The organism is Lentzea californiensis (assembly GCF_024648825.1).
GTDB lineage: Bacteria > Actinomycetota > Actinomycetes > Mycobacteriales > Pseudonocardiaceae > Lentzea > Lentzea californiensis.
The window spans coordinates 1-57,671 of record NZ_JANBBE010000003.1 but is presented as its reverse complement, the minus strand read 5'-3'; the positions used below and the strand labels follow the sequence as shown (position 1 = coordinate 57,671).

Below are 57,671 nucleotides of genomic sequence, written 5' to 3'. Positions count from 1 at the left end.
CTGCGGAGGCACGTCCTGCGACGAGTACCCGATGAGCGGCAAGGAGATCGTGTCGCCCGCCCGGGACGGCCTGATCGAGGCGAAGCCCGCATCCGTTCTGGCGTAACCGTCACGGGGCCGTGCGCCGGGATACTGCGACGCAGGGCTGAACATGTCGTGCACGCCGACCACGACCGCGTTCACGACGCCCTGGTTCGGCGCCTCGTCGTACACGAGCCGGAAGATGATGCCCGAGGCGAACAGCGAGATCGCCATCGGCATGAACAGCACCAGCCGGAACGCGGTGGCCCACCGGATGCGCTCGGTCAGCACCGCGAGGACCAGGCCGATGCCGGTGACGGCCGCCGGGGCGACCACCACCCAGATCACGTTGTTGCGGAACGCGGTCAGCGTCCGAGGGTCGGTGAACGTGTCGACGTAGTTGCGCGGACCGACGAACTCGTTCCCGCTCGCGTCGAAGAAGCTGCGGATCAGCGAGTACACCAGAGGGTAGAGCACCAGCGCCGCGAGCAGAATCAGCGCGGGGAGCAGGAACGGGATCGCCTGCCGGGGCGAGCGCCCCGGCGCGGCGTCCACGTTCACCCGAAGCCTCATTTCCCGAAGGCCTTCGCCGCGTTGGCTTCCAGGCGCGCCATGATGCCGTCGACGTTCTTCGGGTCGGCCAGGAAGTCCTGCAGATCCTTCCACTCCCCCGCGCCCTTCGTGCCACCGAACGCGGCCGGCGCGAGGTCGGACATGTCGAACCGGACGTTGTCACCCGCGTCGACGATCCGCTGGGCGAGCTCCTGGGTGACGGCGTCGGGGTAGGCGGTCTCCGGGATGTCCTTGTTGGGCGAGAGGAACCCGCCCAGCTCGGCCCACACCTTGCCGGACTCGGGCGAGGCCAGGAACTTCATCAGCTCGGTCGTCGCCTTGTCGTCCTTGAACTGCACGGCCATGTCACCGCCGGCGACCACGGCGTCCTTGCTGCCCGCGACCGACGGGAACGGGAAGAACTTGGCGTCCTCGCCGACCTTCGCCTTGGTGTTGGTGGTGATGATGCTGGCGACGAAGTCCGCCTCGAACACCATCGCGGCCGTGGAGGGCTCACCGAAGACGTTGGTCACGGACTTCGGGAACTCGGTCTGCAGCGCGCCGCCCGCGATCAGCGTCGGGTCGCCCCAGAGCTTCGCCAGTTCCTCCAACGCCTTGCGCACGGTCGGGTCGGTCCACGGGATCTCGTGCTTCGCGAGCTTGTCGTAGTTGTCCGGGCCCGCGGTGCGCAGGTAGACGTTCTCGAACCAGTCGGTGAGCGTCCAGCCGTCCGCGCCGCCGACCGACACCGCGGCGAGCCCGGTCTCGGAGATCGCCCTGCTGGTCTTGATCAGGTCGTCCCACGTCGCCGGAGGCGTGGCACCGACCTGCTGGAAGGCCTTCTCGCTGTACCAGAACGCGGACTTGTTGGCGGTCTTGAAGGTGAAGCCGTAGAGCTTGCCGTCGACGCTGCCGAGCTGCTTCCACACCGCCGCGTTGTGGTCGGTGACGGCCTTCTCGACGTCGGCGTTCACCGGCTTCAGCGCACCCGCCTTCGCGAACTGCGCGACGAGTCCGGGCTGGGCGATCAGGGCGACGTTCGGTGGTGTGCCGCCCGAGATCCTGGTCTGCACCACCGTCGGCAGCTCGTCACCGGCGGGTGTGTACCTGACCTCGGCACCCGTCTTGTCCGTGAACACCTTCAGCACCTGCTCGAAGCTCTTCTGCTCGTCGCCGGTCCACGGGCCGACGACCTCGACGGTCTGGCCCTTGAGGTCCTCGGTGGTCCCGGTTCCCGCCGCGCCGCCGGAGCACGCGGCGGCGGTGAGCGCGAGCAACGCGATCCATTGCTTCCCCATTGAAGCTCCTACTTCCAAATCGAGGACCCGGTGGCCGGGTCGAAGAAGTGCAGCCGGGAGGTGTCCACCCAGGCGGCGACGGGTTGTCCTTCGTAGATGCGGGTGCGCGGGCTGAACCGTCCGACGAGGACGGTTCCCTTGCTGGCCTTGGGCAGGTCATCGGTGCCGGTGTCCTTCGCGAGCTCCCTGGTGTCGTCGGTGACGACGGGCGGGACGTCGACCGGGAAGTGCACGAGGACGTCCGAGCCCATGGCCTCGACGAGGTCGGCGACGGAGTGCAGGATCTCGCCCTCGCGGGCATCGGCCAGAGCCGTGTCCTCCATGTCCTCGGGGCGGATGCCGACCACGACGTCGCGGCCGACGTACCGCCTGAGCGCGGGCCGTTGCTGCAGGACGGACTCTGGCAACAGCAGCGCGTCGGAGCCCAGCGAGACCCAGAACCGGCCGTCGGGGTCCTCGTCGAGCTTCGCGGACACGAGGTTCATGCCCGGCGAGCCGATGAACCCGGCGACGAACAGGTTGACGGGCCGGTCGTAGAGCTCCTGGGGCGGCCCGACCTGTTGCAGCACACCGCGGCGCATCACGGCCACGCGGTCGCCGAGGGTCATGGCCTCGGTCTGGTCGTGCGTGACGTACACGGTCGTCACGCCGATCTCGCGCTGGATGCGCGCGATCTGCGCCCGCATCTGCACGCGCAGCTTGGCGTCCAGGTTGGACAGCGGCTCGTCCATCAGGAACGCCTGCGGGGCCCGCACGATCGCCCGGCCCATCGCGACGCGCTGGCGTTGCCCGCCGGAGAGGTTGCGGGGCTTGCGGTCGAGGTGCTCGGTCAGTTCGAGGACGTCGGCGACCTCGCGGACGCGGTGGTCGATCTCCTTCTTCGGGAGCTTGCGCAGTGTGAGGCCGAACGCGATGTTGTCGTAGACGTTGAGGTGCGGGTAGAGCGCGTAGGACTGGAACACCATCGCCACGTCGCGGTCACGTGACGGCACGTCGTTGACGACGTTCTCGCCGATGTGGATCGTTCCCTCGGTGATCTGCTCGAGCCCGGCGATCATCCGCAGCGCCGTCGTCTTGCCGCAGCCCGACGGGCCCACGAGCACCAGGAACTCGCCGTCGCGGATCTCCAGGTTGAGGTCGGTGACCGCACGGGTGCCGTCACCGTAGGCCTTGCCCAGCCCCGTCAGAACGACTTCTGCCACGCCAACTCCCTGGTTCGGTGTGCTGCAGACCGTAGGCCCGCCATCCCTAAGGGAGATTTAAGGACGAAACACGATCTCGATAAGCTCGTGACATCTCTCCCGAACGACGGGTTCGCTGCTTACGCTGCGCGTATGCCGAAGGTGCTGGTGGTCGAGGACGACCCGGTGGTCCAGGCGGCGCTGGTGCACGCGCTGACCGACCTCGGGCACGTCGTGCAGGCCGTCGGCACCGCTGTGGCCGCGCTGCGCGAGGCGGGGACTTCCGAGCTGGACCTGGTGATACTCGACCTGGGCCTGCCGGACCTGGACGGCGTCGCGGCGCTGCGGATGCTGCGCGGTGTGAGCAACGTGCCCGTCATCGTGGCGACCGCGCGGGGTGCCGAGGCCTCGGTCGTGAGCACGTTGAACGCGGGCGCGGACGACTACATCGTGAAGCCGTTCTCGGCCGAGCACCTGGCCGCGCGGATCAACGCGCTGCTGCGCCGCACAGGTGGTTCCGCTGTCGCGTCCGAGGTCGTGGAGCTCGGCGGGTTGCGCATCGACCTCGCCCAGCGGGCGGCGACGCTCGGCGACTCCGCTCTCGTGTTGAGCAGGCGGGAGTTCGACCTGCTGGCCTATCTGGCGCAACGGCCGGGGCGCGTGATCTCGCGGCGGGAGCTAATCCAGGCCGTGTGGGGCAATCCGTACGTGGGTGACGACAAGACGATCGACGTCCACGCGTCGTGGTTGCGGCGCAAGCTCGGCGAGACCGCGGCGCACCCCCGTTACCTGCACACGGTCCGGGGCGTCGGGTTCAAGCTGGCGGCGCCCGAATGAGGGCGGTCATCACCCGCTCCCTGCTGCTCGCCGCCGGTCTGGTCGCCCTGGTTTTCGTGGCCACGGCCGGTTTTCTGCTCTACTCGCACGCCGCGGGCACCGCTGCCGAGGCCGACCGGCGGGACGCGGCTGTCGTCACCGGGGTGCTGGCGGTGTCCGCGGATCCCGACGCCGTCCGGGGAACGATCGCGCGCACGGCCGCCGGTGCCGAGGGCCGGTTGTCGGTGGTGCTGAGGGACGGCACGCGGCTCGGTGCCGGTGGTGGCGCGCCGGTCGCTTCCGTCGACGGGGCCGTGGTGTCCGTGGTGCCCGCCGCCGTGCCGTTCCCGTTTCTCGCGGTGTTCGTGGTCATCGGCGTTGCACTGGTGAGCTTGGGTGCGGCGGTGTGGTTGGGGCACAGGCCTTTCACGCCCGTGCTGGCGGCGCTGCGGGAGCTGACCACGTCGGTCGGGCGGCGGGTGCGGCTGCGCGGGCCGCGCGAACTGGAGGCGCTGGCGGCGTCGATCGACGAGGCCTCGTCGCGGACGTCGCAACTGCTGGCGAAGGAACGCGAGATGATCGCGGACGTGTCGCACCGGCTGCGGACCCCGCTGGCGGCCTTGCGGCTCGACGCCGACGCGGTGGGGCCGGGGCCCGTCGCCGACCGGATCCGCAGCGCCGTCGGCACCCTGGGGCACGACGTCGACCGGATCATCCAGTCCCTCCAGCCCACCGAGGGCGAGCAGGCCGGCACGTGCGACGTGGCGGCGGTCGTGGAGACGCGGATGGTGTTCTGGTCCGCGCACGCCGCCGATCAGGGCCGGATGTGCGAGATCGACGTGGGCGAGCCGTGCTGGGTGCCGCTGGCGCCCGACGCGCTGGGCGCCGTGGTGGACACGTTGCTGGAGAACGTCTTCCGGCACACGCCTCCCGCCGCGCCGGTCGGGGTGTCGGTGGTGCGGCACGGCGGGTGGGTGACGCTGGTGGTCGAGGACGGCGGCACCGGGGTGGCTGATCCGTCCTCGGCGTTGCACCGGGGCAGCAGCGGTGGCGGGTCGACCGGGCTGGGCCTCGACATCGCCCGTGCCGCGGCGGAGGCGACCGGCGGGACCATCCACCTGGAGCGCGGGCGGCTGGGCGGCGCCAGGGTGCGGCTGCGGTTCGGGGAGGCCGACAGCCACCACGAGCCGGCGAGCCCCCGCGCGTGGCGGCTGTGGCAGGGCCACCCCTGACCGTCAGGGAGCGTCGATCTTGAACGGGTCGTGGTCGGTGAGCAGCTTGTCGAGCCGGGCTCTGTCCACCCGGCTGGTGATGTAGGTGTCCTCCTGCCGGTCCCTGAGCACCTTCGCCAGCGTGAACGCCGAGGTGACGGTGTAGAGCATCGCGATGCCCAGGAACGCGCGCACCCATCCGTCGACGGGCAGGAACACGACTCCGATGCCGACGGCGGTCAGCGAGAGCCCGAACGAGAGGACCGCCTGCACGTAGAAGGCAGCGGTCGTCGGCGTGTGCGGGGGCGTGGCAGAGGTCATGATCCGAGAGTCCAGCGTCGCCCGCGGGCTGTCATGAGTACGGCTACTCATGTCCAGGTCACGTTCCGTCCGGCGGACCACCGCGCAGTCCTCTGTGGACGGTGCAAATCGCACCGGATGCCTGCCATTGGCCCAGTGCGCGCTGGTTCCTTTGGGGTCGCACCGAGAATTGCCCGGCGCCACCGATTAGTTCTGCGAACGAAACGGACGGGTCCAGGTCACCGGAACCAGCCGGGTCAGCAAGTCCACGCAGGTAGGACGCGCAGGCGCTAGGGCCTTCAGTCCTGTGTTGGTCAAGACTTGCGCGAGTCCTGAACTCTTTTATACATCAGGATCGTATGCGTGGATTGTTCGTGTTGGGTGATGTCGATAGGGTCCGCGTATCACCACAGGGCATCACGTTAAGAGGGCTTTCTTTGATCGGGCAGCGTGGACGACCGTCGTCGGATGCCGACCTGATCGATGCCGTGAGAGACGGCAAGGTCGAGGAGTACGGCAAGCTCTACGAACGGCACGTGCGCTCGGCGACCATGCTGGCGATGCAGCTGTCCTCGTCGTCCTCGGACGCCGACGACCTGGTGGCGGAGGCGTTCGCCAAGGTCCTCGCCGCGTTGCGCGGCGGCGGTGGTCCCGGAGCCGCGTTCCGGCCGTACCTGCTGACGGCCGTGCGGCACGCGGCGTACGACCGCACCCGCAAGGAAAAGCGGCTCGAGCTCGCGGGTGACGTCGAGGAGGTGCACGGCGCCACCAAGGCGACCAGCGTGCCGTTCCGCGACAAGGCGGTGGAGGACCTCGACCAGGCGATGGCCGCGACGGCGTTCGCGACGCTGCCCGAACGGTGGCAGACCGTGCTGTGGCACACCGCGATCGAGGGCCAGTCGCCCGGCGAGATCGCGCCGTTGCTCGGCCTCACCGCGAACGGCGTCTCCGCGATGGCGTTCCGTGCGCGTGAAGGCCTGCGCAAGGCGTTCCTGCAGGCGCACATCAACCAGGAGCCGACGGAGAAGTGCCGGGCCACGGTGACGAAGCTCGGCGCCTGGACCCGCGGCGGTCTCAAGGGCCGTGACGCCGTTCAACTGGACGCGCACATGGACGACTGCGCCGAATGCCGCAAGCTCGCCAGCGAACTGTCCGACGTCAACGGCGCGCTGCGCGGGCTCGTCGCCCCCATCGTGCTCGGCACGGGCACCGCCGGCTACCTCGCCGCCGCCGCGACCGCGGGCAAGGGCGCCGCGGTGACCGTCAGCCTGACCTCGTGGCTGGGTGTCGCCGCGTCCGCCGCGGCCGTCGTGGTCGTCGCCGCCTCCGGAGTCGTCAGCACCGACGGCGGACCGTCCTCGACGATCCCCGGCGCCGCGCCGGCGACCACCACGAGCACTTCCGAGGGCGTGACGCAGACCGGTCAGCCGGGTCAGCCCGGCTCGCCCCAGAACTCCGGCAGCGCGCCGACGGGCGCCACCGCCGGTTCGGTGGCACCAGATGTGGGGACGAGCGGCGTCGCCGGACCGGCGACCACGACGAACAACGGCACGGTCGCGCCCGCGGCGGCCGACCTGTCCGGGTCGGCGCCCAACGGCGTCGCCATGACCACCGACGGCCCGCCCAACGAGATGAACATCAGCATCACGAACAACGGCACGGCACCGACGACGGTGCCAACGTTGACGCTGACCATGCCCGACAAGATCAAGACGGTCGGACCGGGCAAGACCTCGGTGGGCATGATCGGGTGCCCGGCGGGCAAGGGCACCGTGACGTGCGAGGGCGGCCAGACGCTGGCACCCGGTCAGACGATCACGTTCCGCGCCCGGCTGCAGGCGGGTCCCAAGGCCGGGGACGGGGTCATCACCGGGGTGGCGGGGCCGGTGCAGGTGAGCATCCCGATCACGATCGCCCAGGCGCAGGCCTGAGTCCACTTCGGACAGCGGGATCGGCCCGGGCACCGCACCATGGGCGGGTGGAGGAGCTCACGGCCGCGTTGACGGAGCTGGAGGCGCCGTTCCGCACGCTCGTCGACGACTCGGAGTGGGCGCACGCGAGCGTGGAGGGCCTGGTGCTCGACCTCGGCACCTGGTGGTCCGCCGACGCCGGCACCAGGCTGCAGCCGCAGGTGACTTTCAGCGACGCCTTCAGCGAGGCCAGCCGCCACAACGCCGGGACGTACGTCGAGGGCTACGTCTGGACGGACGGGCTGGCCGTCGCGGCCGCGTGGTGCGGGCACGACGGCGCGGTCGTCTACGGGCCACGAGCCGTGGCGTACCTCGGCGTGGGGCTGTCCCCGCACTTCTGCCGCCGGATCCAGCAGCGCAACGGCACAGCCGCGGTGCTCATGAGCAAACACCCCAGGCTGTTGCCGTTGCTGCGGGACGGACTGCCGCGTGGCGCGGTGGTGCCCGGCGGGAGGCCGGGCCCCCGCTCACTCCGTGACTAGCGCGGCGAACCTCTCGTCCGCCTCTTTCCGGTGCCGCTCCGCCTCGGCGGGATCGGCGACCGCGCGGGCGAGGTGCTTGTGCGCGTTCGCGGCCTCCCGCCGGTCGTCGATGCGCTCGGCCAGTTCCAGCGCCTCACGCAACGGTGCGATGGCCTCGGCAGGACGCCCGGCCGCGGTCAGCACCTCACCGAGGTAGTTGAGCACCACGGTCTCCGTCGTGACGTCACCGATCGCGCGCACGGCGGCCAACGCCGATTCCAGCGCCTCCAACGCTTCGGAGTGCCTGCCCATGGCGTGCAGGATCATGCCCAGCGCGCTCTGGGTGTCCGCCTCGTCGCGGCGGCTGCCCATCTCCCGCATCAGCGCGAGCGCCGACGTGCACGCCTGCAACGCCTCGTCGTACCGGCCGAGCGCGCTGTAGATGTTGCTGACGTTGCTCATCGCCTGCGACTCGAGGTGCCGGTCACCGAGCTGACGTGCCACGGTGATGGCCTGTTCGAGCAGGTCAGCGGCCTCGGTGTGGCGGCCCAGGGTCCGGTAGACCAGCGAGAGGTTGTTCAGCGTGCCCGCCACGCCCTGCAGGTCGCCCAGCTCGCGGAGCATCTCGATCGCGCGCTCGTTGTAGTGGATGGCCGTCGGGTACTGCGCGGTCTGCCAGAACACCATCGCGTAGTTCTTCGTGGTGATGGCGAGCGCGACCGGCTCGTCCTTCGCTGCCTCCAGCGCCAGTTCGTTGATCGTGGCCCAGTCACGCGTGTGGCCGCGCACCATGCAGAAGAACGTCAACGCCCGTGCGAGCTGCCAAGTGTGCGTGCGCCAGTCACCGTCGAGCGACAACGCCACGGCGGCCACGAGCGTCTGGCGTTCGGTCTCCAGCCACTCGACCGCGTGGTCGTAGTCGCGCAGCACCAGCCGTGACTCCGGCCGGTAGGTGATGTCGACCTCGTACCTGCGCGCGGCGGGCGACATCAGCCTCGTCGCCTGGTTCGCCGTGTCCAGGAAGTGGTCGAGCAGCCTGGTCAGCGGCTCACGGGTGGCGTGCACCTTGGACTGCGCGTACTGCCGGAGCAGGTCGTGCATCCGGTACCGGCCGAGCGTCGCCGACTCCAGCAGGTGCACGTCGACGAGGTCCTCGAGCATCCCGTCGGTCTCGAGCAGGTCGAGCTCGCCCAGCGCCGCGGCCTGGTGGACGTCGAAGTCGGTGCCGTGGTGCAGGCCCAGCAGGCCGAAGAGCCGCTGGTGGGCGGCGGGGAGCTGGCTGAACGACAGCGCGAAGACCGCGTCCAGTTCGGATAATCGTCCCTCGCGCAGCCGCGTCGCGAGGTGGGCGGTGGTCCAGGTGGGACGGCTGCGGAGCCGTCCGGCGGCCAGGCGCACGGCCAGCGGCAGCCGTCCGCACAGCTCCACGACCTCACGAGCGGCGGCGTCGTTGCCGCGCTCGTCGCCGACGATCGTGGCGAACAGCTGCAACGCCTCCGCCTCGGACAGCACGTCCAGCGTGAGCGTCGAGGTGCCTTCCAGCTCGACCAGCCGCGCACGGGACGTGACCAGCACCAGCGACCCCGGCACACCCGGCAGCAGCGGACGCACCTGGTCGGCGCTCACCGCGTTGTCGAGCACGACCAGCAACCTGCGCTGGGACAGCTCGGCCCGCCACAGGGCGGCCCGTTCGTCCAGGCCGACCGGGATCTCCTCCAGGCCGAGCGCGCGCAACAGCACGTCGAGCGCGTCTGTCGGTTCCACGGGCGCACGGCCCGCGGTGTGCGCGTGCAGGTCGATGAACAGCTGACCGTCCGGATACTCCAAGCGGTGCGCCAAGTGCACGGCGAGCGTCGTCTTGCCCACGCCCGGCATGCCGTCGATCGCCGAGATCACGACGGCTGACTTGCCGGTGACCGCCTTGGTCAGCCGGTCCAGCTCGGCCACGCGGCCGGTGAAGTCCGCGACGTCGCGGGGCAGCGTGTTCAGCGCCGGCCGTGGCTGGTCGCCGCGCAACAGCCGTGCGTGCAGCTCGCGCAGTTCGCCGCCCGGATCGGTGCCGAGCTCTTCGGCGAGCAGCACCCGCACGTCGTCGAACACCTGCAGCGCCTCGGCCGGCCGGTTGGCCCGCTGCAGCGCGTGCATGAGCTGCAGCCACAGCTGTTCCCGCAACGGGAACTGCTTGGTCAGCCGCCGCAGCTCGGGGATCAGCCGCTGGCCCTGGCCGAGCTCGATCGACAGCCGCGCGTGCTGCTCGGCGACGGTGAGCCGCCGTTCCTGCAACAGCGTGAGCTCGGCCTCGAGCCGCGGCCCCACGGTGAGGCCGTCCAGCGCCGGGCCACGCCACAACGCCAGCGCTTCCTCGTACTTCGGCACCGCCGCCCGGTGATCGCCCCGCTTCAACGCCTCGTCGCCGGCCGCGCACAGCTCTTCGAAGACGCCGACGTCGACCTCTCCGTCCGGCACCTTGAGCCGGTATCCACCTGGAACGGTGACGAGGTCGTCCAGCACGAGCTTGCGCAAGGCGGCGACGTAGGTTCGAATGTTCGATTCAGGAGCTGCGGGTGGAGATTCCCACACCGCCTCGCTCAGATGTTCAAAGCTGACCGTCTCGTTGGCGTGCAGTGCCAACGCAGCGAGCAACGCCCTTTGCCGGGGCCCGCCCAGCCGCAGTTCCACGCCCCCACGCCAGATCTGCAGCGGCCCAAGAAGCCGATACCGCACTAGCCCTCCTCGGGGGGCATGGTGCCAGAACTCGGGGGTGCTGTGCGGAATTTGTGCGGACGATCTTGGAAACTTGGCGCACGCCGCCGTGAAGAGGGGGAACGAAGATGCACCTGAACAGATCATGGTCCGGCCAGGCAGCCTAGGATGACCGCATGACCGAGACGGCGAAGCGACGTCCCGGCCCCCGGATCGAAGAGGTCGCGCGGGTCGCCGGAGTGTCCAAGTCGACCGTCTCGCGGGTGATCAACGACGAGCAGTACGTCAGCGCGAAGGCCCGGGAGGCCGTCCACGCCGCCATCGCGCAGCTGGGCTACTCCCCCAACCAGGCCGCGCGCTCCCTCGCCGGCAACCGTGCCAACGCCATCGCCCTGGTCGTCTCCGAACCGACCGGCCGAGTGCTGTCCGACCCGTTCTTCGCGGGTGTGCTGCGGGGCATCCACTCCGAACTCGCCGGCCGCCACATGCAGCTGCTGCTGATGATGAGCCAGCCCTCCGACACCGGCGACCTCGTCACCTACCTGAGCAGCGGGCACGTCGACGGCGCGTTGCTGGTCAGCCTGCACGGCGACGACCCGCTGGTGCCGATGCTCGCCGAGATCGGCCTGCCCGTCGTGTCCGGCGGACGCCCGCTGGGCACCACGGTCCCGTTCGTCGACGCCGACAACTTCACCGGTGCCCTGGAGGCCGCGCGGCACCTGGCGTCGCTGGGCCGCAAGCGCATCGCCACCGTCGCCGGGCCGAAGGACATGGCCGTCGGCGCCGATCGCCTCAGCGGGTTCAAACGCGGCCTGAGCGAGGCCAGGCTGTCAGCGAACCTGGTGGCGCACGGCGACTTCACGCCGGAGAGCGGTGCGCGGGCCATGGAACTGCTACTGCGCAAGGATCCCGGCCTCGACGCGGTGTTCGTGGCCGCGGACATCATGGCGCTGGGCGCGTTGCAGGTGCTGCACGCGCAGGGCAAACGCGTACCCGAGGACGTCGCCGTGGTCGGGTTCGACGACTCGGTGTTCGCCGCCACCGCCACGCCGCCGCTGACGACGATCCGGCAGGACGTCGAGGAGCTCGGGCGCACGATGACGTGGCGACTCCTCGCGGAGTTGGCGGGCGAGCAGGGCCTGCCTCCGTCGCTGCTGCTGCCCACCTCGCTCGTGGTCCGTTCCAGCGCCTGATCGGGCCGGCCAAAGGACTTACATCGGCGGTGGTCGACCGTCCGTGACGGATCTGCCTGATTTTCACCCGTTCGGCACAACTCCGGAGCACTGTCGGTAACACGGCGCGCAAGTTCTCGATGGTGAGGCGTACAAGCCCACCCGAGGGAGTTGCGACAGTGATCGAGAACTCGGCCGCCGGTCTGGTGATGGTTCCCGGCGAGGTGACGGTGACCGTCACCGGCGAGCAGCACCACCAGGACGTGCTGTCGCGATACGCGGTTCCGGACGGCGTGACGCGGCACGTCGCCGTGAACCTGACGTGGTGCACGATCGCCGCCGGCAAGCACCGCGGTCAGCGCGGCATCGAGGTCCGCCTCGACGGCTACCGCGTGGGTGAGCTGACTTTCCTTATGTCGCAACGGTATGCGCCCGTGCTGATGCACGTGGAGTCCGGCGGCGGCTCGACCGGCTGCGCCGCGTTCGTCCAGCGGGGCGGCAACGGGGTGCTGCAGATCTCGCTGCGCATGCCGCGCGAGATCCCCCGCGGCGCGGTCGTGCCGGTCACCGCGGCGCGCAAGTCGTGGGTGGCGCCCGTGGCCATCGGCGCGGCCAGCCTGCTCGCGTTCTTCTTCGCGGTCGGCATCATCGGAGCCGCCGTCGGCGGTGCGCCGGACAAGGGCAGCGCGGCCAGTGCGACGACGACGGCCTCGCCCACCACGACCACGACCACCGTGGCGCCGACCAGCACCACGACGTCGACAACCACGACGACAACGACGACTACTACTACGACGACCACTCCCCCGGCGGTCGCGCAGCCGAAGCCACAACCCCAGCCTCAGCCTGCTCCGCAACCGAAGCCCCAACCTCAACCCCAGCCACAGCCGCAACCGGCGCCCAAGCCCGCGTGCGACCCGAACTACAGCGGCTGCGTGCCGATCGCGTCCGATGTGGACTGTGCCGGCGGCAGCGGCAACGGGCCCGCCTACGTGGCAGGCCCGATCCGTGTCATCGGTACCGACATCTACGGGCTGGACAGCGACAAGGACGGCACCGCCTGCGAGTGAGCTGAACGAGGACGCTGTCCAGAGGAGCGCGACCGGTTGCTGTGGCTGGGCGAGCACTTCGAGGTGCCGGAGATCCGGGCGTTCGCCGAGGACTGGCTGGTGCTGGCCGATGTCGGCGCGCCGTCGCTGGCCTACGCCGACTCCGTGCTCGCGGCGACCGTGATGGGCACGCTGCTGCGGTCGTTGCACTCGTTGCCGGTGGCCTCGTGCCCTTACGACGCGACGATCCCCGTTGTGCTGGAAAGGGCCCGGCACAACGTCGAGGCGGGCCTGGTGGACCCGGACGACTTCGACGACGACAACCTCGGTGTCCCACCCGAGGAGTTGCTGGCACGGCTGGTCGCCACCGCCCCCACCACCGAGGACCTCGTGGTGGCACACGGGGACTTCTGCCCGCCGAACGTGTTGCTGCGGCCGGACGGCTCGACCGTGCTGATCGACGTGGCGCGGCTGGGCGTGTCCGACCGGCACCGCGACATCGCGCTGGCCCACCGGGAACTGGGCGAAGAGGCCGTAGCCACGTTCGACCGCGCCTACGGCCTCACCCCCCGCCCGGAGATGCTCGCCTGGTACCGCTTGCTGGACGAGTTCTTCTAACCCCGCTCGTAGGGCGTCTTCTCCCCCGCCTCGACGCCGAACGCCAGGTGGTTGCCCGGGGGCGGCAGCGGGCAGGTGGCGAAGTCGGTGAACGCGCACGGCAGGTTCGTGGCCCGGTTGAAGTCGAGCACGACCTTGCCGTCGTGCGGGGTGGCGGCGAGTTGCCGGTTGGCCGCGTAGGTGGTGACACCGCTGGTCTCGTCGGTGAACAGGATGCTCAGCCCGCCGTTGTGGCCGTTGAACGCCGTCAGCGTGTGCTCGGTGCCGTTGTAGCTGAACCGCACACGGCCCGGTGCCTCGTACACGTGGCTAAGGCCTTCGACCACCGCACCGACGGTAGTGGGGACGGGCGCGTCGAACGGCTCGTACTCGCCTTCGAGCACCCACGTCTCCCGCGGGTCGTACGACGGCACACCCTTGAAGTCGCGCAGCACCGGGGCTTTCGGGTCGTGCACGCGGATCAGGTATCCGCCGCGCCGCGCGATCTCGATCTCCACGTCGCCTGCCGCGACCCGTGTGCCGGCGCCGCTCTGGACGAGGTCGAACCGCTGCGTTTCTCCCTCGTTGCGCCAGTACGCCGCGTCGTCGTCTTGCCACCACTCGCCCGGTAGGCCGTCATAGGTGCGTGGGCTGGTCTCCAGCCAGTCGAGTGAGACGAGCGCCAGCCACCCGTACGAGTCCGCCAGCGTCGTCTCCCGCTCCGTCTTCCAGGTCTGCCAGTCCTCCGCGAAGCTCATGTCCTTGCGAACGCCGGATTCACAACGGAGCTTCCCTGTTCCAGAGAATGGGAAACGAGGGCTTCGCCGAGGTCGGTGCGGGCGTAGACGACGCTGCGGCCGTGCCGTTGCGAGGCCAGCAGCCCGGCGTCGCGCAACGCCCGCAGGTGCTGGTTCACCGCCGAGGTCGTGACGCCCGTGAGGCGCGCGATGTCCGTGGACGAACACGGCTGCGCCAGTTCGGCCAGCAGGTCCGCCCGCACCTGGCCGAGGACGCCGGCGAGTGCGGCGGGCCCACGGCTGCGCCCCTTCTCCCACACCGTGCCGGCGCCACGGGCGGAATAGATCAGCAACGGCGGTGCGCCGGCGTCGACGGGCACCGCCGTGCGCCGCGCGAACACGCTGGGAACCAGCGTCAACCCCTGTCCCCCGGCCTCCACCCGCCGCGGCTGCGCGCCAGCGATCCGCACCTGGACCACCGGAGCAGCGAAGGCGATCCGGTCGGAGATCCCCGAGAGCATCGCCCCAAGCCCGTGCTGGGCCATGTCGCGGCCGCGGTGCGCGATGTCGGCTTCGAGCACCGCGCGCATCCGGTCCCACCGCGGCGCCAAAGCCGTGTGCCAGTAGTGCTCCAGCGCGTCGAGCACCCGGCCGCGGTCGCGCAACGCGTCCGGGACGTCCCCGAAGAGCGTGCGGTAGTGACGCCGCATGGTGCGGACGGGGATCTCGCGCAACGCCGCGAACTCGGCCTCGATCCGCGTGAACGGCGTCAGCGGGCGAGGGCTCAGGAAGTCCGGCGTCCAGCCTCGGGCGGTGGACAGCGCCAGGAGGACGTCGGCGTCGACGCCACGGATGCCGCGCACCCACGGCAGGTGCAGCGGGTACTTCGCCGGGTCCTTCAGCACCCGCAGGCTGAGTGTCAGCTCGCTGAGCGGTGAGACGGCGAACCGCACGTCCACCAGGTCGGACTCGCCGAGCACGAACTCGATCATGTAGCAGAACGCTACATCTGTTACGCCTCAGTCGGCAGCCTCGTCAGGCTTCGCGGTCATGTGGACCGACATGCGGCTGGCGTTGCGGATCGCCGGCCGGGCAGCACAGGTGGCGGAACAGGCGTTCCGGGCGGGGGACCCGGACGTGCGGCTCAAGGAGGACGGCAGCGAGGTCACCCCGGCCGATCTCCAGGTCGAGGACCTGGTGCGCCGGTTGCTCGCCGAAGCGGTGCCCGAGGACGGCGTCGTGGGAGAGGAACGGCCCGAGCGCGCGGGAACGTCCGGCCGGCGGTGGCTGGTCGACCCGATCAGCGGCACCGCCGACTTCGTGGCCGGGCGGCCGACGTACTCGGTGGACCTGGCTCTGGAGAACGCGCTGGCCGTGTCCGCGATGCCGTCGCTGGGCATCACCATGGCGGCGGGACGGGGCATCGGCTGCCGGGTCTTCCGCGGCGAGCAGGAGGAAGTAGCCCGCGTGTCATCACGGGACACTGTCGACGGCGCGCGGGTGTGCTTGCACGGCAGGAGGAAGCCGACGCTGGAGCGGTGCGTCGTCGTGGACGGCTCCACGTCGGTGCTGGATCTCATCACGGGCCGGGTGGACGCGGTGATCGCGGCGGGCGCGGGCCTGGACCGGTTCGACCTGGCGTGCCTGCCGGTGCTCGTGGAGGAGGCGGGCGGCCGCGTGACGGTGGCCGAGGAGGACGTCGTGCTGGCCACCAACGGTGTCCTGCACGACGCCTTCCTCGCTCTCCTGGTCGCGCGTCCTGGTGTCGAACCAGGCACCCCAGGCTTATGAGGCCTGGGTGATCGCCGGATCCCGCGCGCTGGAGTGACCGACCGGACTCGCACCGGCTTCGACCAGGACCACAACCTGGTGCCTCGACTGCTTCGGCTTCGGTCACGGCTGCCCGTCGAGGACTCGAACCTCGATCTCCGCGTTCAGAGCGCGGTGTCCGTGCCAATTGGACCAACGGGCATCAAAAAAGCCGCCTCGTCGCTGAGTGCGACGGGACGGCTCCCCGGAGACATGAGTCAGCTCATGCCGAGGAGCACCAGAAGTGCTGATGGCGCATGGGTTGCATCACGGCTGGCTCCTTCATCCGGTTCGTCGAGATCCACTCTGACGGATGGCGTGGCGCGCTTGCAACGCATTATCCGAGCTTGCAAAAGTTTGCAGAACTGGAGGCTCTTCTCCACCAATCCTCAAGCCGACTTGCGGAAAACTTTTGCAACGTCTTTCCTGGACCGCTGACACACCCCATCGGAAGGCAGGGACATGTCCCACGACTGGTGGCGCCACGCCGTCATCTACCAGGTCTACGTGCGCAGCTTCGCCGACTCGGACGGCGACGGTGTCGGCGACCTGCCCGGTATCCGCTCGCGCCTGCCCTACCTGCGCGACCTAGGAGTCGACGCGGTCTGGATCACGCCGTTCTACTCGTCGCCGATGGCGGACGGCGGCTACGACGTCGCGGACTACCGCGCGGTCGACCCGCAGTTCGGCGGGCTCGACGACGTGCGCGCGTTGGTGGACGACGCGCACACGCTCGGCATCCGGGTGATCGTCGACATCGTGCCGAACCACACCTCCGACCAGCACGCTTGGTTCCAGGAGGCGCTGGCCGGAAGTGGCCGTGAGCGCTACATGTTCCGCGAGGGCGTCGGGGACCAGCCGCCTAACGACTGGGAGTCGGTCTTCGGCGGTCCCGCGTGGACGCGGGTGGCCGACGGGTCCTGGTACCTGCACCTGTTCGCGCCGGAGCAGCCGGACCTGAACTGGGAACTGCCCGAGGTGCGCGCGGAGTTCCTCGACGTGCTGCGGTTCTGGCTCGACCTGGGCGTCGACGGGTTCCGGGTGGACGTGGCACACGGGATGATCAAGGCGCCGGGGCTGCCCGACATCGGCCACACCGACCAGCTCAAGCTGCTGGGCACGGAGTCGTTGCCGTTCTTCGACCAGGACGGCGTGCACGAGATCCACCGCGAGTGGCGTGCGGTCGTGGACTCGTACCCAGGCGAGCGGGTGCTCGTCGCGGAGGCGTGGACGCCCTCGGCCGAGCGGACGGCGATGTACCTGCGTCCCGACGAGATGCACCAGGCCTTCAACTTCCACTACCTCTCCGCCGACTGGACCTACGACGCGGTGCGGTCGGTCATCGACTCGTCACTGGCCGCCGTCGAACCCGTTGGGGCGCCCACCACTTGGGTGTTGTCGAACCATGACGTGCAACGGCACGTGACGCGGTACGGCGGCGGTGAGACCGGTCTGCGCCGTGCGCGCGCTGCGTTGGCGTTGATGCTGGCGTTGCCGGGATCGGTGTACTTGTACCAGGGCGAGGAGCTCGGGCTGCCCGAGGTGCTGGACCTGCCGGACGAGGTGCTGCAGGACCCGATGTGGGAGCGGTCGGATCACACCGAACGCGGTCGCGACGGGTGCCGCGTCCCGTTGCCGTGGGCGGCTTCCGGGCCGTCGCTCGGCTTCGGCACCGGCGGGTCGTGGCTGCCGCAGCCCGCCGACTGGGCGAAGCTCAGCGTGGAGGCCCAGGCGGGCGACCAGGACTCGATGCTGTCCTTCTACCGCAACGCCTTGCGCGTGCGCCGCGAGAACCCGGCACTGGGTGCCGGCCTCACCTGGGTCGACGGCCCGGCCGGCGTGCTGTGGTTCGAACGGGACGGCGTCGCGTGCGCGGTGAACCTGTCCGGAGCCGTCGTGGAACTGCCGGACCCGGGCTCGGTCCTGCTGGCCTCGTCGTACTACGGGGTGCGCGACGGGCTGCTGCTCCTCCCGCCGGACACCGCGCTGTGGTGGAAGCTCTGACCAGCTGTTCCACTTGATCGACAAAATTGTCAGACCCCCTGAGTACGTTCCGTGGACATCGGTTCCGGATCGGACTCAGGGGGTTTTTCGGTGTACGGGAACGGTTGATCGACCACCAGCGTCAGACCGGCTCGGCACGACCGACGCCGGCAACTCCGATCGAAAGCAGGGACAGTCAGTGCGCAGGTGGGAGCTCGTCTCGGGCAGCGCGGCGAAGTTCTGGGAGGTCGAACGGAACGGTGCCTCGGTCACCGTCCGGTTCGGACGGCTGGACACGCACGGCCAAACCCAGACCAAGGAGCTCGCCTCCGTGGAGGCGGCAGAGGCCCACGTGGCGAAGCTGGTGGCGGAGAAGGAGAAGAAGGGCTACCGCGCGACCGCGGCCCTGGCTGCCGGCACCACTCCGGTTCCCACGGAACCCGCTTCCGCACCGATCGCTGCTTCCAGCTCACCCACTCAGACCGTCACCGCCGCCCCTCCTCCGGCCCCCGTCGACGAGGACACCTGGGTCATGCCCAAGGTGTGGCTGCGTGACGTGGTGCGGCAGCGCGGCTTCCACCCCGCCCCGGAGTTCTCCGTCGACACCGCTCTGGCCGAGCAGGCCAGGCAGCGGATCGGCGAGCAGGGGGCCACGATCGAGCGGGTCCTGTCCGAACCGGCGTCCGACCTCGATCTCGTGCGGGCGGCGCGCGAACACCTCGCCGGGCGGCCGAACCCGGCGGGCGCGGCGGCGATCGCGGCCATCCTGACCAGCGGCGAGCAGTCCGTGCACGCCTGGATCGCCGACCACGGCCTGGTGTTCGCGACGGAGGCCACCGCCGAGTTCATGCGGGTGTTCTGCAGCCGGGAGTGGCTGTCGCACCAGAGCGCCTACGGCAACGAACGCCTGGCATCGCGCGGCGGGTTCGTCCACATCACCATCGGCAGCGCCGAATGCAAGATGCTCATCGCGGTCCGGTACGCGCTCGCGATCGCGCAGGACGCCGAGCGCAGCGCCGCGGAAGCCGTGCTGAGCAGGCTGGGCGAGATCGACGAGCCCAACTCGAAGCTGGTGCGTTCGTTCCTGATGCCGGGCAGGCCAGACTGGTTCCAGGAGGCGTGCCAGACGCCGCACACGGGCACCCGCTGGTGGCTCCTGCACTGCAGTGCAAGCACGTACGAGGAGTTCGAGGCCGCGCCGTCCTCGGTGGCCAACCACTCGGTCGTCCTGCACACGGCGCTGTACGTGCTGGGTCCGGCGATCGCGCCGCTGCTCGCGCAGTCTCTCGACCACCAGTACCAGCGCGCGGACACCCGCAAGCAGGTGCTGAAGACCCTCTCCACGCTGCCCACCGACGAGGCGTTCGCCCTGCTGCTCGACCGGATCGACACCAAGTACGTGCGTCCGACGGTGCTGTCCATGATGGCGGCGTTCCCGGCCAGGGCGGCTCGGCTGCTCGGAGAACGCTCCGCCGGCAACGAAGAGTTCCGCCGGTTGCTCAGCGTGCACCTGAAGACGTACCCGCACCTGGAAGCACCTGAGGGGTTCGTCGAGGTCGAGACGGCGGCACTGCCGGAGGCACCCGCGGAGGCGTTGCCGCCGGTGCTGGCCTCGCCCCCGTGGCTGAACCGGAAGCCTCCGGTGAAGCCGGCGGTGGTGCCGGACCTCCCGGTGCCCAGCGCGTCGATCACGTGGCAGCCCGGTGAGCGGGAGGCGTGGCTGAAGGACGGCCACTGGGACACCAACCCCTACAAGACCTGGCAGCACTGGCTGGCGGAGTACGAGGCGGGCCGCATCGGGTACCGCATGGCCGACCTGCTCATCGGGGCGCCCGAGGACGAGGTCCGGCACCTCCTCGCGGACTGGCAGCCGCGCCTGGGCTGGAGCGCGGAATCGGCCGGCAAGCGGCTGGCCGCGAAGTTCGGCTTCGACGCCCTGCCCGCCCTGCTGCGCATCGCGGAGATCAACTCGTCGACTGCGGTCATCCTGCTGCCGTTCGCGACGCCCGAGGTGGCCGCGCTGATGGCGGACTGGCTGGTGCGGCTCAAGCAGGTGCGCAAGACCGCGCTGAGCTGGCTAGCCCGGCACCGCGAACAGGCCGCGCGCTTCCTGGTTCCCGCCGCCCTGGGCAAGCCCGGTGCCGAGCGGCGCAACGCCGAGACGGCGATCCGCCACCTGCACGGACTCGGTGTGGACGTGGTGGCGCTCGCGCCGAGCCCTGCCGCGGCCGCCGCCCTGGAGTCCTTCCTGGCCGTCGACCCGGTCGACGTGCTGCCCGCCAAGCTGCCCGTGCTCGGCGAGTGGGCGGACACCCGCCTGCTGCCCCAGGTCCTGCTGCGCGACCGCAGGCAGGCCCTGTCCGCCGAAGCCGCGCGTCATCTGCTGATGACCGCCGCGCTGTCCAAGCCGGGCGACGTCTACGCGGGCCTGCCGATCGCCCGCGAGGCGCTCGACGAGGACTCGCTGGCGGAGTTCGCGTGGGCCGTCTTCCAACGCTGGCAGGAGGTCGGCGCGCCGTCGAAGGAAGGCTGGGCGCTGACCGCGCTCGGCTGGTTCGGCAACGACTCGACGGTGCGCGCCCTGTCGCCGTTGATCCGCGTCTGGCCGGGCGAGAGCCAGCACACCAGGGCGGTCACGGGTCTCGACGTGCTCGCCGACATCGGCACCGAGGTCGCGCTGTCGCACCTGAACAGCATCGCCGAGAAGGTGAAGTTCAAGGGCCTCAAGACGAAGGCGCAGGAGAAGGTCTCCCAGATCGCCGACGAACTGGGCCTGTCCCGCGACCAGCTGGCAGACCGCCTCGTGCCGCGCCTGGGCCTCGACGACGCGGCGACCCTGGTGATCGACTACGGCCCGCGCCAGTTCACCGTGGGCTTCGACGAACAGCTCAAGCCGTTCGTGCTGGACCCGGACGGCAAGCGCCGCAAGGACCTCCCGAAGCCCGGCGCGAAGGACGACCAGGACCAGGCCCCGCTGGAGCACAAGCGGTTCGCGGCACTGAAGAAGGACGTCCGCGCCGTCGCGTCCGACCAGATCCACCGCCTCGAACGCGCGATGGTCGACCAGCGCACCTGGACCGCCGAGGAGTTCCACACCGTCCTGGCGGGCCACCCGCTGCTGTGGCACATCGTCCGCCGCCTGGTGTGGATCACCGCCGACGGCCAGTCCTTCCGCCTGGCCGAGGACCGCACTCTCGCCGACTCCGGTGACGACGAGTTCACGCTCCCCGAGGCCGCCACCGTCCGCGTGGCCCACCCGGTCGACCTCCGGCCGGAACTGGAGGCGTGGGGCGAGGTCTTCGCCGACTACGAGATCCTCCAGCCGTTCCCGCAGTTGGGCCGCCCGCTGCACCTGGTGCCCGCGGGCGAGGACCTCCTGCCCCACCTCGGGAAGTACTGCAACGTGGACCTCCCGGTGGGCAAGATCCTCAGCCTCACCAAGAAGGGCTGGAACCGCGGCGAACCCCAGGACGGCGGCGTGGAGTGCTGGATCACCCGGCCGCTGCCCTCCGGTGGCGCCCTGGTCGCGTCGCTGGACCCCGGCATCGCGGTGGGCGCGATCGACATATTCCCCGAGGTCAAGTTCACCGAGGTGTGGTTCTCCGCCGACGGGTACGGCTACTGGTCCCCCCACCGCAACGCGGCGAGCACCTTGACCACCGACGCCATCACGGCCTCGGAAGTGCTGTCCGAACTGGAGTCACTGCAGTCGTGAGCCCCGCGCTCAGGGGGTCTGATCAGCTCTTCGCACCGACCGTGAAGAATTGTCAGACCCCCTGGGTAACGTCCATGCACATCAACTCCTTTTGCGTGTCCCCAGGAGGTACGGCAGTGCGCAGGTGGGAACTCGTCGCGGACGGCTCCGCGAAGTTCTGGGAGATCGGGCAGGACGGCGCGACGGTCACCGTCCGGTTCGGACGGCTGGGCGCCGCCGGCCAGACCCAGACCAAGGAGCTGGCCTCCGCCGATGCAGCCGCCGCGCACATCGCGAAACTGGTGGCCGAAAAGGAGAAGAAGGGCTACAGACCCGAAGCCGCCTCCGGGGTCCAGCAGCCCACGACCGGCCAGCCCGCCGCCACACCCGCCGCCGCCGAGCCCGCCACCGCTGCACCTGCCGCGGCCGGGCAACCCGCCACCGGCGCAGCTGGCACCTCCCGCACGCAGCCCGCCGCCGAGCCCACGCCCCCCATCGACGAAGACGCCTGGGTCATGCCCAGGGCGTGGCTGCGCGACGCGGTGCGGCAGCGCGGGTTTCCCCCGGCGCCAGAGTTCACGGTCGATCCGGCGAAGGCCGAGCAGGCGCGGCAGCTGATCGCGGAGCAGGCGGAGACGATCGAGGAGGCCTTCTCGGCCAAGGGCTCGGAGGCCGAGCTGGTCAGCGCGGCGCACGAGTACCTGGCCGGGCAGCCGAATCCCGTCGGGGCGGCGGCGATCGCGGCCATCACGAAGGCGAGCGTGCCCGCCGTGCACGCCTGGATCGCCGACCACGGCCTCGCCTTCGCCACCACCGCGGTCGTCCAGCTCGCGAGCCTCGCGTACTGCGACCTGCGGAACCAGCACGGCAGGTGGACCGGGATCGGCCTGCGGTACCGCACCGGCAACTTCCACACGACGATCGGCGAACCGGAAGGTCTGATGCTCACCGCCGTCCGGTACGCGATCGCCGTCGCGGCCCCCGAGGAGCGCGCGGCCGCCGAGAGCGCGCTGGAGGAGTTCGGCGAGTCGGAGACCGGGCAGGAACTCCGCTGCTACCTGATCCCCGAGCGGGCGGACTGGTTCACCGAGGTTCGCAAGTACCGGTACACGCGGAGCCGCTGGTGGATGCTGACGAGCAGCGCCCGCAGCCTCGAGGACTTCAGGGCCATCGACGAATCGCTCACGACATCGGCGTTCGTGCTTTACACGGCGGTGTACGTGCTGGGGCCGGCCGTCGCGCCGTTGCTCGCGAAGGAGCTCGACTCCGACAGCTACCACCAGCGGACGGGAGGCCGCAAACAGGCGTTGACCGTGCTCGCGGCTCTGCCGACCGACGAGGCGTTCACGATCCTGCTCGACCGGCTGGACGGGAAGAACGTGCTGCCCGCCGCGGTGTCCGCGATGAGGGCGTTCCCCGTGAGGGCGGCGCGGCTGCTGGCCGAGCGCGCGTCGTCGGATGAGGCCGTGCGCCGGCTGCTGAACGTCCACCTGCGGAGCAACCCGCACCTGACCGTGCCAGGTGAGGTCGCCGCGCTGCTCGCCGAGTCCGCCGAGGCGATCGTGCCGGAGGGGAGCGCGGACCAGCTGCCACCGCTGCTGGCCTCGCCGTCGTGGCTGCACCGCCGCAAGCCGGTGAAGCCCGTGGTGCTGGAGAACCTTCCGCTGCAGGAGCCGGCGGTGAGCTGGCTGCCCGGCGAGCAAGCCGAGTGGCTGGCGTCCGGCTCTTCATGGCTGCAGGACCAACGTGACTGGCGCAAGTTGCTCAAGGAGTACCTGGCCGGCGTCTTCGACTACTACGACAACGACCTGTTCCTCCTCGCGCCCGACGACGAGGTGCGGCACCTGCTCGCGGACTGGACGCCGAACTACAGCTGGGGCGTCGAGGAGTGGGGCAAGAACCTGGCCGCCCGGTTCGGGGTCGACGCCGCACCGCCGCTGCTCCGGCACGTCCAGTCCGCTCCCGCGGCGACCGGGACGCTGCTGATGCCGTTCGCGACGGCCGAGGTGGCCACGCAGATGGCCGACTGGTTCGCCCGGACCAAGTCCGCCCGGCGCTGGGGCCTCGAGTGGCTGGCCCGCCACCGCGAGCAGGCCGCCCGTCTGCTCATCCCGGCGGCCGCCGGGAAGGCCGGTGTCCCCCGCCGCAACGCCGAGGCAGCGCTGCGGCACCTGAACAACAACCTCGGTGTCGACGTGGCCGCGATCGCCGGGGAGTGCGGTGCCGAGGCCGCGATCGGCGTCGTGCTGTCGGTCGACCCGGTCGACGTGCTGCCCGCGAAGCTGCCGGCGATCGGCGAGTGGGCGGACACGCGCCTGCTGCCGCAGGTCCTGCTGGCGGATCGCCGGCACGCGCTGTCCGCGGAGGCCGCCGGTCATCTGCTGATGACGGCCGCGCTGTCCAAGCCCGGCGAGCTCTACGCGGGGCTGCCGATCGTCCGCGAAGCGCTCGACCGCGATTCGCTGGCGGCGTTCGCCTGGGCCGCGTTCCAGGCGTGGGAACAGGCAGGCGCTCCGCCGAAGGAGAGCTGGGCGCTGAGCGCGCTCGGCTGGTTCGGCGACGACTCGACGGTGCGCGCGCTGTCACCGTTGATCCGCAACTGGCCGGGCCAAAGCCAGCACGCACGTGCTGTCACGGGTCTCGACGTCCTCGCCGACATCGGCACCGAGGTGGCGCTGTCCCACCTCAACGGCATCGCCGAGAAGGTGTCGTTCAAGGGCCTCAAGTCCAAGGCCCAGGAGAAGGTCGCCCAGATCGCGGCCGAGCTCGGCCTGTCCCGCGACCAGCTGTCGGACCGGCTGGTCCCGCGCCTGGGTCTCGACGACGCCGCGACCCTGGTGGTCGACTACGGCCCGCGGCAGTTCACGGTCGGCTTCGACGAGCAGCTCAAGCCGTTCGTGCTGGACCCGGACGGCAAGCGCCGCAAGGATCTGCCGAAGCCCGGTGCGAAGGACGACCAGGAACAGGCGCCGCTGGAGCACAAGCGGTTCATGGCGTTGAAGAAGGACGTCCGCACCATCGCGTCGGATCAGATCCAGCGGCTCGAACGGGCCATGGTCAACCAGCGCACCTGGACCGCCGAGGAGTTCCACACGGTGCTGGCCGCCCATCCGCTGCTGTGGCACCTGGTCCGCCGGCTGGTGTGGATCACCGGTGAGGGTGCCTCCTTCCGCCTGGCCGAGGACCGCACGCTGGCCGACGCGAACGACGACGAGTTCACGCTGCCCGAGACCGCGGTCGTGCGCGTGGCGCACGCGGTCGACCTGCGGGACGCGGCGGCGGCGTGGGGTGAGGTCTTCGCCGACTACGAGATCCTCCAGCCGTTCCCGCAGCTGGGCCGCCCGGTCCACCTGGTGGCGTCCGGAGAGGACGTCCTCCCCCGGCTGAAGAAGTCCTGCGACACCCCGTACCCGATCGGGAAGATCCTCGGCCTCACCAAGAGGGGCTGGGTGCGCGGCGAGCCGCAGGACGCGGGCGTCGAGTGCTGGATCACCCGGCCGTTCCCGGGCGGCGGCGCGCTCGTCGCGGCGATGGACCCCGGCATCGCGGTGGGCGCCATGGACGTCTTCCCCGAGGTCGGTTTCAGCGACATGTGGTTCTCGCCCAGCGGTCACGGCACGTGGTCCGCGCCGCGGGACGCCCCGGCCACCTTCGCGATCGACCCGATCACCCTCTCCGAGATCCTCTCCGAACTGGAGTCCCTGCAGTCATGACCAGCACCCAGACGATGCAGCGTCCTCCCGCCGAGGTTCGCTACGCCGACGAGCTCGCGCGCCTGCGGGACGCCGACACCGCACCCAAGCCGCCGGGCTGGGCGCTGAGCCTCGACGCCGCGCGCAAGTTCGTGGTGGGCGACGAGAAGCGGGGCGTCGTCAAGAAGTTCGTGGGCGACCCGTCCCTGGTGGACCGGGCGCTGGTCACGCTCGCGACCAGCCGCGGCCTGATGCTCGTCGGTGAGCCGGGCACGGCGAAGTCGTTGCTGTCCGAGCTGATCGCGGCGGCGGTGTGCGGCGAGTCGACGCTGACGATCCAGGGCGGCGCGGCCACGACCGAGGACCAGATCAAGTACTCGTGGAACTACGCGCTGCTGGTCTCGGAGGGGCCGTCGGCGCGCTCGCTGGTGCCGGCGCCGATGTTGCGGGGCATGGCCGAGGGCAAGATCGTCCGGTTCGAGGAGATCACCCGCTGCCCGCTGGAGGTCCAGGACTGCATGCTGTCGATGCTGTCCGACCGCGTGATGGCGATCGGTGAGCTGAGCGGCCCGGACGGCATGGTGTTCGCGCAGGACGGGTTCAACGTGATCGCCACGGCGAACACGCGGGACAGGGGCGTCAACGAGATGAGCGCCGCGCTCAAGCGGCGGTTCAACTTCGAGACGGTGTTCCCGATCGCGGACTTCGACACCGAGCTCGCGCTGGTCGAGCAGGAGGCCGCGAAGCTGCTGGAACGCTCCGGTGTGGAGCTCGCGCCGAGGCGTGACGTGCTGGAGGTCCTGGTCCGCACGTTCCGCGATCTGCGCGAGGGCGGCGACAGGCTCACGACCGTGATGAGCACGGCCGAGGCGGTCTCGGTGGCGCACGCGGTCGGTCTGCGCGGCTGGTTCCTGCGCGGTGAGGTCGGTTCGGCCGCGGACGTCGTGGAGTGCCTGGCGGGCACGGCGGCGAAGGACAACGCGGAGGACCTGGCGCGGCTGCGGCGCTACCTGGAGCAGCACGCGTCGCGGCGCAAGGGCGCGCAGTGGCAGGAGCTGCACCGCGCCCGTCACCTGCTGCCCGGCTGATGGGGGCCGTGTTCGTCGGCGTCCGGCACCACAGTCCCGCCTGTGCCCGCATCGTCGCCGCCACCATCGAGCGGCAGCAGCCCGCGTACGTGCTCATCGAGGGTCCCGCCGACTTCAACGAGCGCATCGACGAGTTGCTGCTCGGGCACGAGCTGCCCGTCGCGTTGTTCAGCTACTCGGACCAGCACGCGTCGTGGTCGCCGTTCTGCGACTACTCGCCGGAGTGGGTGGCGGTCACCGAGGCCCGCCGGTGCGGTGCCGAGGTCAGGTTCATCGACCTGCCCGCGTGGCACGAGGCGTTCCGCGACGTCAGCAACAGGTACGCGGACGCGGAGCTGCGCTACACCGAGGTCGTCGAGCGGTTGTGCCGGGAGTTCTCGGTCGACAACGTCGACATGCTGTGGGACCACCTCTTCGAGTGCGAGACCGAGCCGAAGGGCATGGCCGAGTACTTCGACCTGCTGCGCGGCACGGCGACCGCGGACGAGGGCGACTCGGCGCGTGAGGAGTACATGGCGCGCTGGGTTCGGGCGGCGGTGCACGACGCGGGTGACAGGCCCGTCGTCGTGATCACCGGTGGTTTCCACACGGCCGCGCTCAAGGCACAGCTCGACGGCGGCACCGAGTGGCCCGAGGTGCCCGAACGCGAACGGGGCGCGAGCTATCTCGTGCCGTATTCGCACGCACGGCTGGACGCGTTCACCGGCTACCAGTCGGGGATGCCGTCGCCCGGCTACTACCAGCAGGTCTGGGAGACCGGGTCGCAGCGCGCGGCGGACTGGCTGGTCGAGTCGGTGGCGACAAGGCTGCGCCGCAGGCAGCAGCCCGTGTCGACGGCCGACCTCATCGCGGCGCGCACCCAGGCCGGCGCGCTCGCGCGGTTGCGCGGGCACGAGAACCTGGCGCGCACGGACGTGCTCGACGGGCTGACCAGCGCGTTGATCTCCGAGGACCTGACGCAGCCGCCGCCGTGGACGCGGCGCGGCACGCTGCAGCCCGGCGCGCACCCGGCGTTGGTCGAGATGATCGGGGCGTTGCGGGGCGGCAAGGTCGGCCGGTTGCACCCGAGCACTCCCGCGCCGCCGCTGGTCAACGCCGTGCAGGAGTTGCTGCGGACGCACGGGCTCGACCAGCAGGGCAAGGTCGCGCTCGACCTCACGAACCCGGAAGCGTTGGAGCGCAGCAGGATCCTGCACCGCCTGCGGGTGCTGCGGATCCCCGGCTTCGAGCGCACGAGCGGTCCGTCCGAGGGCGCGCAGCCCGAGCTGGACGAGCAGTGGACGCTACGGCCGGTCGAGCAACGGCTGGCCGCGTTGATCGAGGCCGCCGAGAACGGTGCCACGCTGGAGGAGGCGGCCGGGGTGGCGCTGGAACGCCGCTCCCGGCACGCGCAGCTCGAAGAGCTGGCCGCGATCCTGTTCGACGCGGTGCTGTGCGGGATCTCGGCGTTGTCCGGCAGGGTCAAGCAGACGCTCAACGAGGGCGTCCGGGACACGGGTGACCTGGCGGCACTGGGCAGTGTGCTGAGCGGTGTGCTCGGGCTGTGGCGCCACGACAGGTTGTTCGGCACGAAGAAGGACCCGTTGCTGGGCTCGGTGATCGACGTCGGCACGGCGCGGGTGCTGTGGCTGATCGAGGGTCTGCACGGCGGGCCCGCTCCGGCCGATCCGCACCGCCTCAAGGCGATGGCGGCGACGAGGGACGCGGTGCTGCACGCCAAGTCCGCGCTGTCGCTGGACGTCGCGGACGTCACCGGCGTCGCGACCAGGGTGAGCAACGACGTGCAGGCACCGCCGGACCTGCGCGGCGCGGCGCTAGGGCTCGCCTGGGCGCTCGGTTCCCAGCCGGACGTGCACAAGATCAGGAACGTCGAGGCGCTCGGCGACTGGCTCACCGGGCTGTTCGCGGTGGCGCGCGAAGAGGTGCTGGCGAGCCCGGACCTGGTCGGGGTGCTCGACGAACTGGTCAGCGCCATGGACGAGGACGAGTTCCTGGTGGCGTTGCCCGCGTTGCGGCTCGCCTTCAGCTACTTCCCGCCCAGGGAAAGGGAAACGATCGCGGCCACCGTGCTCGCCCATCGCGGTGTCGAGGGCAGCGTGAAGGGCGTCACCCGCCTCACGGCCGATCCGATCAGCGTGGCGGAGGCGATGGCGATCGAGAAGCGCGTGGACGCGTTGCTGGTGAAGGGCGGGCTGGCATGACGGACCTGGAACGCTGGCGGCTGATCCTCGGCGAGCCGGCGTCACGCTGCACCGGGGGCCTGCAGGGCGACGCGGCCCGCCGGGACACGGCGCTGGAGTGGCTCTACGGGCGTGATCCCGAGCTGGCCGAACGCGGTGTGCGCAAGGGCGGCAGCGAGGACTCGGTGCTGCAGACCGTCGACTGGCTGGACGAGGTGCACACCCTGTTCCCGCGGGAGACGATCGAACGACTGGAGCGCGACGCGGTCGAGCGCTACGAGATCACCGATATCGTCACGGATCCCGAAGTGCTGCAACGGATCGAGCCGAACCCGGCGTTGCTGCGCGCGGTGCTGCGGACCAAGCACCTGATGAACCCCGCCGTGCTCGCGATGGCCCGCAAGATCGTCGAGGCGGTCGTGAAACAGTTGATGGAGAAGCTGAAGACGGAGGTGCGCACGGCGTTCAGCGGCACGAAGTCCCGTAGGCCGAGCATCCACAAGAACTCGCGCAACTTCGACTTCCGCTCGACGATCAGGGCGAACCTCCAGCGCTACCAGCCCGACGAGCGCAAGCTCGCGATCGAGCACCCGAAGTTCGTCTCGCGCACCACACGGCACCTGGAGCAGTGGCAGGTGGTCCTGCTGGTGGACCAGTCGGGATCGATGACCAGCTCGGTGATCCACTCGGCCGTCACGGCGGCGTGCCTGTGGGGGCTGCCAGGGCTCAAGACGCACCTGGTCGCGTTCGACACGAACGTGGTCGACCTGACCTCGGACGTGACGGACCCGGTGGAGCTGCTGATGAAGGTGCAGCTCGGCGGCGGCACGGACATCGCCAAGGCCGTCGCGTACGGCGCCGAGCTCGTGGACAGCCCGCGCCGGTCGATCGTCGCGATCATCAGCGACTTCTACGAGGGCGGCAGCGAGGAGCGCCTGGTGCGCACGGTCAAGGGCCTGTGCGAGCAGGGCACCCACGTGCTGTGCCTGGCCGCGCTGGACGACGAAGCGAACCCGGACTACGACAGGGCTTTGGGCCAGCGCCTCGCGAACGTCGGCGCCCACGTGGGCGCGATGACCCCTGGCCAGCTGGCGGAGTTCGTTGCGGAGAAACTCAGGTGACCAGACCCGACCTGATGGCACTGACCCCGGACGCGCTCGCGGCGCTGGCCAACCGAGGTCTGGTGAAACGTGCCGTCAAGGAACTAGACGCGGGCGTTGTTCCTGCGCTTGACACCGATCCCACCGGCGCCGTCCAGGGCAAGTTCCCGGACGGCACCACGACCACCCTGCCGCCGGGCATCGCACTCGACGCCGCCGGCTGCAGCTGCGGGGCGGCGGGCGTCTGCCGGCACCGCATCGCGGTAGTCCTCGCCTACCAACGCACGCAGGAGGCGAGCGCACCCGCCGAACTCTGGTCGCCGGGCGTGGTGCCGGACGCGGACCTCGTGGCGTTGATGGGCGAACGAACGCTGCGCCGAGCCCGCAGGGCACACCAGGCCGGCTACCGCGCGAAGCTCCGCCGCCCGACCACGCAGGACCAGACGGCACAGGCGGAACTCCCCACCTGCACGGTCACGTTCCTGGTGCCCGGCGACCTGTCCTACGTCCACACGGACGCGGTCAACAAGGACGAGGCGACGGCGCTGGCGGTGTGGGCCTTCCGCGAGGCCGACGAACAGGGCACCGACACGGTCGACGTGGGCGGATCCCCCACCACGGCAACAGATCTGACCGCCGTCACCGATCTGCTGGACCAGTTGCTGCTGGACGGCGCCACGAACGCAAGCGAGGTGCTCGACGTGGCCTGGCAACGCCTGCACCGCGACCTGACGGCACAACGCCTGCACTGGCCGGCCGCCGTGATCACCGACCTGCTCGCCCAACTGACCGCGTACCGCGGCCGCAGCGCGGACTACGAGGGAGAACATTTCGCGGCCCTGCTGACAGAACTGCACGCCCGCACCACCGCCACCGGCCCACGCGCCGAAATCCTCGGCCCGGACGAGCCGGCGGAAACCCCGCTGAAACGCGTCCGCCTGACCGCGCTAGGCGCCCGCCAGCGCGCGGAGAACGCAGCCGACGTCTACTTGGCATCAGGCGACGTAGTACTGGTGCAGCGCAACACTCCCCTGCGCACCGTCCAACGGCTGGCGGCGTCGAACGTGGTGTCCGAGTCGGCAACCCGCAGCGCAAGCCGCGCGGTAGCGCTGAAAACCAGCCGAGTAGCCAAAACCTCGCTCACCCCCGTCGGCACGGCCTGGGACCACCTCCCACAGGCCCTGGTGATCGACGACTACGAAGCAGCCGCCGCACACCTGGCCGAACTACCGCCACGCCAGGTCCGCGCAAGGGTCGAGGCAGAACTGGTCCGCGCAGTCCGCGTCACCGAGGTGACCGACCTCGCCTACGACCCAGCCGCACAACGCCTAACCGCAACCCTCCACGGCCCCACCGGCACGACGTGCCGCCTGGAGGCGACACACCGAGCAGTAGCACCACAAGCCCTGGACGCACTGACAACGGCGTTACGCGCAAGCCCGACAACGATCACCGGCACAGTCCGCAGGCACCGCGGCACACTGGTAGTAGACCCGCTGGCCGTCCTGACCCCCACAGGCGTGACCGTCCCAGACCTGGCGACAGACACAACACCGCAACCTCTGTCACCAGGCACCACAGCCTCCGACCCGCTGAGCGCAACGGTCGACAGCGCCCTGACGGTGCTGGCCGAGGCGGCCCACCGAGGCCTGGACCACCTGACGGACAGCCTGCTGGCCCGAGTACGAGAGGTAGGCGCCCACCTGCACAACGCAGGCCTACGAACAGCAGCGACCCGCGTAACAGCGTTCGCCGACTCCCCAGCCCCCACCACCTGGCTAGCCGCACACCTGCGATTACTGGTGACAGCCGACGCCCGCTAACCGAGTCACTGGCCGCTGAAGCGCTGGTCAACGTCACTGGACAGCGGCCAAACTCCCGTCGGCGCAGCCTGTGGACAAAGAACGAAGCCTGTGGACAGAGCGGGAACCAAATCCGGGGTTCGCGCGTTGCGTAAGGAGGAATCGCGCGGAGGAGCGGTAGGCACCGCGTCAGCCCACTGCATACCTGGCGCCAGGTAAGGCCCGCTCGACCGTCCCCGCCACCACCGACGAGGTCGGATCGATCCGCTGGGACAGCACGTAGTCCTCGGCCGCCTCAGCCACCCGCCCAAGCCGCTCCAGCACGAAGGCGCGGAGGTACGCGGCACGCGCCGCACCCCACCCACCGAGCGCGATGCCCCGGCCATAGGCGTCGAGCGCTGCGTCCAGCTGACCACACGCGGCCAGCGCATCGCCCTGCAACGCCCACGTCCTGTCGTCGCCCGGACTGAGCTCGGCCAGTTCGTCGGCGTAGCCGGCGGCGCGCTGGCCGAGGCCGACGGTGAGGTGGGTGCGCACGAGGAACGCGTACAGGGCGTAGGCCTCGTCAGCCCACGCCAGCCGGTCCATCTCGGCGACCGGGGTGATCGAAGTCAGCGACTCCAGCGCCCGGCCCAGGAGCCGGTGGGTCTCCACGATGTCGCGCCGCACGAACGGGACCGCGGCGAGCGCGCGGTGCAGGCGCGCCCGGTTCAGCAGGCCGGTGAAGCCGTTCTGCGGCAGCTCGGACGACGCCTTGGTCGCCAGCGCGGCGGCGGCCTGCATCGAGGTGGAGTCGGCACCGCGGGCGGCGTTGCGGAACACCACGAGCAGAGCCAGGTCGCGCCGCGTCTCGGGCGGGAGGCCGGACCTGGCGCCGCGCAACGCCATCGCCTCCACGGCGGAGGACGGGAGGTGGCAGCGCAGGACGGCGAGTTGCTCGAGGGCCAGGTCGGGTGAGAGCACGTGCTTGCGCGGGTCGATCACGCTCAGGCCGATCACCTCGGCCGCGCGGTGCGGGTATCCCAGGCGCAGCAACAGATCGCAGGCCAGGCGGCGTTCGGGCATGCGCAACAAGCCGGGCCCGCCCTCCTGCACGCGCGACGAACCAGGCCCAGTTTCCGGCGCGTGCCACGAACCGAGCGCGCGGTCAGGCCCGCCCGACGAACCAGACCCACGTTCCGGAGTGCGCGACGAGCCGACCGCATGTTCCGGCGAGCGCGACGAACCGAGTCCACGGCCAGGCATGCGCGACGATCCGAGCCCGCCCCCCGGCGCACGCGACGAACCAAGCGCGCGTTCCGGCGTGCGCGACGACCCGACCTCACGGTCAGACGAGCGCGACGACCCGAGCGCGCGCACCGAGCCGAGCGCGCGTTCGTGCACGCGCCACCACAGCTCGGAGGCCAGATCGACCGGGAAAGTCGTCATGTCCGGGCCCGCGCCGTCGAGGCGGCCCCAGCTGGCGGCGGTCAGCAGGCGCAGCTGGGCGGAGGGCGGCGGTTCGAAGCGGGGCACGTCCGCCGACGTGCCCGCCACGAACGCGCGCGCCATGGCGTGGGTGATGCGCGCGTGGAGGGCGGACGTCGGCACCGGGGCGGAAAGTCCGGCGTAGACGTGGCAGGCGACGGGGACGCGGGCGGTGCGGAGGGCACGCAGGCGGGTTGCCAGCGCGCGTGGGCTCTGGTCGGTGCGGTACCGCGGCATCGCGGTCATGCCGGCCTCCCTGGGGTCAGTTCAGCAGTTCCCAGCCGCGCCTGGTCAGGCGGTGGCGGACCGACCGGCCGTTGCGGTGGGTGGACACGAACCCCGCGGTGCGCAGGGCCGTCGCGTGCTGCGACGCGGTGGGCAGGCTGATGCCCACGTGCTTGGCGAGTTCGGTGGTGGTGCGTTCTGAGGTGAGTGCCCGCAGTACGAGCGTGCGGGTGCGGCCGAGCGCCAGTTCCAGGCTGGCGCCGCTCGGCTGGGGTGCTGTGACCGGGTAGAAGAGCAGCGGTTGTGGTTCGGCGAACATCGCCACCGCTGGGCGGGTCAGGCCGTTGAGCACCGGCACGATCAGCATTCCGGTGCCCCGCAGCGAGATCTCGGTGTCCCAGCCCAGTTCGACGTGCAGGGCCGGTGAGGTCCACGAGATCGACGGGTGCAGGTGGCCGAGCAGGTCCCCCAGGCCGCGCGTCACCGCCTGCGACGACCGCAGCCGCACCTCGGCGTCGAACGCCTGGCGTGTCTGCGACCAGTTGGGTCCCAGCAGGTCCCGGAAGCCGGAGCGGAACGCCGAGCGCAGGTCCTGGCGTGAGGTCGGGGTGCCGGCCGCGAACGACCGCAGCCACGGTGACGTGGTGCCCAGCATGCTCGCGATCTGGTCGCGCACCCTCGCGGAGGGCACCTCCAGCACCTGGCACACGGCCTCGTCGAAGTCGGGCCTCGCCGAGTTGAAGAAGTCCGGGATGAACCGGCCGGGTCTGACCAGTTCGGCCAGCGGGCGGATTTGCGGCAGCAGCAGGCGGTCCCAGTTACCGCTGTGCATCGTGAACACCAGCTCGTACATCGGCAGCGGAGCGGTGGCGAACCGTGTGCGCGCCAGATCTTCCAACTCGAAGTGAATGGTCAGTCCGCGCCCCTTGGGCACGGGTTCGGACATGACGATCGGCATGTGCTTCCCCCCGGAGTGCAACCACTTCCGAAGGTACGCAGACTTCGTTGTCCGGTGTCAGCGTTGTTCCACTTGACAACGTTCCGTGGACAAACTCAAACAAGCGGCCCGGACTGCTCGGTGAGCTTCAGCAGCAGGTCACGGGTGTGATCGCGGTCTTCGGCCGACTCCTGGCCGCGCCACAGCAGGTCTGCCAGCGTCACTCCGTCGAGTGCACGGGAAATGAGGTCCGCGCGTTGTGGGTGCAGCCCGTCGGAATCGGTTTGCTGCCTCCAGCGGGTCGCGGCGACGTCCAGGCGCTGCTGGAGTTCCGGAACGCCGAGCAGTGCCGTTACGACAGACGGGTGAGACCACAGGTCGTCCGGTACGAAGGTCGCCCTGATGTGCGCACGGGTCCAGCGGCCGGGTGTGTCCTCCGGTTCGAGCAGGCTTTCGACCGTCGCGTCGTAGTGGTCGAACCACTCCTCGATCAGGCCGACGATCAACGCCTGCTTGCTGCGGAAGTGGTGCAGCAGGCCGCCCTTCGAAACGCCCGCTTCCTTGGCGACGGCGTCGAGGCTGACGTTCGGGCCTTGCTCGATCAACGCGCGCGCGGCGGCTGCGAGCACCTCACGGCGGGTGCGGGGCGCGTTGCGCTGCTCTCCGGGCATGGAGATCAACCTATCGCCTGCTCAGCCGACCGTCTGGACGGTACGTTGACTTACAGACCAGATGGTCGGCTAAGGGCGTTCGCGACCACGCATCCACAGCGGGTCTGTCCAGTGGGAACCTCGCGATGCGAGGCGCACGAGGTCACCCGAACGGTGCCGAGGAGCGAACAGTCGACGAGCAACTACCGCCTGATCGTGCCCTTGCTCGGGAAGCCCGGCTGCGCTTACGTGGGGAGTGCAGACATCGGAGTTCCTCGACCGCAAACTGGCCGGGCGTTTCCGGACCTACGACACGGACGGCGACGGCTTCATCGAACGCGAGGACTTCGTCCAGGCGGCCGCCCGCACTGGAGAGGCGTTCGGCCACAGACCGGAATCGCCCGCCCGGCAACGGCTTGCCGACCTGTGCGTGCAGCTGTGGGAGCACCTGGCCGCGGCCGCCGACACCGACAGCGACGGCCGCATCGGCGAAGCGGAGTACAAGGCCGCCTTCGCCGCGGGACTGCTGGCCACACCTGCCTCGTTCGACGATGGGTACCGGCCGTTTCCCGACGCCATCATGACGATCGCGGACACCGAGGACGACGGGAAGCTGAACGCCGACGAGTACGCGCGCTGGACCGGCTCGCTCATGAACCTTCCTGAAGCCGACGCGCGAGAGGCCTTCCGCAGGATCGACCGGAACTCCGAGGGCCTCGTCACCACCGACGACGTGCTCGAAGCCGTCCGGGAGTACTACCTCGACGATGCCCCGGACTCCGCGGGCAGCTGGCTCCTGGGCCCGCTCGACCCCGGATGACAGGCCGGCGCGGACGTTGATCCGTCCTCCGGCACCAAGGCTGCCGCGAAGCGCGTCGCGACTGCCTCGACCGCGGCACGCAGCTCGGCTCCGCCCTGGACGCGGAAGTCGAACGGCACGGCCGCCAGCCACTCCTGCGCGTACATCGCGGGATTGCTGGTGCTGCCGAGCAGCACGCACCCTTCCTCCGACGGGAGAAGCCGGCCCATGGGGGGCCGGATCCAGGGTTCCACCTCGCTCAGCGGCGCGTCGAAGACGACGTGGGTGGGGAACTCCCAGCCCGTGCCCAGGTTCTCCTCCAGCGTGGCGACCGGATCGAGGGCGTCGGGCGGCTCGAACTCGTGCGCGGTCTGCCCGACCGCACGAATCCGGTCGATGCGATAGGTGCGAACCGCGTCCGCCCGATGGGAGTGGCACAACAGGTACCAGCGCCCGTGGCGGACCACGACAGCCCACGGGTCCACTTCGGACTTCCACGCGTCGCCGGCTTCGCTCCGGTACGCGATCAGCACCCTGCGCCTGGCCGCGACAGCGGCGACCAGTGCGCCGGTGATGGCGGGATCCGGGCTGGCCGACTGCCGGTCCGGCGCGGCCGTGGCGTGCTCGCGCAGCGCGGCAGCCTGCCGGCCGACGTTCTCGGGCAGCGCCCCGATGACCTTGCCGAGCGCCGCACCGACCGGGTCGCCGGCTTCGGTGGCGGCCGGCTGGCCGTCGAGCACCGCCATGACCAGGCCCAGCGCCTCGGCCTGGGTGAACACGATCGGCGGCAGCTTCGTTCCGCGCCGGAGCCGGTACCCGCCGTGCGGGCCTCGGTTCGACTCGACCTGGATGCCCGCCTCTCGCAGGATCCCGATGTAGCGGCGGGCGGCGCGCTCCGTGACGCCCAGCCGTTCGGCGAGCTGGCCGGCCGTCGTGCCGGGACGCGTGCGGAGGATCTCCAGGGTGCGCAGTGCCCTGGAGGTGGGGCTGAGATCACTCGGCACCGGGGCAGAGTAGGAGATCGCCACCTGAACCGGAAGCCGATCGTCCGGAACTGGCTCTAGCGTGACGGCGCACCGCGGCGACCCGGCCGCGCGGAAGAGGGAGAACAGATCGTGGACGTCCTGCTCATCGCAGGCCTGTGGCTCGACGGATCCGCCTGGGACGACGTCGCATCCGCACTCCGGTCGCTCGGTCACCGCCCCGTGCCGCTGACCCTGCCCGGGCAGGGGGACGGATCTGCCTCCGCCACACTCGACGACCAGGTGGCGACCGTGCTCGACGCCGTGGACGCGACTTCCGGCAAGCCCGTGGTGGTCGGGCACTCGGCCGCCTGCACCCTCGCCTGGATGGCCGCGGACGCGCGGCCGGACAAGATCTCCAGCGTCGTCCTCATCGGTGGCTTCCCGGTCGGCGACGGAAAGCCCTACGCCGACTTCTTCGAGCTGCGGGACGGCGTCATGCCGTTCCCCGGCTGGGCGCCGTTCGAAGGACCGGACTCGGCCGACCTCGACGAGGACGCCAGGCGCGCGTTCGCCGCCACCGCGATCCCCGTTCCCGGAGGTGTGGCCACGGGCATCGCGCGGCTGACCGACGAACGACGCTTCACAGTCCCGGTCGTGGTCATCTGCCCCGAGTTCACCCCCGCCCAGGCCGAGGAGTGGATCGACGCGGGCGACGTGCCGGAGCTCGCCCAGGTCGAGCACCTCGACTTCGTCGACCTCGACTCGGGCCACTGGCCCATGCACACCAAGCCCGCTGAGCTCGCCCGGCTCCTCGCGGCGGCCGGCACGGCCTGATGCACGCCGCGTTGATGATCTCGCCTGCCACTCCACCGCTCCGCCGGCGGGGGACGTGTCGTTGACGTGAGTTCGCAAGAGGCAGTCATGCGGTTGCTCCGCATCGATCGGCGGCGATCCGCGCCACAGTGCGGTGGCAGACCTTGCCGGTGCGGCCGACCGGCAGGCCGGGCACGGTGAGCAGGAACTCGGGCAGTTTGGGCTTCGCCAGTCCCCGTGCGGACAGGAACGCGGTGAGGCCGGGGAGCTCGAGGTCCTGTCCACTTCGGATGGTCACGACCGCGCAGAGCCGTTCGCCCATCTCGGTGTCCGGCACCGGCACGCAGGCGACCTCGCCGACCGACGGGTGTGCGCCGATCGCCAGCTCCACCTCGGCGGGACTGATCGTGTAGCCGCCGCGGATCACCACGCGTTTCGCCCTGCCGGTGACGTGCAGGCGGCCCGCGTCGTCGAAGTGGCCGCGGTCGCCCGTGCGCACCCAGCCGCCGACGAGCCGGTGGCGGGCGTCCAACTCGGGCGCGCCGACGTGGCACAGCGGCGTCATCGGGCCACGCGCGCAGATCTCGCCGCCGACGATCCGGATGTCGCACACCGCAGGGTCCGGAACGCCTGCGCCGTTCTCCGGTGTCGTCGTGTGGCAGTTCACTCCGTCCGACGAGCCGTAGACGGTGATCACGTCCACGCCGAAACGCGCGCGGCACGCGGCGAGGGTCGTGGGCGGCAGCACATCGCCGCTCGACACCAGCGCGACGAGGCTGGAGAGGTCGAGTTCGGCGGGGTGATCCGCCAGCCGGCGCCACATCGTGGGTACCGCGAACACGTGCGTCGGGCGGTGCTCGGCGATCAGCCGCATCGCGGTGTCCGGTGCGAACCGCCGGGTGAGGATCAGCGTGCCTCCCAGGCAGCACAGCGTGATCGGCACGCCGAACGAACCGAACGACGAGGTGAGCGAGACGAGCACCAGGTCGCGGGGAGCCGGATGGCCGCGGTGCAGGGCTCGCACGTAGTTGGCCCGCCCACCGGCGAACGCGTTGTGCGAGTAGGCGACCATCTTCGGCTCGGCCTCCGAGCCGGACGACAGCAGGATCTTCGCCGGCGCCTCCGGGTGGGGGCGTGCGTGCCTCGTGGTGCCCTGGCTCGCCTTTCCGCTCACGACCCCGCCGGTGATCAGCGCGCTCGCGCCGGCGCGGGAGAGCAACGTGCCGGCGCCCGCGGGGAGCGGTAGCACCACCGCGCCGACGGCCAGCACCGCCAGTTCGGCGACGACGGCGGCACGTCCGTCGGGTTCCTGCACCCCGATGATGTCGGTGGTGCCGCACGGCAACCGTGCGGCGAGCGCCTGAACGAGCAGATCCAGTTCGGCGTAGGAGAGTTCGCCCTCGTCGTCGATCAGCGCTGTGCGGTCCGGGTGTTCCCGGACACGGTCGCGGAACAGCGAGTGCAGGTCGCGGTCCGGGCAGTGCCCCTGGTCGACCCAGTCGCGGCGCAGCCGGGCGGGCACCAGGTCGCGCAGGACCGTCCCGGTGGCGGACACCCACGTCATGACGTGAACTCCCACGGCGAGGCGACCAGGACGCACTCGTCCCGGACGAGAGCACGGGCGAAGCGGGGGTCGGCGGCGAGCGCGGCCAGGTCGTCGCACACCGGCACGGTCAGCGGTTCGGCGCATCGGCGTCTCGGCCAGGCGTTCATCCTGCTGGCCGCGGACAACAGCGACGAGTCCACCCGCGTGGCGCCGCGAGTCAGCGCGGCCACGATCCCGTGCGCGCTCACGACTCCCCCGAACACGTCGACGATCGTCATCAGCGAGGGCGGGACCCCGCTGTGGGCCTGCACGACGAAGTCCGTGCCCAGCGGGGGGTTCGGGCCCAGCTCGGCACCCCAGCCCGACGCGTGCGCGTACACGATCCCCGGCCGCGCACTGGCGAGATCGGCGGGCCGCAACGACCACTGCTCCGCCTTGCCCGGCGCCCAGTTGTGCAGGAAGACGTCCGCGGTCGTCGCGAGGTCTAGTGCCTCGTTGCGCCCACCGGGAGCGCCCAGGTCGATCTCGACCACGTCCTTGCCCCGGTTGAGCGCGCGGAACCGGGCCGACGTGTCACCGGCCATCGGTGGCACCCAGCGCGACGGGTCACCGCCTGGTGGCTCGATCCGCAGCACGGTCGCGCCGAGCAGCCGCAGCAGGTGCCCGGCCAGTGGCCCCTGCACCCGGCGGCACGACTCGAGCACCACCAGCCCGGACAACGGCAGCGGCTCGACCGGTCGTCCACGCCGGTGACCGTCGCTCGCGCCACCCAGCACGAAGGCGGGCACGTGACGGACCGGCTGGTCCGACACCCGCACCAGCGTCATGCCGGTACGACGGGCGATGTCGGTGATGTGCCCCATCGGGTGCGCGGTGAGCAGGTCGGTCAGCAGGGGCAGCGGACAGGTCGCGGTCGCGAACCGGTGCAGGAACGGCCGCCACCCCCGCGACACCGCGTGGTCGTCCGCGCCGAACGCGGCCCAGAACCGTTGCCACACCGATGGATCGAGCGCCTCGATCTCGAACGCGATCCCCTCGGCCGAGTGGAACGGCGGCCCGCCGGAGGAATGAGGTTCGACCGGGTCGTCCGCCGTCGCCGCCGCGAGGTACTGCCCGACGGCGAGCAGGGCGGCCTGCGCCAGCGAGGTGGACACCGAGCGCAGCGGGATTCCCCGCGTCTGGGCGAACGTCAGCGCCTGAGCGCCCAGTTCCGCCAGTTCCGCCGCGACGATCGAGGCGTAGTCGAGGCCGAGCGGCGCCGGCCTGCCGAACCGGCGGCCGTGCACGTGCATGATCCCGCACGCCGCCTGCACGTCCTGTTCCCCTGCCAGCGGCAGGTCGACCGGCCCGGCCACGGACACCACGTCGAGCGAGAGCGTCACGCGGGCCGCCTTCCGTGCACCGAGTAGAAAGCGCAGGAGGAGGCGCGGAACCGCGGGTCCGCCATCACCGCGCGCACCCCGGCGAGTTGCTCGTCGGTCATGCCGGCCGCGATCAGCCTGTCCCGCAGGTGGTGCGTGTGGTGCACCAGCAGCCGCACCCCCGGCGATCCCGCGCGCCACGGGAGCAGCGCGGGCACCGGGTCGACGTCGACGAGCCCCGCCGCCACCATCGACGCGGCCGCCCGCCTGCCCCAGGTGCCGTCACCGCCCGCGGCGTGGAACGTCCGTTCCTTAGCGGCCAGGAACGTCCGGTAGAGCTCGGCCGCGCGTTCGTCCGGCGCGAGCAGCACCGGGCCGTAGGAGATGTCGAACTCGTCGATCTGCATCCACCCGCCGGGCTTCAACGCACGCACCAGCTTGCGCAGCACGGCCTCGCGTTGCGGGATGTGCTGCAACACCAGCCGTGCGTGGATGAGGTCGAACTCGTTGTCCGGCAACGGGTCGTGCACGACGTCGTGCTGAAGGACCGTCAGCCCGCGCACCGGTGTGACGTGCTCGGGCTTGATGTCGGTGGCGAGCACCGAACCGGAACGTGCGGCGAGCCAGTGTGCGACGCCGCTGCCGCCGGCGCCGACCTCGAGGCAGCGCCAGCCCGGACCGACACCGGTCTCGGCCAGGCGTGCCAGCGTGATGGGGTCGTACGCCTCGCTGAGGCACCGGTGCTGTTCGGTCGCGTGCACGCTGTGGTTGTCGAAGACGTAGGTCGTGGTCACGTCCACCTCCCCGCGCTGTTCGTGTCGGTGGCGCCGACCAGCCGCGCCAGCAGTTCGAGCCGCCGCACCTTGCCGGTCCCCGTCCGCGGCACGTCGTCCCAGCGCAGCACCACGGGGTCGGCCATCGGCGGCAGGTCGGCGACCGCGCGCCGCCACGCGGTCAGGTCCAGCTCGGTGCCGGTGACCACCACGGGAACCGGAGGTCTTCCGGACGCGGCGAGCAGAACGCACTCCTCCACATCAGGCAGCCGGTCCTCGACCGCGTCCTCCACGGCGAGACAGCTGAGTCCTGCCACCGTGTCCACCTCGCGGTCCAGCAGCGTCACCGCTCCGGTGCGGCTGACGACGCCGAGGTCACCGGTGTTCCACCACGGCCCGTCCGCCTTGGCGTCCCAGCGGTCCTGCTCGCCGACGTAGCCCGCGCACCGGGCGCGGGTGCGGGCGAACACGAGCCCCGCCGTGCCGCGCGGAACCGGGTCCAGCGTCTGCGGGTCGACCACGCGCAGCCGCGCCATTCCCGGCATCGGTCTGCCGAGATCGCGGGTCGTGTGCGCGGTGCGCCGGGTGAGGAACCGGAACGACAGCGGCCCGGTCTCGGTCTGCCCCCAGCCCTGCATCCACAGTGGACGGCGGCGGTGCGACGCGTGCAGCATCGTTCTGATCACCGGCGGGTGCATGGCGTCGTAGGTGCTGACGAACCGGCGGACCGCGTGGAACGGGTTGTCCGGCCCGGCGGCGAGCGGCCGCCAGCGCACGTAGGCCGACGGCAGCGCCTCCAGCACGGTCGGCGGGTGCGCGCCGAACACCTGTGCCGCCGAGGAGGCATCGCTCAGCAGCACGATCCCGCGCGGTGCGAGGCACAACGCCGACGCGGTCCAGCAGAACGTGCGGCCGTGCGCGTACGAGCTGGCATTGCCCATCACGTCGTCGCGCCGGGTGCCGATGACGGGCCACCGCACCGACTCCGGCCGCGCGAGCCGGTCGATGATCGTCCTGGTGGTGTGCACGACGAGCTTGGGCACACCGGTGGTGCCGGAGGTGTGGTTGATGATCAACGGATCGTCGTCGTGCCTGCGGTGGGGCGGGGGCGGCCGGGAGCCGGTGAACTCGTCGATCCGCAGCACCCTCGGGGCGCTCACCTCCGTGTCGGTGACGACCAGCGCCGGATCGAGGCGCTTCATCAGGGTCTCCAGCGTGTCGCCCGGCAGGTGGCCGGACAGCAACGCGGGCACCGCGCCGAGCCGCACCGCCGCGCACGCCAGCAGGTCGTAGTCCCAGTGGTTGCGCTTGACGACGGCGACCCGGTCACCGGGCCGCACGCCCGCCTCGGACAACCAGCCCGCGGCGTCGAGCACCAGCTCGGCGAGCTGCGCGACGGTGTACGTGTCGCCCCCGCCGGGTGCGATGTCGAACGGCCGGTCCAGGCGCACGATCGTCGCCGCGCCGGAACACTGCTCGAACAAAGTGCCCATGTCGTGTGGCTTCACACCCGCTCCTCCTTCCTGGCCAGGCGTTGCGCCGCTCGCAGGCCAGAGCGCACCGCCGCTTCGCTGCACGGGCTCAAGTACACCCAGTCACCGGCGTAGTCGACGACCCCGCCCAGCCCCGCCTCGAACTCCGGACGCAACGCGAGGGCCCTCGGCGTCGCCTCGGGAAGCGCGTGCCGGAACCGCCGCACGATCGCCCTGCCGGTCGCCGCGCGCAGACCGGGCACCAGGCGTTCGGCGGCATCGGTCAGCCGGGACGCCACCTCCGCGTCGGGTGCACCCATCAACTCCCCCGTGACCGACGGGTGGGCCATGACCGTGACCAGGCCGCGGTTCTCCGGCGCGCGGCCGGGGTGCTTGAGGTGGTCGAACATGATCGTGGAGACCGTGCCGTCCTCGGCGGCCGGGACGAGCACCGCGTAGTCACGGCGGCCCAGCGGCCGGTCGAGCAGCAGGTGCGCCTTCACCACCGAGGAGAACGAGCACGCGTCGATGAACTCCGATCCGTGCTCCGGGTGCACGAGACGGACTATCGGCGCGGGCACGGCCAGCACGACCGAGCGTGCGCTGATCTCGTTGCCGCCCAGGAAGATCCGGGCCGAGGAACCGTCGTCGACCACCCGGTCGACCGGTGCCGAGGTGGTGACGTCCACCTGCGAGGCGAGCGCGCGGGCGAGTGTGTCCATGCCGTCGCGGTAGGTCCGCCAGGTCGACGCCGGACCGATCGAGGTGAGCAGCGCGAGGAACGGCGCGATGGCGGACCGTCCGGGGTCCCAGCCGAAGAACCCCGACACGACCGGCTGGCACAGGTAGTCGAGCAGGTCACCCCGGCACGCCTGCGCGACCGTGGCGTGCGACGAGTCCTCCGGGCGTTCCAGGTCGAACCGCCCGCGCAGCAACCGCAGCAGCTCCAGCCGGGCTCGCACGGGCAGGCCCGCACCGCTGAACAGACCGCGTGCGCTCGCGACCCCCGGCCGCGCCCGGCCGCGCCACATCGCGATGCCCCGCCCGATCCTCGGCACCGCGCCGCGGTCGATGCCGAGCTCTCCCAGCAGGTTCCACGTCTCCGGGTAGCCGGTCTCCGGGATCTGTTCGGCGCCGGTGTCGATGAGGAAACCGTCCTCGCGCACCGTCGTCATCCGGCCGCCCACGACGTCGGCCGCCTCGAACACCCGCACCTGCCGACCTGTGGCCCGCAGCCGGAAGGCGGTGGTCAGCCCGGCGACACCGGCGCCGATCACGGCGACGTCGAGGTCGGTCACGTGAAGACCACCAGGTTCACGACGACCAGTGCCAGCACGGTGATCCGGTGGATTCGGATGCCGAGCATCCTGGCCCGCAGGATGTCGTCCTGGGCGAACCCGATCCACAGCTGCCTGATCCGCAGCACGACCGTCGGCAGCAACGCGAGCGGGAACCACCACGGACCGCCCAGCACGGGTACCGCCGCGATCAGCGCGATCTCCGCCGCCGACACCGCGATGACGAAGAACATGTTGCCGCGCGGTGAGGTCAGCGCCGCCACCGTGGGCCTGCCGACCGACCGGTCCCCCGCCACGTCGTTGGTGTTGGAGTACACGCCGAACAGCAGCGGCCCCAGTCCGAACAGCAGTGCCTGGGCCAGCACGAAGCCGTCGATCCGGCCGGTGGCGAGGCCGTACGGCGCGAGCACCAGCGCCCAGCCGAGCCCGGCGATGAAGAACTCCTGGAAACCGTGGTAGCTGAGCTTCACGCCCCAGGAGTACTGCAGCGAGAAGAAGTACGTGACGGCGATCAACGCGACAGTCCACAGCGGAGTGTGCGGTGCGATCGCGATGGCGGCGAACCAGAGCAGCGCGCCGATCACGCCGGTCACCCAGGCGAACCGCAGCACCTGGTCCTCGGTCAGCGTGCCCGCCACCAGCGGCTTGCGGTACCGCCTGCGGGCCCGGTCGTCGGGCGAGTAGTTGGTGACGTCGCTGCCGTCCCGGTAGCCGGTGAGGTCGTCGAGCGCCACCATCGCGGCGATCACGAACACCTCGCCCAGCAGGAACACCCCGGTGGTGGTGAGCACGCCCGCGTCGAACCGCAGCGCGGGGACGAGCAACGTCCACACCACGACCACGCCGAGGTAGTAGTCGAGGATGTCGAGCTTCGCAAGCCTGAAGTAGGCGGTGCCACGCGTGCGCGTGGTCGCTGTGAACGCCGTCATCGCGGGTCCTCCAACGCGATCAGCGCGGCGAACGAGCGGTCGCCGCCGTAGGTCAGCTCATGCCGTTCGACCAGCCGGGAACCCGGCAGCAGGGCGAGGTAGTCGTCGAGGTCGCGCAGCCGCGAGTACCGGCCGACCGGGACGTCCGCGTGTTCGTACTCCACCAGCACCAGGTGCCGCGCCGCGCCCGCGATCGCGCGGCACGCCCTGGCGATCTCGTCGTCGTCCAGCACGTGCATCAGCACCCAGACGCAGATCGCGACGTCGAACCTCTTGTCCCGCCACGGAAGCCGCTGGACCGCGGTCTGCCGGAACTCGACCCGCGGCAGGTGGGCGCAGGCCTCACGGGCCAGGTCGAGCATGCGCGGGGTCATGTCGATGGCGGTGACGGAGCCGGCCTGTGCGGCGATGGCCGGGGTGATCCTGCCCATGCCGCAACCGATCTCCAGTGCGGAGCGGATCGGGCCGAGCGAACGCAGGTGGTGCGTGACGAGCTGACGGGTCCGGATGGTCGTGGCCTCGGCGAGCTCGGCCGGCTGCGACGCGCGCATGACACGGGCCAGACCAGGGCGGCCGGCCCGCCTGCGCCACTCGGCCTCGATCTCGTCCGGTGCGGGGATCTGCGTTGCCTGGACCTTCATCACGACTCCTTGGCGAATCGGCACACCGCGTCCGCGATGTGCTCCACCTGCGCATCGGTCAGATGTGGGTAGACGGGGATGGCCAGCGTGCGCCGCGCGGCCAGTTCGGCGGCGGGCCAGGCACCGCCGCGGGCGTACGGGGAGAACGCGGATTGACGCGGAAGTGCCGCCGGGTAGTAGACGTGCGACCCGATGCCTTGCGCGGCTAGGTGATCGCGCAAGGCGTCGCGGTGTTCGGCGAGCAACGAGTAGACGTAGTAGCACCGGCCGTCGCTGGCGGGCGGCGGCGCGAGCACACCGCAGCCGGCCAGTTCGCCGAAGCGTTCGGTGTAGTACTCGCCGATGCGCGCCCGGCGTTCGAGCCGTTGGGCAAGCGTGGCGAACCGGTGCAGCTGGAAGGCCGCCATGATCTCGTCGAACCGGCTGTTGTAGCCGATGTGGTGGTGCACGAACCGCGTCCTGCCGTCCTGGCCGTGGTTGCGCAGCATCCGCACCGCCGTGCCGAGTTCGGGGTCCGCGGTGACGACCATGCCGCCCTCCCCCGGCATGCCGAACGTCTTGACCTGGACGAACGAGTAGACGCCCGCGTCGCCCCACATGCCGGCGGGCGTGCCGCCGAGCACGCCGCCCTGCGCGACGGCGGAGTCCTCGAGCAGCCGGACGCCCGCGTCGTCGGCGATCGCGCGGATCGCGGGCATGTCGGCCATCACCGAGAACATGTGCGCGGGCATGATCACCTTGGTGCGCGGGGAGATCAGCCGCTCGATCTCGGCGGGATCGGCGACCAGCGTCCACGGGTCGACGTCGGCGAAGACCGGGACGGCGCCGAGCATCGCGGGGGCGGCGGCGAGCGGGGCGCAGCCGAACGCGGGCACGATCACCTCGTCGCCGGGGCCCACGTCCATGGCACGCAGCACCAGTGACAAGGCCGCGGTGCCGCTGCTGCAGGCGATCGCGTCGGCGGCGCCCACCGACTCGCGGATCACCTCCTCGAAGCGGGCGGTGTACGCGCCGAGGATGAACTTCTGCTCCGGCGCCAGGCCGATGCTCTCGATGATGTCCAGCAACATGTCCTGCTCGCCGTCGAAGAGGTCGGGCGGGAAGAACGGCAGAGTCATGATCGTCCTCGGTAGAAGTCTCGAACAGAGCCGCACACCTTTTCGACGTCCGTTGCCGACATGTCGGGATGGAGAGGAAGTGCGATGGTGTGCCGGCACGCCGCCTCGGCATTCGGGAAATCACCGGAACGATGTCCCAGGTCGCGGAAACAAGGCTGCAGGTGTAGAGGCACCGGGTAATAGACTTCGGTCTGCACGCCCTGCGCCGACAGGTGCGCGGCCAGGTCGTCGCGCGCCTCGGCTTCGATCACGTAAACGTAGAACACGCCGCCTGGACGGGCCGCGGGCAGCTTGAGCACGCCGGGCAGCCCTGTGAGCGATTCCGTGTAGTGCGCGGCGAGCCGCGCGCGGCGGGCGATGTCCGCGTCCAGCCGGGTGAGCTTCGCGAGCAGCACGGCGGCCTGGATGTCGTCCATCTTGCTGTTCATCCCGGGCAGGCCGGTCTCGGTCGAGATGCCGGGGAAGTTGTCGATCGTGCGCCCGAACCGGCCGTGGTGGCGCAGCGCGCCGACCACGTCGGCGATGCGCGGATCGTTCGTGAGCACCGCGCCGGCGTCACCGATCGCGCCCAGCGTCTTCGTCGGGAAGAACGACAGCACGCCGCCCGCCCCGAGCAGGCCCGCATGTGTGCCTCGGTGCCGCATCCCGATCGCCTCGGCGCTGTCCTCGACCACGGTGAGACCGAGCCGCCAGGCGACGTCGAGCACCCTGTCGATGTCCGCGAGCTGCGAGAACAGGTGTACCGGCATGACGAACCGGGTGCGATCGCCGGCGACCTCCGCCACCGAGGCGGGATCGATGCCGTACCCGTCGGGCTCGATGTCGGCGAAGACCGGCCGGCCGCCCGCGAGCACGACCGACGACGCCGATGCGACGAACGAGAAGGCGGGAACGACCACCTCGTCGCCCTGCCTCAGACCGGCCGCCCTCAGCAGCAGCACCAGGGCGTCCGTGCCGCTGTTCACCCCGACGACGAAACGGGCGCCGGTGTAGGCGGCCAGCGCGGACTCCAGTTTCGCGACCTTGTGACCGTGCGAGTACTTCCCATTCTGGAACACGTCGACAATGTGTCGCCGAGTCGTGGGCCACAGTTCTGCGAATGTGGTCGATTGTGTGTGGAAAGGGATCGGCAGCGTACCCACCTCCGGGGGTGAATGACCGTTTCCGAGAGTAGGGCAGCTGATCGAGCCGGTGATCCGATTCACTCTTCCTGGTCAAGGAGGAGTGGCGGGCATTGACACCTCCTGCACTCCCGCTAGCGTCGAAATCGGCCTGAATTCCCGTTCGGAGATGGGGCTCAACCGTGCAGTCACTCGTGGTGGGACTCGGCCGTGCCGGAGCAGGTCTGCACCTTCCGGTGCTCGCGAAGGCGCGAGCGCGCGACCCGCAGGTCTTCGGCGGCCAGGACGTCGTGGCGTGCGACCCGCGCCGCACGCTGCCCCACCGGCCCGGTCTCGTCGCCACCGCGAGCATCGGCGAGGCGGCCGGCGGGCTCGATCCCGCCGGCACCGTGGTGCACATCTGCACACCGCCGACCGAACGGCACGCGGTGATCACCGAACTGGCCGAGCTCGGCTTCCGCAACATGATCGTGGAGAAGCCGCTCGCGTCCGACGCCGACGACCTCGCGCGGATCATCCGGGTGCGGCGCAAGCACCGGCTGCACATCGAGGTCGTCGAGCCGTGGCTCACCAGCACCCTCACCAGGCGGCTGATCGAGCTGACCCGCTCCGGCCTGTTCGGCGCGCCGAAGTCGATCACGATCGTGCAGAACAAGCCGCGGTTCCGCCGTTCGTTCGCGGCGCCGGGCCATCCGACGGCGTTCGACGTCGAACTGCCGCACGGCGTCGCGCTCGCGTTGCGGCTGGCCGGTGCCGCACGGGTCACCCACGCGGCGGGAGCGGACCTCGAGCTGGACGGGCAGTCCATCGCCCGGATGGGCGGTGCGGACGTCGGCCTGCGGCACAACTCGGGTGTGCGCACCGAGATCAGCTCCGACCTCACCAGCCCTGTGCGGGAACGGCGGATCACCATCGACTTCGCGCACGGCAACGCGGTCGGGCACTTCGCGGTGAGCGATGACGACGACCACTCCCAGCTGACCCTGCGGGCGAACGGCCACAGGGAGCACCTGGTGCTCCGCGACGACTCGCTGACCGAGTGGATTGTCCAGGCCTACCGCAGGTTCCGGGCGGGCGGCGAGCAGACGCGCGGGTTCAACTTCGCCGCCGAGGTCGTGCAGCTGTTGTCGGTGGCCAAGAACATCTGCGCGGAGCCGGTGGTGCCCGCGGCTCGCACGGAGACCGGCTACGCGGCGATGGCGCACCATGCCGGCTGACCTCGTGCTGGCGGGCATCACCGACGAGGCGGCGCACGACCTCCCCACCCAGATCGAGGTGCTCGCCGAGCTGGGCTGGCCCGCGATCGAGCTGCGCACGATCGGCGGACGGGCCGTCGCCGACCTCACCGACGACCAGTTCGCCGCGGCGGCGACGGCGTTGGCGGACAGCGGGTTGCGGGTGATCTGCCTCGACTCGCGGATCGGCGACTGGGCCCGCCCGATCACCGCGGACTTCGAGCAGGACCTCGCCGAACTCGACGTGCTCGCCCGCCGCGCCAGATCGATCGGCACCCGGTACCTCCGGATCATGTCGTACCCCAACGACGGCCTGAGCGATCACGACTGGCGCACCGCGGTGGTCACCCGGATCAAGGTGCTCACCCGCAGGGCCGAAGCCGCCGGCGTGACGCTGCTGCACGAGAACTGCTCGGGCTGGGCGGGCACCGGCGCCGCGCGGATGCTCGAGCTGCTCGACGAGGTCGCGAGCCCGGCTCTGAAGCTGTTGTTCGACACCGGGAACGGTGTCGCGCACGGCTACGACGGCTTCGACCTGCTCGGTGACATCGCCGGCCACGTCGAGCACGTGCACGTCAAGGATGCGGACGCGGACGGGTTCACGATCCCCGGCGAGGGCACCGCGCGGGTGGCGGACTGCGTGAAGCTGTTGCGGGCCAACGGCTACCGCGGCGCCTGGTCACTGGAACCGCATCTCGCCCTGCGGCCGCACGAGCCGGGTGAGCTCGCCGCCGGCGCCATGACGTCGTTCCTCGCGGCGGGCCGGGCGATGGCGGAACTCCTCCGGTGATCCCGCAGGACCGGGACCTGCTGCTCCGCCTGCTCAGCCTGCCGACCGCCGGTCCGCTGGAGACGACGGCCGAGGTCCACCTGTGGGAGGCGATGGACCTGTTCGCCTCCGCGGCCACCGATGTCGGCTTCCGCGTCGCGCACTTCGCCGCACCCGCGCAGTCGGTTCTTCACCGTCCGGACGTACCGTCGATCCTTCACGACGTGGGGCCGGAGTTCCTCGCCTGCCAGCCGAGCCTGGTGCTCCGGCTCGGGCCCGCCGAACCCGCCGTGATGTTCAACGTGCACCTCGACACCGTGGCGCCGTTCGAACCGGAAGGCTTCGACGGCACCAGGTTCCACGGGCGTGGCGCGATCGACGCCAAGGGTCCCGCTGTGGCGATGCTGGCCGGGATCCGGGCAGCGGTCGCCGCCGACCCGGCGGTCGGCCACGAGACCGGGGTGCTGATCCAGGCCGTGTCCGGCGAGGAGGGCGGTGCCATGGGCGCGTTCGGCACCCGGCCGCTCGTCGAGGCCGGATTCCACGGCGGGCTCAACATCTTCTGCGAGCCGACCGGGTTGCGGCACCTGCCGCGCTGCACCGCGGCCATGACGGCGAGCGTGCGGGTCGACGGCGACGACGCGATCGACGACGAGCCGCACCGAGGCCACAACGCCACGGTGCTGCTCGGGTTCCTCGCCCAGCACCTCGCCGCCGGACTCGCGCCACGCGGCCAGGTCTGCGTGGCGGGGCTGCACACCGGTCAGTTGCACAACCGGGTCTACGGCAGCGGCGAGCTGCTGTTCAACATGGCCTACGACTGCGCGGACTCGGCGCGGACCATGAGCACGGCGATGGAGACCGGCCTGCGGACCGGCCTCGCCGAGTTCTCCGATCGCTTCCGCGACGTGCCCTTCTTCCACCGCACCGCCACCGACGCCGCGGCGATCACCAGCCTGCGGTGGTCCAAGCGCGGGCTGCCCGCGCTGCCGCCGCAGGACATCCCGCTGCTGGACGCGATCGTGCCGCGATGGCCCGCCGGTGAACCGGCCTTCACCTGCGACGCAATCTGGCTCGCCGGCGTGCCGGGGGCCCGGACGGCGGTGCTCGGTCCGGGTTCGCTCGGCGCCAACAACGCTCACGCCCGTGGTGAGTTCGCCGATGTCGCCGAGCTCGACCGGTTCAGCGACATCGTGCGCGACATCGTGTTGCGGTTCACCAGGAATGGAGGAGCATGACGGTTCTGGTGCCCTATCGGACACTGCTGTCCACAGTGGCCGGCGTGTTCGCCGGCAGGGGGATGCCCGCCGACCGGGCGGCGATCGCCGCCGAGGCGCTGTGCCACGGCGAACTGACCGGCATGACGTCACACGGCCTGGTCAACCTGACCCGGTTGTACCTCCCGCTGTTCGACGACGACCGCGCGGATCCCCTGGCGGACATGGTGATCCAGACCGATCTCGGCGCGTGCGTGCTCGCTGACGCCCGGCGCGCGCTCGGGTTGTGGTCGGCCGGCCAAGCCATGGAGCTGGCCTGTGACAGGGCGTCGCGGCACGGCATCGCGATGGTGTCGGTGCGCGGCGCGACCCACATCGGCTGCGCGGGCCACCACGCCGCTCGGGCGGTGCCGCACGGCATGATCGGCCTGATCGCGTCGAACTGCGGCGGCCAGCGCATCGCCAGGCCACCCGGTGGCGCCACCCCGATGCTCGGCACGAACCCGCTCGCCCTGGCCTGTCCCGCGGGCGACGCGCACCCGTTCGTGCTGGACATGAGCACCACCGTCGTACCGACCGGCCGGGTGCGTGCCGCGGCTCGTGCGGGAGAGCCGATCCCACCGGGCTGGCTCGCCGCCGCCGACGGCACACCGGTGACCGACCCGGCGGCGTTCGACCGGGGCGACGCCCACCTGCTGTGGCTGGGCAGCGAGCCCGAAACGGGGGTCTACAAGGGTTTCGGGCTGGGACTGCTGGTCGAGGTGCTGGCCGCGCTGGTGCCCGGCGCGGCGCTCGGCGCGTTGTCCGCCGACGGCGACCGGGACGACGACATCGGCGTCCTCGCGGTCGCGATCGCGCCGGACCTGCTGCGCACCGGTTTCGCCACTGACGCGGCGTCGCTCTTCACCGCGGTGCGCGGCTGGCCCGCACTCGACCCTGCCGCCCCGGTGTCGTACCCCGGCTGGCACGAGGGTGAACGGGCGGCCCGGCTGCGGGAGCACGGTGTGCCCCTGCCGCGTGCGTTGTTCGAGGAACTGCGGTCGGTGACGACGGGGGTGCCCGCATGATGCGGCTCGGCATCGTCGGACTCGGCGTGATCTCCCGTTTCTACCTGGCCGCGCTGGAGAGATCTCCGGACTTCACGCTCGCCGCGGTCTGCGATCGCGACCCGACCGCGCTGCCGGGTCACGGGGTACCCGGTTACCGCGACCACCGCGAGCTGCTCGCCGCGGGCGGGCTGGACGCGGTCGTCGTCACCGCGCCGAACGACGTGCACGCCAGCGTGTGCCGCGACGTGCTCGAAGCCGGACTGCCTGTGTGCGTGGAGAAACCGCTGGCCACCACCCTGGCCGACGGCCGTGACCTGACCGGCCTGGCCGCCAGGAGGCGGGTCGCGTTGTTCACCGCGTTCCACCGCCGCTACAACAGCAACGTGCTCGCGTTGCGCGACGAGATCGGCGACGCGACGATCGAGTCGATGACGGTGCGGTACCTCGAACAGATCGAGGAACACGTCGGCCACGACCGCTGGTACCTCGACGCGGCGCGCTGCGGCGGTGGCTGCGTCGCGGACAACGGCCCGAACGCGCTCGACCTCGTCCGGCTCTTCCTCGGGCCGGTGGCGCTGCGCGGCGTGCGGATCGACCGTGACGGCACCGGCGTCGACCGGCAGGCGGTGCTGGCGCTCGACCGTGCGACCGTGGAGCTCGACTGGTCGTTCGCCGGCGAGGTCAAGGACGTCGAGGTCCGGCTGGGCGACGGGTCGGTGCTCCACGCGGACATGCTGGGCGGCTACCGGGAGTTCAAGGAGTCGCTCCGGCACGAGTACGAAGGCGTGCTGCGTGAGTTCGCACAGGCGGTGCGATCGGGGGCCGAGTGGTCCGATGGCGGCCTGGCCGCACTGTCCATCGTGGACGAGGCCTATCGGAGGGAGACGCATGCGTGAGAACGGGCCGAAACGGGAGATCACCGCCACGGTCGTGAAAGTGCTGATGCACCAGCGCGACGATCGCGGGATGAGCCTGGAACCGTTCGCCAGCCGGTGCGTGCGCGAAGGTGAAGTGCACGAGCTGGTCACCACGGACCACGACGACACCACACCCGGCGCGCGGATCGACCGCGTCGGGTTCCTCGGGTTCGCCGAGATCGGGTGCGCGGGCGTGATCGACCGCGGTGACGAGGTGTGGATCGGCGGGGTGCGGGTGGGCACGGTGCTCGGGTTCGACGGGTGTCACTTCCCCAACCACTACAACATCCTCATCCAGGTGCCACAGCCGCGCACCGGACCCGATCTGGGCCTGAAGCCCGAACTGGGCGTGCGGTTCGCCCAGTCGGACTGAGCACGAACCGGCCCCAGGCGGATCGCCTGGGGCCGGTTCCGTCACACGGTCAGTTGCCGAGCAGCGGCACGTCCAGCCTGCCCATGTGGTAGTCGCGCACGGCGAGCACGAGCTCGTCGACGGTCAGCGTGCCGTTGCCGTTGGCATCAATCTTCCGGAACGCTTCGTCCGCGGCGGAGGACTCGACACCGACGGCCTTCAGCCACTTGCCGAACTCCGCCGGGCTCACCTCGCCGTCCCCGTCGGTGTCGCACATCCCGACGATCGCCGCGATCGTGGGGCGCACGACCCGGTTGAACCCCGAGTCGCCGTCCTGGAAGATCTGCGCCTCCACCACCTCGATGAACTGGTCCTCGGACATGGCACCGTTCGGACCGACGCCCGCCTTGGTCGCCAAGTACTCGAACATGCTCGTGAACGCGTCGATCAGCGCACGCGCCTGCGGCGACGCGGAGTCCTCGCCGAACGCGTTGATGATGCGGCGGGCCTCGGCCTCGTAGTCGGACTTCTCGATCCGGCCGTTGTGGTCGACGTCCCACTTCTCGAAACGCTTCTTGAGCCGGTCGTTCTTGGCTGTGGAGGTCGTTGCGGCGGTCATTCGGGCACACTCCTTGTCACGGAAGTTCGGAAGAACTGATGTCCGCCTGCCGGGCCTCACCCCGGCAGGCGCCCCTACGACAGGCGCGCTTACAGGCGCACGACCTCCTCTCCGGGAACGCGACCCGTCACGTCGAAGAACAGCCGGGCGGTCCTCGCCAGCCGGCCGAGGTCGTAGTCGCGGTGAGCGACGAGCAGCACGGCGGCGTCCGCGGTGCGCAGAGCCGTGTCGAGATCGGGTACGGCCGGCCCGAGTTCGGGCACCACACCGGCCACCGGGTCGTGATAGGTCACGATCGCGCCGAGACCGCGAAGGCGCAACGCGATCCGCACCGAGGCGGACTCGCGGGTGTCCGGCACGTCCGCCTTGTAGGTGAGACCGAGCAGCAGGACCTTCGTGCCCCGCAAGGGTTTGCCGTACTCGGCGAGCATCCTCGTCACGCGTTCGGCCACGTAGGACGGCATCTGGTCGTCCACGCGCCGTGCCGCGTGCACGACACCCAGCCGGGTGCCTTCCCGCTCGGCCTTGTCCAGCAGGTACCTGGGGTCGACCGGGATGCAGTGCCCGCCGGCACCGGGGCCGGGCACGAACGGCGCGAACCCGAACGGCTTGGACGCCGCGCAGTGCAGCACGTCCCACACGTCGACGCCGATGTTGTCGCAGAACATCGCGATCTCGTTGACCAGCGCGATGTTCACGTACCGGTAGGTGTTCTCGAGCAGTTTGGCCATCTCCGCCTCGCGGGTGCCGCGCGCCACCACCACCGTGTCGACGAACCGCCCGTAGAACGTGGCGCAGTGCTTGGCGCACAACGGAGTGTGGCCGCTGACGACCTTCGGCGTGTTGCGCAGGCCGAATCGCGGGTTGCCGGGGTCGATCCGCTCGGGCGAGTAGGCGAGCGGGAAGTCCTCGCCCGCGATCAGCCCGTGCTGTTCCAGGATCGGCCGGACGACCTCGTCGGTGGTCCCCGGATAGCTGGTCGACTCCAGCACCACCAGAGTGCCAGGCCGCAGGTGCTCGGCGACGGTCGTGGCGGCGGAGCGCACGGCGGCCAGATCCGGCCCGCCCCCGGCGTCGAGACCGGTGGGCACGCAGATCGTGATCGTCTCCGCACCGCTCAGCACCGCTGGATCGGAGGTGACGGTGAAGCCTTCGGCCTTCATGTCCCGCAGTTGCGCCGCCGACACGTCGAGCACGTGCGAGCGGCCCTCGGCCACCGCGGTGACCACCTCCGGTGAAGTGTCGTACCCGATCACCGACAACCCGGCGGCGACGGCTGCGGCGGCGAGTGGCAGTCCGACGTAGCCGACGCCGACCACGACAAGATCGACAGACACGCGTGTCCTTTCCGACTCGTCACACCAGGGGCTCAGTCCTTGACGGAAAAGGAACCGCTGCCGGCGACGTGTGAGCCGTGCTCCTCCTCGACGACGAGCCCAGGGGTCAGGCAGAACGGGTCGCCGTACACGACGACATCGGCGTCGGTCATGTTGACCAGCACGTGCGAGTCAGGCGGGAGTTTGTTGCAGCCGCGGGGATCCTCGTAGATCTTGACCGGCACGAACTCGGTCGAGAACACCGCCACCCGGCCTGCCGCGGCCTGCGCGGGAGGGCTGACCGAGACGAGGAGAGCGGTAGCGGCGAGCGTGCTCAACACTGCGGAGAAAAGGCGTTTCATCGAGTCCTCCAAGTCCGGAGATGTCGCTCTCCGCACGCTAACAGCGACTGAGCGCTACCTCGGGTTTGTGACCAAACATCACGCGTCCAGGTTGCGGTCGGCCGGGAGGAGCATCCGAACGGGGTGGCCGGTGCACCCCTGAGTGTTCTTCCACCGCAGGCGTTCCCATGAACGGGCAGCCCGCTGAACCATCGGGCGAGGCCGGCGTGACCACCCACGACTCAGCGCATTTCCGGGGGCGACGAGAGCGCTCAGCGGCGCCGTCGGTGGCACGATCGGTGGTGTCGGCGGCATCTCCGGCGGGAAAACGATCAGCAAGCTGAGTTGACCGACCGCGAGGAGCGAGATGGATCCCAGGAGTCGCAACGGCGTTGTGGGCATGTTCCTGGCGGCGGCCGCCACGGTGGCCACCCTGCTGCTCGAACTGCCGTTGGTCGTGCCGATCCTGCTGTTCCTCGGCGGGTGCCTGCTGGAGGTCTACGTGGTGAGGCAGTCACTGCGTCGCCGCTGACGCAAGGCCGGAAGGGGTACCGATCGGCAACCGCCGGTCGGTACCCCTGGCCGAGCTGACCAGCAACTGCAGCGACGTGCGGCCACAGAAATGCCGATGTTTCTGCCGCATGAGCATCTGCAGCAAGTACACAAGTCGCGACCGGAAACGACTTCGATTCATTTTTTCGGGTAGCCAGCCAACGGAGAATTCAGACTCGAATCTGGTAACCCGAGAGAGTGAGAGAGCCTCCACTCAACACCCTGGGTAACGAATCCCCGGCCTCGGTTTCATTCGATGCGGTCGCCTGAATGCAGATTCGGGCGGGTAACCGGCGGAAGCCGCGTTGACCGAGGGGAGTCCATCTGTGGATCGCAAGAGGATCGTGCCTTGTGTCAGCAAACTGGCCGGGCTTTGCCTGCTCGCCGGTGTGCTGCTCGCCGGGCTGCTCTTTCCGGCCACGGCGACGATGGGGGCGTTGTCCAACAAGCTCAGCGATCAGGTGGACTCCACTCTGGCGATGATGCTGACCACGGAACCGCCGTTGATGACGACGGTGACGGACAAGGACGGGGCACCGATCGCGTACCTGTACGACCAGTACCGGGTGCGGACTCCGCCGGACAAGATCTCCCCGCACATGAAGGACGCGTTGCTCGCGATCGAGGACCGCCGCTTCTACGACCACCACGGCGTCGACGGTGTTGCCACGCTGCGCGCCGCGGCTCGCAACAACGCGAGCGGCTCGGTGGAGCAGGGAGCGTCGACTCTGACCCAGCAGTACGTGAAGAACTATCTGGTGCACGTGCTGGCGCGTACGGACAAGGACGCGCAACACGCCGCTCAGGAGCAGAGTCTCACCCGCAAACTGCGGGAGGCGCGCATCGCGGTGGGTCTGGAGGTCGCGTTGAGCAAGGACGAGATCCTCGCGCGGTACCTCGACCTCGTGCCGTTCGGTTCGACGATCTTCGGTGTCGCCGCCGCCTCGCAGGCCTACTTCGGCACCACACCGGACGAGCTGACCGTTCCTCAGGCCGCGATGCTCGCGGGGATGGTGAACAGCCCGACCGCGCTGGATCCTGAGGCACGGCCGGACAAGGCGTTGGAGCGCAGGAACCTGGTGATCGACGCGATGGTGGTCGACGGGAAGTTGTCCAGGGAGGTGGCGGATGGGCACAAGGCCGCGCCGCTCGGGCTGCGCGAGCCCGTTCGCCCGTTGCGGACGGGTTGTGTCGGGGCGGGGCCGTCGTACGGGTTCTTCTGCTCGTTCCTGGTGGAGTACCTGACCGAGTCCGGCTTCAACCTGGAGGAGCTGAAGATCGGCGGGTACCGGCTGGAGACCACTTTGGACCCGAAGATCACCCAGCACGCGAAGCAGGCGGTTGAGGCGCAGGCGCCGAAGAACACCCCTGGCGTGGCGAACACCATGGCCGTCGTGCGACCGGGCAAGGACGCGCACGAGGTCGTGGCGCTGGTGGCCAACCGCGACTACGGCCTGAAGAAGGAGGAGTTCCAGACGCAGTTCGACCTGCCCAGTGGTGTGGAGAACAAGTTCGGCACGGGTTCGGTGTACAAGGTCTTCACCGCGGCCGCCGCCCTGGAGAAGGGGATCGGCATCGACACGGTGATCCCCTCCCCCAACTCCTACACCTCCAAGGTCTTCAAGGGCGGCGCCACCTCCTGTCCCGCCACGGGTGAACCGAACACCTGCTGGTACTGCCTGTCGAACCACAACGACCGTTACCCGCCGCAGATGCCGTTGAAGCAGGCGCTCGCGACGTCGCCCAACACGGCGTTCGTCATGCTGGAGGAGA

Annotated in this window: 47 protein-coding genes, 2 tRNA genes and 1 pseudogene (1 of these 50 running past the window's edge); 25 read left to right on the top strand and 25 right to left on the bottom strand. The window is 70.5% G+C overall.

Features of this window, described 5'->3' with window-relative positions; genetic code table 11:
* The 3 genes in view from LX88_RS14520 to LX88_RS14510 are tightly spaced (at most 8 nt apart) and all read right to left on the bottom strand, a layout consistent with a single transcriptional unit that may run on beyond the window.
* A protein-coding gene (locus LX88_RS14520) for an ABC transporter permease subunit (RefSeq protein ID WP_258948299.1) crosses the window boundary here: on the bottom strand, positions 1-594 show its 5' end (the start). 702 nt of this gene lie to the left of the window's left edge; 594 of the gene's 1,296 nt are visible here — the first part of the coding sequence; it begins with the start codon at positions 592-594; its stop codon lies off the left edge, out of view.
* Positions 591-1,871: an ABC transporter substrate-binding protein gene (locus tag LX88_RS14515; protein ID WP_258948298.1), complete on the bottom strand. Its 1,281-nt coding sequence runs from the start codon at positions 1,869-1,871 to the stop codon at positions 591-593. Before LX88_RS14515 ends, LX88_RS14520 begins: the two co-directional genes overlap by 4 nt.
* 8 nt (positions 1,872-1,879) lie before the next feature.
* On the bottom strand, positions 1,880-3,073 hold the full coding sequence (locus LX88_RS14510; protein ID WP_258948297.1) for an ABC transporter ATP-binding protein: 1,194 nt from the start codon (positions 3,071-3,073) through the stop codon (positions 1,880-1,882).
* A gap of 132 nt (positions 3,074-3,205) precedes the next feature.
* Between LX88_RS14510 and LX88_RS14505 the strand changes: the two genes are divergently transcribed.
* Together LX88_RS14505 and LX88_RS14500 are read left to right on the top strand one after the other, a co-directional pair.
* Positions 3,206-3,889 (top strand): response regulator transcription factor, encoded by a 684-nt coding sequence (locus LX88_RS14505; RefSeq protein ID WP_258948296.1) that lies wholly within the window; start codon positions 3,206-3,208, stop codon positions 3,887-3,889.
* Positions 3,886-5,100 carry a sensor histidine kinase gene (locus LX88_RS14500; RefSeq protein WP_258948295.1) on the top strand — a complete coding sequence of 405 codons (1,215 nt, stop codon included), beginning with the start codon at positions 3,886-3,888 and terminating at the stop codon, positions 5,098-5,100. Before LX88_RS14505 ends, LX88_RS14500 begins: the two co-directional genes overlap by 4 nt.
* Positions 5,101-5,103: 3 nt before the next feature.
* Here the strand turns inward: LX88_RS14500 and LX88_RS14495 are convergent, their stop codons facing one another.
* Positions 5,104-5,400 (bottom strand): YiaA/YiaB family inner membrane protein, encoded by a 297-nt coding sequence (locus tag LX88_RS14495; protein ID WP_258948294.1) that lies wholly within the window; start codon positions 5,398-5,400, stop codon positions 5,104-5,106.
* 467 nt (positions 5,401-5,867) lie between these two features.
* Here LX88_RS14495 and LX88_RS14490 point away from each other — a divergent pair, with 467 nt between their 5' ends.
* Both LX88_RS14490 and LX88_RS14485 read left to right on the top strand, forming a co-directional pair.
* On the top strand, positions 5,868-7,310 hold the full coding sequence (locus tag LX88_RS14490) for a sigma-70 family RNA polymerase sigma factor (protein WP_258948293.1): 1,443 nt from the start codon (positions 5,868-5,870) through the stop codon (positions 7,308-7,310).
* Between the two features lie 47 nt (positions 7,311-7,357).
* Positions 7,358-7,831, top strand: coding sequence for a hypothetical protein (locus LX88_RS14485; protein WP_258948292.1), 474 nt, complete (start codon positions 7,358-7,360; stop codon positions 7,829-7,831).
* Here LX88_RS14485 and LX88_RS14480 read toward each other — a convergent pair.
* Positions 7,817-10,660 (bottom strand): AfsR/SARP family transcriptional regulator, encoded by a 2,844-nt coding sequence (locus LX88_RS14480; protein WP_258948291.1) that lies wholly within the window; start codon positions 10,658-10,660, stop codon positions 7,817-7,819. The genes LX88_RS14485 and LX88_RS14480 overlap by 15 nt on opposite strands.
* Before the next feature lie 29 nt (positions 10,661-10,689).
* On the opposite strand from LX88_RS14480, the gene LX88_RS14475 reads away from it, so the two are divergent.
* From LX88_RS14475 to LX88_RS14465, 3 genes and pseudogenes are all read left to right on the top strand, one after another.
* Positions 10,690-11,706, top strand: a complete 1,017-nt coding sequence (locus LX88_RS14475; protein WP_258948290.1) for a LacI family DNA-binding transcriptional regulator — start codon at positions 10,690-10,692, stop codon at positions 11,704-11,706.
* A 158-nt stretch (positions 11,707-11,864) separates the two neighbouring features.
* A complete protein-coding gene (locus LX88_RS14470) occupies positions 11,865-12,755 on the top strand; it encodes a hypothetical protein (RefSeq protein WP_258948289.1) in 891 nt (296 codons plus the stop codon).
* 21 nt (positions 12,756-12,776) lie between these two features.
* Positions 12,777-13,352: pseudogene (locus LX88_RS14465) on the top strand (aminoglycoside 3'-phosphotransferase); the annotation flags it as partial.
* On the opposite strand, the gene LX88_RS14460 reads toward LX88_RS14465, so the two are convergent.
* Together LX88_RS14460 and LX88_RS14455 are read right to left on the bottom strand one after the other, a co-directional pair.
* Entirely contained in the window at positions 13,349-14,089 is a 741-nt protein-coding gene (locus LX88_RS14460) for a DUF1684 domain-containing protein (RefSeq protein WP_258948288.1), read from the bottom strand. The pseudogene LX88_RS14465 and the gene LX88_RS14460 sit on opposite strands and share 4 nt — an antisense overlap.
* Positions 14,086-15,060, bottom strand: coding sequence for an ArsR/SmtB family transcription factor (locus tag LX88_RS14455; protein WP_258948287.1), 975 nt, complete (start codon positions 15,058-15,060; stop codon positions 14,086-14,088). The genes LX88_RS14460 and LX88_RS14455 overlap by 4 nt, the downstream gene beginning before the upstream one ends.
* A 58-nt stretch (positions 15,061-15,118) precedes the next feature.
* Between LX88_RS14455 and LX88_RS44580 the strand changes: the two genes are divergently transcribed.
* The gene (locus tag LX88_RS44580) at positions 15,119-15,859 is read left to right on the top strand and encodes an inositol monophosphatase family protein (protein WP_372511327.1); all 741 of its coding nucleotides are present in this window, start codon (positions 15,119-15,121) and stop codon (positions 15,857-15,859) included.
* Here LX88_RS44580 and LX88_RS14445 read toward each other — a convergent pair.
* Positions 15,816-15,887, bottom strand: a tRNA-Ile gene (locus LX88_RS14445). The two genes, LX88_RS44580 and LX88_RS14445, sit on opposite strands and share 44 nt — an antisense overlap.
* Positions 15,888-15,967: 80 nt before the next feature.
* Positions 15,968-16,040: transfer RNA gene (locus LX88_RS14440), tRNA-Gln, on the bottom strand.
* A 299-nt stretch (positions 16,041-16,339) separates the two neighbouring features.
* Here LX88_RS14440 and LX88_RS14435 point away from each other — a divergent pair.
* The 7 genes from LX88_RS14435 to LX88_RS14405 all read left to right on the top strand — a co-directional run bounded on the left by LX88_RS14435 (position 16,340) and on the right by LX88_RS14405 (position 31,437).
* Positions 16,340-17,881 (top strand): glycoside hydrolase family 13 protein, encoded by a 1,542-nt coding sequence (locus tag LX88_RS14435; protein WP_258948285.1) that lies wholly within the window; start codon positions 16,340-16,342, stop codon positions 17,879-17,881.
* A gap of 178 nt (positions 17,882-18,059) precedes the next feature.
* Positions 18,060-21,575, top strand: a complete 3,516-nt coding sequence (locus tag LX88_RS14430; protein WP_258948284.1) for a WGR and DUF4132 domain-containing protein — start codon at positions 18,060-18,062, stop codon at positions 21,573-21,575.
* Positions 21,576-21,691: 116 nt separating this feature from the next.
* Positions 21,692-25,267, top strand: coding sequence for a WGR and DUF4132 domain-containing protein (locus LX88_RS14425; RefSeq protein WP_258948283.1), 3,576 nt, complete (start codon positions 21,692-21,694; stop codon positions 25,265-25,267).
* On the top strand, positions 25,264-26,334 hold the full coding sequence (locus LX88_RS14420) for an ATP-binding protein (RefSeq protein ID WP_258948282.1): 1,071 nt from the start codon (positions 25,264-25,266) through the stop codon (positions 26,332-26,334). The genes LX88_RS14425 and LX88_RS14420 overlap by 4 nt, the downstream gene beginning before the upstream one ends.
* Positions 26,334-28,535 (top strand): DUF5682 family protein, encoded by a 2,202-nt coding sequence (locus tag LX88_RS14415; protein WP_258948281.1) that lies wholly within the window; start codon positions 26,334-26,336, stop codon positions 28,533-28,535. Before LX88_RS14420 ends, LX88_RS14415 begins: the two co-directional genes overlap by 1 nt.
* The gene (locus LX88_RS14410; protein WP_258948280.1) at positions 28,532-29,635 is read left to right on the top strand and encodes a VWA domain-containing protein; all 1,104 of its coding nucleotides are present in this window, start codon (positions 28,532-28,534) and stop codon (positions 29,633-29,635) included. Before LX88_RS14415 ends, LX88_RS14410 begins: the two co-directional genes overlap by 4 nt.
* The gene (locus LX88_RS14405) at positions 29,632-31,437 is read left to right on the top strand and encodes a YehQ family protein (RefSeq protein ID WP_258948279.1); all 1,806 of its coding nucleotides are present in this window, start codon (positions 29,632-29,634) and stop codon (positions 31,435-31,437) included. The genes LX88_RS14410 and LX88_RS14405 overlap by 4 nt, the downstream gene beginning before the upstream one ends.
* A gap of 168 nt (positions 31,438-31,605) precedes the next feature.
* Here LX88_RS14405 and LX88_RS14400 read toward each other — a convergent pair whose 3' ends face one another.
* From LX88_RS14400 to LX88_RS14390, 3 genes are all read right to left on the bottom strand, one after another.
* On the bottom strand, positions 31,606-33,129 hold the full coding sequence (locus tag LX88_RS14400; RefSeq protein ID WP_258948278.1) for a BTAD domain-containing putative transcriptional regulator: 1,524 nt from the start codon (positions 33,127-33,129) through the stop codon (positions 31,606-31,608).
* Between the two features lie 16 nt (positions 33,130-33,145).
* On the bottom strand, positions 33,146-34,066 hold the full coding sequence (locus tag LX88_RS14395; RefSeq protein WP_258948277.1) for an ArsR/SmtB family transcription factor: 921 nt from the start codon (positions 34,064-34,066) through the stop codon (positions 33,146-33,148).
* 95 nt (positions 34,067-34,161) lie between these two features.
* The gene (locus LX88_RS14390; protein ID WP_258948276.1) at positions 34,162-34,716 is read right to left on the bottom strand and encodes a TetR/AcrR family transcriptional regulator; all 555 of its coding nucleotides are present in this window, start codon (positions 34,714-34,716) and stop codon (positions 34,162-34,164) included.
* Positions 34,717-34,951: 235 nt separating this feature from the next.
* Between LX88_RS14390 and LX88_RS14385 the strand changes: the two genes are divergently transcribed.
* Positions 34,952-35,515 carry an EF-hand domain-containing protein gene (locus LX88_RS14385; RefSeq protein WP_258948275.1) on the top strand — a complete coding sequence of 188 codons (564 nt, stop codon included), beginning with the start codon at positions 34,952-34,954 and terminating at the stop codon, positions 35,513-35,515.
* On the opposite strand, the gene LX88_RS14380 is transcribed toward LX88_RS14385, so the two are convergent.
* Positions 35,452-36,498 (bottom strand): helix-turn-helix transcriptional regulator, encoded by a 1,047-nt coding sequence (locus LX88_RS14380; RefSeq protein WP_258948274.1) that lies wholly within the window; start codon positions 36,496-36,498, stop codon positions 35,452-35,454. The two genes, LX88_RS14385 and LX88_RS14380, sit on opposite strands and share 64 nt — an antisense overlap.
* A 111-nt stretch (positions 36,499-36,609) precedes the next feature.
* Here LX88_RS14380 and LX88_RS14375 point away from each other — a divergent pair, with 111 nt between their 5' ends.
* A complete protein-coding gene (locus LX88_RS14375; RefSeq protein WP_258948273.1) occupies positions 36,610-37,293 on the top strand; it encodes an alpha/beta fold hydrolase in 684 nt (227 codons plus the stop codon).
* Positions 37,294-37,378: 85 nt separating this feature from the next.
* Here LX88_RS14375 and LX88_RS14370 read toward each other — a convergent pair whose 3' ends face one another.
* Genes LX88_RS14370 through LX88_RS14330 form a run of 9 tightly spaced genes read right to left on the bottom strand, consistent with a single transcriptional unit; the run spans position 37,379 to position 47,468 of the window.
* Positions 37,379-38,836, bottom strand: a complete 1,458-nt coding sequence (locus LX88_RS14370; protein ID WP_258948272.1) for a class I adenylate-forming enzyme family protein — start codon at positions 38,834-38,836, stop codon at positions 37,379-37,381.
* Positions 38,833-40,200, bottom strand: coding sequence for a CoA transferase (locus tag LX88_RS14365; RefSeq protein ID WP_258948271.1), 1,368 nt, complete (start codon positions 40,198-40,200; stop codon positions 38,833-38,835). The genes LX88_RS14370 and LX88_RS14365 overlap by 4 nt, the downstream gene beginning before the upstream one ends.
* Complete coding sequence (locus LX88_RS14360) at positions 40,197-40,979, bottom strand: class I SAM-dependent methyltransferase (protein ID WP_258948270.1); 783 nt, start codon at positions 40,977-40,979, stop codon at positions 40,197-40,199. Before LX88_RS14360 ends, LX88_RS14365 begins: the two co-directional genes overlap by 4 nt.
* Positions 40,970-42,445, bottom strand: coding sequence for a class I adenylate-forming enzyme family protein (locus LX88_RS14355; protein WP_258948717.1), 1,476 nt, complete (start codon positions 42,443-42,445; stop codon positions 40,970-40,972). Before LX88_RS14355 ends, LX88_RS14360 begins: the two co-directional genes overlap by 10 nt.
* Before the next feature lie 11 nt (positions 42,446-42,456).
* Positions 42,457-43,722, bottom strand: coding sequence for a protoporphyrinogen/coproporphyrinogen oxidase (locus LX88_RS14350; protein WP_258948269.1), 1,266 nt, complete (start codon positions 43,720-43,722; stop codon positions 42,457-42,459).
* The gene (locus LX88_RS14345) at positions 43,719-44,651 is read right to left on the bottom strand and encodes a UbiA family prenyltransferase (protein ID WP_258948268.1); all 933 of its coding nucleotides are present in this window, start codon (positions 44,649-44,651) and stop codon (positions 43,719-43,721) included. Before LX88_RS14345 ends, LX88_RS14350 begins: the two co-directional genes overlap by 4 nt.
* A complete protein-coding gene (locus tag LX88_RS14340; protein WP_258948267.1) occupies positions 44,648-45,292 on the bottom strand; it encodes a class I SAM-dependent methyltransferase in 645 nt (214 codons plus the stop codon). The genes LX88_RS14345 and LX88_RS14340 overlap by 4 nt, the downstream gene beginning before the upstream one ends.
* The gene (locus LX88_RS14335) at positions 45,292-46,410 is read right to left on the bottom strand and encodes a DegT/DnrJ/EryC1/StrS family aminotransferase (protein WP_258948266.1); all 1,119 of its coding nucleotides are present in this window, start codon (positions 46,408-46,410) and stop codon (positions 45,292-45,294) included. Before LX88_RS14335 ends, LX88_RS14340 begins: the two co-directional genes overlap by 1 nt.
* Positions 46,407-47,468, bottom strand: coding sequence for a DegT/DnrJ/EryC1/StrS family aminotransferase (locus tag LX88_RS14330; RefSeq protein WP_308203443.1), 1,062 nt, complete (start codon positions 47,466-47,468; stop codon positions 46,407-46,409). Before LX88_RS14330 ends, LX88_RS14335 begins: the two co-directional genes overlap by 4 nt.
* Positions 47,469-47,713: 245 nt before the next feature.
* On the opposite strand from LX88_RS14330, the gene LX88_RS14325 reads away from it, so the two are divergent.
* From LX88_RS14325 to LX88_RS14300, 6 genes are read left to right on the top strand one after another with little or no spacing between them, the layout of a single operon-like run.
* A complete protein-coding gene (locus LX88_RS14325; RefSeq protein ID WP_258948265.1) occupies positions 47,714-48,748 on the top strand; it encodes a Gfo/Idh/MocA family oxidoreductase in 1,035 nt (344 codons plus the stop codon).
* Positions 48,738-49,556, top strand: a complete 819-nt coding sequence (locus LX88_RS14320) for a sugar phosphate isomerase/epimerase family protein (protein ID WP_258948264.1) — start codon at positions 48,738-48,740, stop codon at positions 49,554-49,556. Before LX88_RS14325 ends, LX88_RS14320 begins: the two co-directional genes overlap by 11 nt.
* Positions 49,553-50,773: a M20/M25/M40 family metallo-hydrolase gene (locus LX88_RS14315; protein WP_258948263.1), complete on the top strand. Its 1,221-nt coding sequence runs from the start codon at positions 49,553-49,555 to the stop codon at positions 50,771-50,773. The genes LX88_RS14320 and LX88_RS14315 overlap by 4 nt, the downstream gene beginning before the upstream one ends.
* Positions 50,770-51,819 carry an Ldh family oxidoreductase gene (locus tag LX88_RS14310; protein ID WP_258948262.1) on the top strand — a complete coding sequence of 350 codons (1,050 nt, stop codon included), beginning with the start codon at positions 50,770-50,772 and terminating at the stop codon, positions 51,817-51,819. The genes LX88_RS14315 and LX88_RS14310 overlap by 4 nt, the downstream gene beginning before the upstream one ends.
* The gene (locus tag LX88_RS14305; RefSeq protein ID WP_258948261.1) at positions 51,816-52,697 is read left to right on the top strand and encodes a Gfo/Idh/MocA family protein; all 882 of its coding nucleotides are present in this window, start codon (positions 51,816-51,818) and stop codon (positions 52,695-52,697) included. Before LX88_RS14310 ends, LX88_RS14305 begins: the two co-directional genes overlap by 4 nt.
* The gene (locus LX88_RS14300; protein WP_258948260.1) at positions 52,690-53,091 is read left to right on the top strand and encodes a DUF6917 domain-containing protein; all 402 of its coding nucleotides are present in this window, start codon (positions 52,690-52,692) and stop codon (positions 53,089-53,091) included. Before LX88_RS14305 ends, LX88_RS14300 begins: the two co-directional genes overlap by 8 nt.
* A 49-nt stretch (positions 53,092-53,140) precedes the next feature.
* On the opposite strand, the gene LX88_RS14295 is transcribed toward LX88_RS14300, so the two are convergent.
* The 3 genes from LX88_RS14295 to LX88_RS14285 form a co-directional block, all read right to left on the bottom strand.
* Positions 53,141-53,689 (bottom strand): EF-hand domain-containing protein, encoded by a 549-nt coding sequence (locus LX88_RS14295; RefSeq protein WP_258948259.1) that lies wholly within the window; start codon positions 53,687-53,689, stop codon positions 53,141-53,143.
* 89 nt (positions 53,690-53,778) lie between these two features.
* Positions 53,779-55,026, bottom strand: a complete 1,248-nt coding sequence (locus tag LX88_RS14290) for a nucleotide sugar dehydrogenase (protein WP_258948258.1) — start codon at positions 55,024-55,026, stop codon at positions 53,779-53,781.
* A 32-nt stretch (positions 55,027-55,058) separates the two neighbouring features.
* A complete protein-coding gene (locus LX88_RS14285; RefSeq protein ID WP_258948257.1) occupies positions 55,059-55,367 on the bottom strand; it encodes a hypothetical protein in 309 nt (102 codons plus the stop codon).
* 346 nt (positions 55,368-55,713) lie between these two features.
* Between LX88_RS14285 and LX88_RS14280 the strand changes: the two genes are divergently transcribed.
* Together LX88_RS14280 and LX88_RS14275 are read left to right on the top strand one after the other, a co-directional pair.
* Positions 55,714-55,878: a hypothetical protein gene (locus LX88_RS14280; protein WP_258948256.1), complete on the top strand. Its 165-nt coding sequence runs from the start codon at positions 55,714-55,716 to the stop codon at positions 55,876-55,878.
* Between the two features lie 346 nt (positions 55,879-56,224).
* A partial coding sequence (locus LX88_RS14275; protein ID WP_258948255.1) for a transglycosylase domain-containing protein occupies positions 56,225-57,671 on the top strand: 1,447 nt, incomplete at its 3' end.

Bases quoted from the DNA above. Each gene is read 5' to 3' on its own strand.
- LX88_RS14515 (WP_258948298.1), bottom strand. From the start codon at position 1,871: ATGGGGAAGCAATGGATCGCGTTGCTCGCGCTCACCGCCGCCGCGTGC.
- LX88_RS14505 (WP_258948296.1), top strand. From the start codon at position 3,206: ATGCCGAAGGTGCTGGTGGTCGAGGACGACCCGGTGGTCCAGGCGGCG.
- LX88_RS14500 (WP_258948295.1), top strand. From the start codon at position 3,886: ATGAGGGCGGTCATCACCCGCTCCCTGCTGCTCGCCGCCGGTCTGGTC.
- LX88_RS14495 (WP_258948294.1), bottom strand. From the start codon at position 5,400: ATGACCTCTGCCACGCCCCCGCACACGCCGACGACCGCTGCCTTCTAC.
- LX88_RS14480 (WP_258948291.1), bottom strand. From the start codon at position 10,660: ATGATCTGTTCAGGTGCATCTTCGTTCCCCCTCTTCACGGCGGCGTGC.
- LX88_RS14475 (WP_258948290.1), top strand. From the start codon at position 10,690: ATGACCGAGACGGCGAAGCGACGTCCCGGCCCCCGGATCGAAGAGGTC.
- LX88_RS14460 (WP_258948288.1), bottom strand. From the start codon at position 14,089: ATGAGCTTCGCGGAGGACTGGCAGACCTGGAAGACGGAGCGGGAGACG.
- LX88_RS14455 (WP_258948287.1), bottom strand. From the start codon at position 15,060: ATGATCGAGTTCGTGCTCGGCGAGTCCGACCTGGTGGACGTGCGGTTC.
- LX88_RS44580 (WP_372511327.1), top strand. From the start codon at position 15,119: ATGTGGACCGACATGCGGCTGGCGTTGCGGATCGCCGGCCGGGCAGCA.
- LX88_RS14435 (WP_258948285.1), top strand. From the start codon at position 16,340: ATGTCCCACGACTGGTGGCGCCACGCCGTCATCTACCAGGTCTACGTG.
- LX88_RS14420 (WP_258948282.1), top strand. From the start codon at position 25,264: ATGACCAGCACCCAGACGATGCAGCGTCCTCCCGCCGAGGTTCGCTAC.
- LX88_RS14415 (WP_258948281.1), top strand. From the start codon at position 26,334: ATGGGGGCCGTGTTCGTCGGCGTCCGGCACCACAGTCCCGCCTGTGCC.
- LX88_RS14410 (WP_258948280.1), top strand. From the start codon at position 28,532: ATGACGGACCTGGAACGCTGGCGGCTGATCCTCGGCGAGCCGGCGTCA.
- LX88_RS14400 (WP_258948278.1), bottom strand. From the start codon at position 33,129: ATGACCGCGATGCCGCGGTACCGCACCGACCAGAGCCCACGCGCGCTG.
- LX88_RS14395 (WP_258948277.1), bottom strand. From the start codon at position 34,066: ATGCCGATCGTCATGTCCGAACCCGTGCCCAAGGGGCGCGGACTGACC.
- LX88_RS14390 (WP_258948276.1), bottom strand. From the start codon at position 34,716: ATGCCCGGAGAGCAGCGCAACGCGCCCCGCACCCGCCGTGAGGTGCTC.
- LX88_RS14370 (WP_258948272.1), bottom strand. From the start codon at position 38,836: ATGACGTGGGTGTCCGCCACCGGGACGGTCCTGCGCGACCTGGTGCCC.
- LX88_RS14355 (WP_258948717.1), bottom strand. From the start codon at position 42,445: ATGGGCACTTTGTTCGAGCAGTGTTCCGGCGCGGCGACGATCGTGCGC.
- LX88_RS14345 (WP_258948268.1), bottom strand. From the start codon at position 44,651: ATGACGGCGTTCACAGCGACCACGCGCACGCGTGGCACCGCCTACTTC.
- LX88_RS14340 (WP_258948267.1), bottom strand. From the start codon at position 45,292: ATGAAGGTCCAGGCAACGCAGATCCCCGCACCGGACGAGATCGAGGCC.
- LX88_RS14335 (WP_258948266.1), bottom strand. From the start codon at position 46,410: ATGACTCTGCCGTTCTTCCCGCCCGACCTCTTCGACGGCGAGCAGGAC.
- LX88_RS14320 (WP_258948264.1), top strand. From the start codon at position 48,738: ATGCCGGCTGACCTCGTGCTGGCGGGCATCACCGACGAGGCGGCGCAC.
- LX88_RS14310 (WP_258948262.1), top strand. From the start codon at position 50,770: ATGACGGTTCTGGTGCCCTATCGGACACTGCTGTCCACAGTGGCCGGC.
- LX88_RS14305 (WP_258948261.1), top strand. From the start codon at position 51,816: ATGATGCGGCTCGGCATCGTCGGACTCGGCGTGATCTCCCGTTTCTAC.
- LX88_RS14300 (WP_258948260.1), top strand. From the start codon at position 52,690: ATGCGTGAGAACGGGCCGAAACGGGAGATCACCGCCACGGTCGTGAAA.
- LX88_RS14295 (WP_258948259.1), bottom strand. From the start codon at position 53,689: ATGACCGCCGCAACGACCTCCACAGCCAAGAACGACCGGCTCAAGAAG.
- LX88_RS14285 (WP_258948257.1), bottom strand. From the start codon at position 55,367: ATGAAACGCCTTTTCTCCGCAGTGTTGAGCACGCTCGCCGCTACCGCT.
- LX88_RS14280 (WP_258948256.1), top strand. From the start codon at position 55,714: ATGGATCCCAGGAGTCGCAACGGCGTTGTGGGCATGTTCCTGGCGGCG.